Raw genomic sequence first — 56299 nt, 5'->3', positions numbered from 1 at the left:
GGCGCCGCCCTGCTGACCATGCAGCGCACGGCGTACGACGACACGGGGCGGCCGGTCGAGTACGGCACGCACATCTACCGCGCGTCCCGGTACGCGTTCGACTTCCAGTTGCTGGTCAGGCCCTGAGGCTCGCCGTGAACGGCGTGACGGGCCGCTGCAGCCGTTCGCCGTCCACGGTGAGGTCCACCGCCTCGTTGTAGAAGGCCAGGAGCCCCTTGACGGGGGCCACCGCGGGCAGCGGCTCGGCGTAGCACCACAGGATGTTCCGCGGGACCTCGCCCGCACCGCGCCAGGTCCAGTACTGGGCCCTGCCCTTGTACGGGCAGCCGGTGCGGTGGTCGGTGGGCTCGAACAGGTCGAGGCGGACGTCCTCGCGGGGCAGGTAGTACCGGGTCGGCAGCCCGGTCTCGAACAGCAGCACCGGGCGGTGGCTGTCCGCGACGACCGTGCCGCCGATCTCGACCCGGACATGGCGGCTGCTGGGCAGGGCGTCCACCCGTTTGTGCGGGTCGCGCGGGTGGACGAAGATCTCTTCCTCCTCCTCGTACCAGTGGTCCAGGCCGCTGCCCCAGCGGTGGAACCACTCGAAGGCGATGTGGTCGGCCAGGTCGGCGGCGGGGAACGTCCATGCCGCGTTCTCCACCACTTGCCCGTCGGCCTGGAGGTCGTAGAAGATCTGCGATCCGGTGTGGGAGCCCGGGCGCGGATCCTTGGCCGGGCGGAGGAGATCCGTGCGGACCTCCGCACGCGGGAACGCGTAGCACGGCACCGGCAGATCGGGCTCCCAGACCAGGACGGGGTGCCGGCTGTCTACGACGGTCACGTCACCCTTGCGTCCCCGCACCCAGCGCTCGCTGGGCTCCCACAGGAGCCCTTCCGGGGTCGTACGGACGGACCGCTCGTCGGGGAACAGAGGCATGGTCCACTCTCCTTCGGCTCCTCCTGGGAGCGTACTCCGGGAGGGGTCAGTGGGCCGCGTCGAGCCGGGCCCGCTGCTGCGGGGTCAGCTCCAGGTCCACCGCGGCCAGGCTCTCCTCCAGCTGGGCCACGGACGACGCTCCGACCAGCGGGACGACGGGCAACTCCGCGCCGATCTGCCAGGCCAGGACGACCTGGTTGACGGTGGCCCCGGTCTCCTGGGCCACCTCGCGCAGCGTCTTCAGGCGGGCCGGGGTGCCCGGGTGGTCGAAGTCGGCGGGCAGCCGGCCGGGGTGGGTGTAGGCGCCCTTCAGCAGCGGCGAGTAGGCGACCAGGGTCAGGCCGGGCTCCTCCCGCAGGTAGCTCAGCAGGTCGGGGCCGGCGTGGCCGAGGCTGCCGTCGGGGAACAGGTCCTCGGGGACGTCGAGGCGGGGCCGCAGATGGCTGTGGGCGTACTGGAGCACCTCGTAGCCGGGCAGTCCGGCCGCGGCGGCGAGGGCGCGGGCCCGCTCCACCCGCCAGACGGCGTGGTTGCTGACGCCGAGGAGGCCGACCGTGCCCTCGCCGACCAGCTCGGCGAACCCCTCGACGGTCTCTCGCAGCGGGACCTTGTGGTCCTCGATGTGGGCGTAGAGCAGGTCCAGCTTCGCCACGCCGAGCCGGTCGCGGCTGCGCTCGGCGGACTCCCGGATGACCTTCGCGGACAGGCCCTCGGCGTTGTCGACGTAACTGGTGCCGGGGGCCAGCGGGCGGGCGCCGAGCTTGGTGGCGATGACGATCTCGTCGCCGACGCCACGGCTGCGCCGCCAGCGGCCGAGCAGTTCCTCGCTCTGTCCCCCCTGGCCGCCGTCCTCCCAGAAGGCGTAGTTGTCGGACGTGTCGATGAAGGTCCCGCCGGCCTCGACATAGCGGTCGAGAACGGCGAAGGAGGTCTTCTCGTCGGTGCGTGAGCCGAACAGCATCGCGCCGAGGGCGAGAACGCTGACCTCGCGGCGGTTCTTCGGATCGGTGCCGATGGTGCGGTACTTCATGGCTGAGTCCCCTCCCGTTCGTGCGCCCGCTTTTCGGAGGCACGAACGGGAGTCTTCATCTTGAAGCGCACTTCAAGTCAAGGGCGTGGACGGTCACTTGGGGCTACTGGGCGAACGGGCCCTCCAGCGCCGCCCATTGCAGCAGCATGATCGTCTTGGCGTCGGCGATCTCCCCGGCTCGGATCATCTCCAGCGCCCTGCGGAAGGGCAGTTCGAGGATCTCGATGTCCTCGCCCTCCTCGTCCAGGCCGCCGCCCTCGTGGGTGCGGGTCGAGGGGCCGTAGGCGGCGGCGTAGAAACTGACGCGTTCGGTGACGGAGCCCGGACTCATGTAGACGTCGAAGACGTGCCGGACCTCGCCGATGGTGTGCCCGGTCTCCTCCACCACCTCGCGGCGCACGGCGATCTCCGGGTGCTCGTCATCGTCGTCGAGGAGCCCGCCCGGCGTCTCGATCAGCATGCCGTCGGGGTGGCCGTTGACGTACACGGGGAAGCGGAACTGGCGGGTGAGCAGGACGGTTTCGCGCTCGGCGTCGTACAGCAGCATGGTCGCCCCGTTGCCGCGGTCGTGCGTCTCGCGCTGCTGGGTGCTCCAGGTGCCGTCGGCGTGCTGGAAGTCGAAGGTGGTGGCGCGCTCGACGTACCAGTGGCTGGAGAGGAGCCGTACGTCCCGCACCTTGACACGGGGATTGCCGGTGAGGTCCCGGCCGGTCTGGTCGAGTCCGGTGCGGCCGCGGCGGTCGGGGGTGTCGATTCCGGCGGTCATCGGACACCGGCCGGGTGGCTGAGCGAGTTGGTCATGGCCCGCTTCTACCATCCCGGCCGGCCGGCGAACGAGGCCGCGTCCGGCGCGGTCGCGGTGGGCACGACCGCGGCCCGCCGCCGGCGGGCGCCGTCACCCACTGCTACCGAGGCCGGGCGATCTCCTCGACTCGGGTGTGCAGGTGCTCGACATGGTGCTCGGATTCCGGCTTCATCAGGACGCTGCGCAGGATCCTCGCCCCGTCGGCGTCCGCCGTGATCTTCGGATGGCGGGCGGCGAAATCCTCCCGGCCCGCCTTGAGGGTGCTGAGGAACACCGGGCGCTCGCTCGCCATGCCGTCGGCCAGGATGCGGGCGGAGGCCGCGTCGATGCCGGTCAGGGTGGCGGGTTCGACGACCGGGAAGTAGCCGACGATGTCCAGCTCGGGCTGCTGGTACAGCTCCAGCACGTCCGATGCGGTGATCAGTCCCGCCCAGTCGAGCGCGGCACGGCGCCCGGCCGCCAGGACCCGTCCGAGTCCGTCCGGGGTGGGCGGCAGGAGCTGGAAGGTGAGCCAGAGAGCCGCGGCGGCCGCGCCGGCCCGTGAGCACTCCAGGCTGATCTCGCCGAGATGGAGCTCGGTGGAGGTGAAGTAGGTGTACGGCGAGTCGTGGAGGTAGTGGCGGCCCACCTCGGGGTCGCGGAAGAGGACGGCGCCGCAGCCGTAGGGCTGGAGCCCGTGCTTGTGCGGGTCGACGACGATCGAGTCGCACCGCGCGATGGCCCGCCAGGGCTCGGGCGGCAGCCCTTCGGGGCCGTCGGCGCCCGCGAGCAGGGTGAAGAAGCCGCCGTAGGCGGCGTCGACGTGCAGGCGGACACCGTGGCGCTCCTTGAGGGCGAGGGCCTCGTGCACGGGGTCGACGACTCCGAGTCCGGTGGTGCCTGCGGTGAGGACCACGGTGCCGACCTCTCCGGTGCGCAGGAGGTCTTCCAGCGCCTGGAGGTCGAGGCGGCCCTGGCCGTCGGTGCGTACCGGGTGGCCTTTCACGCCCAGGACGTGGCACATGCGGCCGTGGGTGTAGTGGGCGTCGGCGCTGTAGGCGACGCCCCGGCCGGGGTGGAGTTCCCGGGCGACGAACAGGGCTTCGAGGTTGGCGATCGTGCCGCTGGTCGTGAGGTGGCCCAGGTGGGTGTCGTAGCCGAACATCGCGGCGAGCCGGGCGACGGCCTCGCGTTCCATACGGGCGGTGGCGGGGCCGCCGTCCAGGGCGTGGTTGTTGGGGTTGATCAGCATGGCGGTGAGGTAGCCGACCACCGCGGCCGGGTGCGGGGGCTTGAGCATCTGCCCCGCGTAATGCGGATGGAAGAAGGGGTAGTTGTCCTTCAGCCGCCCCGTGAACTCCGTGAAGGCCGCGGCGAAGCGCTCGTCGTCGACGAGCAGGGACGGGTGGGGCTCGTAGGTGCCGAAGGTGTCGGCCCAGTCCTGTATCGCGTGGGTGGCTCGGGCGAGCCAGTGCTGCAGATCCACTGATCTCCCTCTCGCTCTCGCTCGTCGGGGACGGGCACCCACTCTAGGATTTCGTTGACTAGTCAGCAATTGACTTCTCAACAGCTGAGACGGCAGTAGGTGATGGCGCAGTAAAGTGGGCGGGATGAGCACCTCGAACCGAGAGAACGGCGCGGCCGCCGCCCGCGCCGCGAACAGCCCGCTCGTGCGCGACTTCGGGCTGCTGATCAAGTGCGCCACGCGCCTGGAACAGCGCATCGACAGCGCCGTACGACGCGAGTGCGGGATCAGCCACACGATGCTGGAGGTGCTCATCCGGCTGTGCCGGCAGCCCGGTGAGGCGGTCTCGCAGCGCCAACTGGCCGACGATCTCACGCTCACCAGCAGCGGCACGACCCGTCTGATCGACCGCATGGAGACATCCGGGCTGGTCCGCCGCGTGCCCTCTCCCGAAGACCGCCGAGTGGCCCTGGTCGAACCGACCGAGCAGGGCCACTCGGTGTTCCTCGACGCCGCCGACGTCCACGCCCGTGTGGTCCGGCGCTACTTCGTCGATCCGCTGGACGCCCGGACCTACGACCGGCTGACCCACGCCCTGGACGAGATCAACAGCGCACTGCTCGAAGAGGCCGGGTGACGAGCGGGAACGCGCTCATCCCGTTCGGCGGACGGCACCGTCCACGGGGACGATCCGGCCGGTGACCTCACCGAACCCGATCAGTGTGCCGTCCGGTCCGGGCGCGGTCGCCGAGACGCCGACCTCGTCGCCGTCCTCCAGAAAGGCACGGGTGCTGCCGTCGGGCAGAGTGAGGGGCTCCCGGCCGCCCCAGCTCAGCTCGATCAGCGAGCCCCGCTGGTCCCGCTCCGGTCCGCTGACCGTGCCGGACGCGTAGAGGTCACCGGTACGGATCGACGCGCCGTTGACCGTCATGTGCGCCAGCATCTGCGCGGGCGTCCAGTACATCGTGGAGTAGGGCGGGCGTGAGACCGGATGCCCGTTGAGCCGGACCTCCATGGCCAGGTCCAGGCCCCAGTCGTCGGCGTCGGCCAGATACGGCAGCGGCTCCGGGTCCCTGGCCGGCGGGGCGACCCTCGCCCGGTCGAGGGCGTCCAGCGGTACGACCCACGGTGACACGGAGGTCGCGAACGACTTGGCCAGGAAGGGGCCCAGCGGCACGTACTCCCAGGACTGGAGATCACGCGCCGACCAGTCGTTGACCAGGCACACGCCGAACACGTGGTCGCAAAAACCCCGGACGCTCACCGGCCGCCCGAGCGACGAGCCCACCCCCACCACGAACCCGACCTCCGCCTCGATGTCGAGCATGCGCGACGGACCGAAGGTGGGCGCGGGGTCGTCCGGCGCCTTGCGCTGGCCCTGCGGGCGCGGCACGGGCGTGCCCGACACGACGATCGTGCCGGACCGTCCGTGGTAGCCGATCGGCAGGTGCTTCCAGTTCGGCGTCAGCGGCTCGGAGCCGGGGCGGAACATCCGCCCGATGTTGCTCGCGTGATGCTCACTGGCGTAGAAGTCGACGTAGTCGCCGACCGTGAACGGCAGGTGCGACCGCACCTCGGCGAGCGGCACCAGCGCGGGCTCCACGACCGGGCGTGCCCGCTCGTCGGTGAGCAGGGCGGTGATACGGGCCCGCACCTCGGTCCAACGCCGTCTGCCCTGGGCGAGGAAGCCGTTGAGCGCGGGCGCGGCGAACACCGGGTCGCCGAGTGCGGCGGCCAGGTCGAGCACCCGGTCGCCGATCCGCACGCCGACGCGGGGCTCCCCGCCCGCGTGGGAGAACACCCCGTACGGCAGGTTCGCGACGCCGAACGCCGAGTCCTTCGGCACGTCGAGCCAGGTCACCGGCACCCCTTTCGGATCGGGAAGTCATGGCCCTCGAACACGTCTCAGAAGTTGCCGCGCTTGGCCTGCTCGCGCTCGATCGCCTCGAACAGGGCCTGGAAGTTCCCCTTGCCGAAGCCCAGGGAGCCGTGGCGTTCGATGAACTCGAAGAACAGCGTGGGCCGGTCCCCGAGCGGCTTGGTGAAGATCTGCAGCAGGTAGCCGTCCTCGTCGCGGTCGACGAGGATGCCGCGCGAGGCCAGTTCCTCGATGGGGACCCGGACCTCGCCGATCCGGGCCCGCAGTTCGGGATCGGTGTAGTAGGTCTGAGGCGTGTGGAGGAACTCGACGCCCTTGGCCCTCAGCACGTCGACCGTGGTGATGATGTCGTTGGTGGCCAGGGCGAGGTGCTGGGCGCCGGGACCGCGGTAGAAGTCGAGGTACTCGTCGATCTGTGAGCGCTTCTTCGCGAGCGCCGGCTCGTTGAGCGGGAACTTCACCCGGTGGTTGCCGCTCGCGACCACCTTGCTCATCAGCGCCGAGTAGTCGGTGGCGATGTCGTCCCCGACGAACTCGGCCATGTTCGTGAACCCCATGACGCGGTTGTAGAAGTCGACCCACTCGTCCATCCGGCCGAGCTCCACGTTGCCCACGACGTGGTCGAGCGCCTGGAAGAGGCGCTTCGGCTCACCCTCGGGCTTCACATACCCCGAGGTGCGGGCGACGTAGCCGGGAAGGTAGGGACCGGTGTAGCGCGAGCGGTCCACCAGGGTGTGGCGGGTCTCGCCGTAGGCGGCGATGGCGGCGAGCCGGACGGTGCCGTGGTCGTCGGTGAGGTCGTGCGGTTCCCGCACAACGGTCGCGCCCTGGGCGCGGGCGTGGGCGACGCACCTGTCGACGTCGGGGACTTCGAGGGCGATGTCGATCACCCCGTCCCCGTGGCGGCGGTGGTGGTCGAGCAGTGTGCTGTCCGGGTCGACGCCGCCCTTGAGCACGAACCGGACCGCGCCGGAGCGGAGCACGAAGGCGTGGTGGTCGCGGTTGCCGGTCTCCGGGCCGGAGTAGGCGACCAGCTCCATCCCAAAGACCGCCTGGAAGTACAGCGCGGCCTGTGTCGCGTTGCCGACCGACCAGACCACCGCGTCCCAGCCGGTGACGGGGAAGGGATCGCTCTGCGCGTCGTACTCCACGAGTCCGACCAGTTGCCTGAGCTGGTCGAGGTCGAGCTCCGCAAGTCGTTCCTGGCTGGTGAGGGTGTCTTCGATGGTCACGCGTCGTCCTCTCGGCCTGGCTGCTGAGTCACTGGGCTGAGAGGACACACCAACGATCCCCGGCTGCACAAGAGTGCGCCCATCGACTGTCCATGCTGCTCACTTTGCAGGTCGAATCGCCTTACTGGCTGTACAAGTTGCCCAGTCATGCCGGAGGGCGATCCGGGCCGGGAGCTTTTGCCTGCAGAGGTATTGCCAGGCCCCCGAGGACGGGCCTACGTTCCCCGGGAGCAGCCACATTTTGAGAGCTCTACTCAAAGTATGAGAAGAATGAGAGGGATGAGAGGCGTATGACGCACTCACCTGGGCCGGCCACCGCGCCCGCTCGCGGCCCGCTGGCGGGAGTGAAGGTGCTTGACGCGGGCAACGTGTTCGCGGCCCCGTTCGCGGCGGCCCTGATGGGCGACCTGGGCGCCGACATCGTGAAGATCGAGGTCCCCTCGATCGGCGACCCGCTGCGAGGGCTCCAGCCCTTCGACGGTGACGAGTCGCTGCTGTGGGTCTCCCTGTCGCGCAACAAGCGATCGGTCACCCTCGATCTCCGCAAGGACGAGGGCCGTGAACTCTTCCTGCGCCTGGTCGCCGAGAACGACGTGCTGCTGGAGAACTTCCGGCCGGGCACACTCGACCGGTGGGGCCTGGACCTGCGGACCCTCCGCGAGGCGAACCCCGGGCTGGTGATCGTCCGTGTGAGCGGCTACGGCCAGACCGGCCCGTACGCGCCCCAGCCGGGCTTCGGGACACCGGCGACCGCGTTCAGCGGCTACGTCTACAGCACCGGTTTCCCCGACCGGCCCCCCGTGCTGCCGCCGATCAACCTGGTCGACTACGTCGCCGGACTCTTCGCCGCCTTCGGCGCGGTCGTGGCGCTCTACCACCGGGACGCGCGCGGTGGGCGGGCGCAGGAGGTGGACGTGGCGCTGTACGAGTCGATCCTCCGGTTCCTCGAGGGCTTCATCACCCAGTACGACCGGCTGGGCGTCGTCCACGAACGCCAGGGAAACCAGGTTCCCGCCACGGTGCCGTGCGGTCTCTTCCAGGCCGCGGACGGGGTCTGGATGGTGCTGTCCACCAGCACCGACAAGACGTTCGACCGGCTCGCCGAGCTGATGGGACGGGCCGACATGACCACCGACCCGCGCTACCGCACCAACCGGGTCCGCGTGGTCAACCGCGAGGCGGTCAACGGCATCGTCGCCGACTGGTTCGGCGCCCGCGGCGCCGACGAGATCCAGAAGGCCTGCGACGCCAGCGGCGTGCCGGTCTCCCGCGTCAACAGCATGGAGGACGTCTTCGCCGACCCGCATGTGAAGGAGCGTCAAAGTCTCGTCGAGGTCGAGCACCCCGGCCTCGGGACGCTGATCATGCCGGCCGTCGTACCGCGTTTCTCCGAGACCCCCGGAGAGGTCCGCTCGGCGGGTCCGGCGCTCGGCGAGCACACCCACGAGGTGCTCTCCGGGCTGGGGCTGAGCGCCGAGGACCTGGAGCGCCTCGCTCGGGCGGGGGTGATCTGAGGTGCGGGTCGAGATCACCGACGTGGTGCTCCGCGACGGGCTCCAGGACGAGGACGTCGTCGTCTCCACCACCGACAAGCTCGCGATCGCCGCCGCCCTGCGCGATGCCGGACTCACCGCGATCGAGGTGGCCTCGTTCGTGAACCCGGCGCGTGTGCCGCAGATGGCGGACGCGGCCGAGGTGGTCGCCGGCACCGGTCGACTGGGCGTACGGCGGCTGGCGCTCGCGCTCAACGGCAAAGGGGTGCGGCGTGCGGCCGCCTCCGGTGTCGAGGTGGTGGAGGTCGTCACCTCGGCGAGCGCCGGCCACAGTCGGGCCAACGCCGGCCGGGACGTGCGGCAGGCGATCGACGAACTGGCCGCGGCGGTCGCCGACCACCCCGGCACCTCGTTCGTGGCCGGCGTCTCCACCGCGTTCGTCTGCCCCTTCGACGGGCCGGTCCCGGCCGAGCAACTCGTCGACGTCGTCGAACGGATCGCCCGGATCGGCGTCGAACGGGTCGGGCTGGCCGACACGCTCGGCATCGCGGCACCCGAGTACGTCGCGGCATCGGTCGCCGCGGTCCAGGAGGCGCTCCCGGGCCTGGAGTTGGGGCTTCACCTGCACAACGCGAAGAACCAGGCGCTCGACACCGTCGACGCCGCCCTCGAACTCGGGATCCGTCACTTCGACAGTGCCGTCGGCGGCTACGGCGGCTGCCCGTTCGCCCCCGGCGCGCACGGCAACCTCGCCACCGAGGCCCTGGTGAACCACCTTCAGGCACGAGGCGTGGAGACCGGAATCGACCCCCGGAAACTGGCGGACGCCGCCCAGTTGGTCCAGCAGTCCCTCGCCCGCGGCGCGATGCTGCCGACCGGCTGATCCATGGCAGGAGTGTCATGACGTATCTGATCTCGATCGCCGCCTTGGTGGCCGTCTTCGCCATCGCGACCGTCCGGCCCGTCAACATGGGCATCCTGGGGTTCGCCGCCGCCTTCATCGTGGGCGGCTGGGTGTCCGGCATCTCCATCGAGGACATCCAGTCCTTCTTCCCCGGCGACATGTTCCTGGTCGTGTTCGGCATCACCCTGCTGTTCGGGGTCGCGCGGGCCAACGGCACCATCGACCTGATCATGAACGCCGCGCTGAAGCTGGTCCACGGCAAGCCCTGGGCCATCGTGTGGCTGATGTTCGCGCTCGCCGCGGCCCTGATGTCGCTGGGCTCCGTCCTCGCGGTCGGCATGCTCGCCCCGATGGCGATGCCCCTGGCCAGGAAGTACCGCATCGACCCCCTGCTCATGGGCATGATGCTGAGTCACGGTGCCCTGGCCGCGGCGTTCTCGCCGGTCACCGTGTACTCCGTCGGCATCGGTGAACTCACCCGGGACCAGGGCATCCACGTCTCGCCGCTGGTCCTCTTCATCGTCCCGTTCCTGCTCAACCTGCTGATCGCCGCCGTCCTCTTCTTCGTACGGGGCCGCGGCCTGCTGCGCTCCACCGAGTCGATCACCACCGAGGACCTCGTCGCCGAGGCAGCCGGCGGTGGAGCCACGTCCCGGCCGGCCGACGGGACGGGCGCCACGATCGCCACGCCACGGCCCACGACCCTGGTCACGGAGCCGACGGTGGCAAAGGCCCGGGGCGACCGGTTCACCCTCGACCACTGGCTGACCTTCGCCGCGATCGGCGGACTGCTCGTGGCCGCCCTGCTCACCATCGACGTCGGCGTCACCTCGACCTGCCTCGGCGCGTTCCTGCTGCTCGCGTCGCCCCGGTACGTCGAGCCCGCCATGAAGTCCATCTCGTGGCCGGCCGTGCTCCTGGTCTGCGGCGTCGTCACCTACATGGGTGTCCTGACCCACAACGGAACCCTGGAGTACGTGGGGCAGAAGGCGACCGAACTCCCCTGGCCGCTGCTCACCGCGCTGCTCCTGTGCGTGGCCGTCGGTCTCATCTCGGCCGTGGGCTCCTCGCTCGGCATCATCCTGATCGCCCTGCCCGTGGCCGCGCCGCTGCTGACCCAGGGCGGGCTGGGGGCGGCCGGCTTCGTGGTGGCCCTCGCCTTCTGCGCCACCGTCGTCGACGTCAGCCCCTTCTCGACCAACGGAGTCATCGTCCTGGCCAGCGCCCAGGTCGAGGACCGGATGCGCTTCCAACGCCAGATGCTGCGCTACTGCGGATATGTCGTGGTCACGGCGCCGCTCCTGGCCTGGGCGACGGTCCTGGTCCCGACATCCGTCTAGGGCCTGTTACGAAAGTGGCGCCTGCCGGCCGGCGCGGGCACGGGATCCAGGGTCCCGCACCCACCGTGCTCACATGCTGAGAGACTATTCTCATCCCTGTGAGGCAACCACAGACGACCACCGGTGTCGGGGTCCTGGACAAGGCCATGGCCATCGTCGACCTGTGCGCACGAGCGCCCGCGAACGGGAGCCATATCGCGCGGGAGCTGGACATGACGGTGCCGACCGCTCACCGGTTGGCGAACGCGCTGGTGGCTCACGGACTGCTGAGGCGTGACCCCGACGGCCGGTTCCACCTGGGTTCGCGTCTGGTCGCCGCCCAGATGACCGAGTTCGCCGGATCCGTTCTCACCCGGCTCACCAAGGAGATCAACGAGACCAGCCAGTTGTGGGTACCGAGAGGTGACGTGCGCGTCTGCACCGTCAGCGTCGAGGGCGACACCGAGCTGCGCGTCAGCCTCCCGGTCGGCAGCAGCCTCGCCATGAGCGAGGGCGGGTCCGCGGCCGCGGCACTGCAGGGCCGGCTCGGTCCCGAGGGGTGGGCGGAATCCGTCTCGCAACGGACCGTCGGCCTCGCCTCGGTCAGCGCCCCCGTCCACGTGCGCGGTGAGGCGGTGGCGGCCGTCTGCGTCATCGTCCCGGTGCCGAGGGTGACCACATCGCCCGGGCAGATGTACGGCAGGAAAGTCGTCACCGCAGCCGCCGAGATCGCGTCCGCCGCCGCGGCCGGTTGACCCCGGTGGCTGACGCCCAGGTCAGCGCCCCGCTGGTCGTCGCGGACGGGATCGCACCGGGGCTCAGGACAGCACGCGGTAGGTCACGTGCGTGACCAGTGCCGCCGACCGCGACTTCACCTGCTCCAGTTTCAGCGGCGGTACGCCCTCGAACAGCCGCGTGCCGGCGCCGAGCGTGAGCGGCACGATGTGCAGCCGCAGCTCGTCGATCAGACCGGCGGCCAGGTACTGGTTGATGGTGGTCGCGCCGCCGAGGACCGAGACATCGCCGTCGCCGGCCGCCGCGCGTGCCTGTGCCAGTGCCGCCGCGATGCCGTCGGTGACGAAGTGGTACGTGGTGCCGCCGTCCATCGGCTGCGGCTCGCGCGCGTGGTGGGTGAGCACGAACACCGGCGCGTGGAACGGCGAATCGTCGCCCCACCAGCCGTTCCACTGCCGATCCCATGCGCCACGCACCGGGCCGAACATGTTGCGCCCCATGATGAATGCCTCGGCGGCGGTCATCTGGTCGACCTCGGCCCGGTTCTCGTCGGGAGTGGCGAACATCCAGGCGTGCAGCTTGTCGCCCGAGCCGTCACCGCCGTCGTCGCCGAACGGGCGTTCCTCGGTCTGGTTGAGCCCGGCTGAGTACCCGTCGGCCGAGATCGTGATGTCGCAGGTCACCCTGCCCGTGCGTTCGGTCATCGCGCTCCTCCTCGGGGTGGCCAGAAAGAATCGAGGGCCTCGCCTCACCGAAGTGGAACAAGGCCCTGACTTGCGATGACAGTCGGTCAGAACGCCTTGGTTCGGTCGAAGTCAGTGATGTTGAGCTTGATGCCTTGCGTTTCCTTCAGCGTTGTGGGGAACTCGCCCGTGGCCGTCTGGCCAGGCTGAACGTTCGTTTCCAACTGGGTGCCGCTCGCTACTCGGGTGCCGTTGGCATCGACTGCTTCCCAGTCCCAGGTGTAGTTGGATTTCTCCGAGCTGTTGTTCTTGATCGTCCACGTCACCCAGATGTTGGTGATCCCGGCTTGCGAGCGGTCATCGAGCTTGAAGTTGATCAAGTCACTGCGCTCGTTGGCCCCGGGATCTTCCCGCCCGCCTTGCGGTGACTCTTCTTGCCGCTCTTCGGTCTGCGTTTCTCGGGTTGGAGCTGGAGTGGAGTCATCGTCCTCGGTGGTACAACCGCCGAGCGCCAGGCCGGTAGCTGCCGCAAGTGCTACAAAGACTGATGCAATACCTCGGTGCTTCATGGTGTGCCTCTTTTTGCTGCTACACCACATGTACACCCGTTGGGGTGGCTGTGCTTGGCGAAGGGTCGCCAGCGGGAATAAGGAGCCCGTAGACAGGCCTGGGGAGAGCTGACGACGACTTGATCAATAAAGCGCTGACGGCTGTTCCGTTGTTCCACCCCCGCTACAGGTCCGCAATCCAGGGGTGTCCCGGGTGCATACGGGCGAGTAGCTTGGCCAGGGTCTCGCGCTGAGCAGAGGTCATGTGCGGGACGGTCGCCTCGAAGTCTGTTTGATCCTTTCGACGGGCGTGCTTGGCCTTGAACAGCAGGACCAGTTCGGGTGCCAGATACGGGATGCCGTCCTGCGTGCGGTGGATGATGCCGCTGTAGGGAAGCCGGATCCTCTCGTCCCGTCGGCAGATCCAGGTGTCGCCGTCGTGCGGTTCGCGGAACACGTCGAGCAGGTAGTTTCCGGTGGCCGGATCGCGGAGCCAAGTCTGATGTACGGCGGCCAGCACCTCTGGTGTGGCGTCCTCCCAGATCCGGCCGCTGCCTACCGCGTCGAAGGCGTAGCCGGGGAAGCGGTCGCGGACTTCTGGAAAACTCGCGGCCGGAATCGCGATCTCGATGTCTCCATGAGCGCGCGTCTGCTTGCCGCGGAACAGGTCCAGCGCCCAGCCCGCGGCCACGTACCAAGGCGTGCTGCTCCCGGTCAGCTGCTGCGCGACCTCACTCGGGGCCCAGCAGGATGACCACCTGATGGGCAGGGCTTCGATGTCGTCGGGTGACAGCTCGATGCCGCCGCTGGGTAGCTGCTCGCTCACTGCAGGAACCTATCAGCGGAGTCGAAGGTCAGTGGGTGTGGTCGATGAAGGAGAGCAACCGGCCCTGGGAACCGTACGCCGCTCGCGATCACACATTTGTCACGAGCCGGTTGGACTCCTCGGCGAACTCGCGACAGTTGAGTACGAGAGCCCACCAGTACTGAGGCCGAACCCGGACAAGCCGACGGAGTGCAACGCGCTGGAGCTGGTGGCGCCGGAGTGGCTCCCCAAGAGCGCGCGGAAGCGCCACCGGCTCACGCAGGGGGTCGTGTACAGCTTCCTGCGCTATCACCCGGTACGGGCGCGGCCGCGGTGCGCACGTTCATCTGGGACGGGCAGCGGGAAATCTCGTACCGGGCCGGCTGGGCGCGGGAGATCGGTCGTCTCCCTCGCTGTGCAGGGAGGGGGTCGTGTACCGCTGGCTGCCCCGGCTGAGCGGCGAACTGGCTGTCATGCGGCCGCTGCTTCGCTGAGTCGCCGTTGGACCTCCTCGATGAAGAACAGAGGCGCGGTCGCGCCCCGGTAGGGATGGGAGTAGTGGCAGTGGCCTGTCTCCTCATCAAACTCGAAGTACGCCGTCCACGTTCCCCTGCCGGAGTTGGATCGGATCTTTGCTTCCACGTTGAAGCCACTCGTGGAGACGCTCATGATCTTCCCCACGCTTTCTGCGGCAGCGCGCACGATGGCGGCGAACTCAAGCTCCGCGGGTGTCGGAACCCTGGCATCGAGTGACTCGTCGGTCTCGACGTCCTCAGTGGCGTAGTTCTTCTGGGCGAGCTTGATGAGCAGGCCGCCGACCGCGACGACGGCCACGGCGCCGATGCCGAGGACGAGGAGGAGCTTCTTCTTGGACAGGGGCTTGGCGGTCTCGACAGAGGAGGGGTTTTCGCCGTCCTCGTCGGGGGTGCTCGGGTCGGGCACGGCGGCCTCCCTTTCCGGTTCAGGAGATCAGCCGCCAGAGTAGTTGGCTCGGTTCTCGCATAGCTACGGCAAGGTGTCGTCTGCGGGCACCCGTCATGGTCAGTGGCCGGGTCGTCCATCGCGGTAAACCGCGTATTCACTGCGGCCACCACTCTGGCAGGGCATCAGGGCATACATGTCCGATGAGACGACCCCAAAGCGGAATCACTACTACTGTCATCCCGTGCCCCATTGCCCCTCGTGGCGGACGCTGATCCGGCGGCGCCTGACGGACGATATGGAGACCAGAGCTTCACAGAGAGCTACTTGCCACTTCGCGGCAGCTTCGGGAGTACAGGGCCGACAAGGAAGGTATCTGTCGTGCTCGAGCACGCCCGGCATCACTCGGGGCGTGCGGGAAGGCGCGGCAGGGCCGGGTCGGCCATCCGCGAAGCCCACGTACGGCGGGCTGAAGCCAGAAGGAAGCAGCGGCCGAGATGGAATCTGCGGGGCTGCTCAGGGGCGAAGGATCACGGCGGGCAGGCGGCGGCGCTGGGCGTCATGGGCATGCGCGCTCTCTCCTGCAGGCATCGGTCTTCGCCGGGGGCTTCGTCGGCCCCGATCCGGCTGACGGTCAGGGGAATGATCTATCCCGCACCATGGGAGCGGGGACGGCGCGGAGCCGACCCCGACGATCACTCACTCGTCGGCCGTCTGTGGCCTTGGCGACAGATGGGAAGGGCGCTCGTGTGAGCAGCGAGCACATGCAGATCGGCGAGGTCGCCGCACGGGCCGAGCTGTCGCTGCGCACCATCCGGTACTACGAGGAGACCGGCCTGGTCATCCCCTCCGCTCGTTCCCAGGGCGGCTTCCGTCTCTACACCGAGGCCGACGTGGCTCGCCTGATGGTTATCCGTCGTATGAAGCCGCTCGGCTTCACTCTCGACGAGATGCGGGATCTGCTGGAGGTCACCGACCGCCTCGACTCCGGCGAGGAGCTGACGGTGGACGAGCGGGAGACCCTGCTGGGGCGCGTCCGCGGATACGAGCAGGGTGCCGCCGAGCAGGTGGAGAGGCTCCGCACCCAGCTGGCGCGGGCCGAGGAATTCGCTGCCACGCTGCGCGAGCGCCTGGCACGGGACCAGGTCGCCGCGCCTTAGAAGCCGTCCGGTCACCCGATACCCCGGCATCCGGGCAACAGAGGAGCCACCGTGAACAGGTTCTGCTGGATGGACCTCAAAACCCGCGACCTGCCTGGTACTGCGGCCTTCTTCTCGACGGTGTGGGCTGGCGCTTCGCGGTGGATGAGGACGGCTGGCGCAAGGCCACCAGATTTGCCGCCAACGGCTACCAGATCGGCGGTGCCGTCGGTCTGGCCGCTCTGGTCACCCTCGCCGCAGCCACCGCAGGCACGGCTGCCTCCTACCGGACGGTGTTCGTGGCCCTCGCGGCCGTGTGCACGACCGTTGCCGCGCTGGCCTTCGCGCTGCCCGGCCCGCGCCGCCGAGGGGCAGCCGCGGCACCGGGGAGGAGGTAAGAGCCGGGCTGCCCCCTTGTTCACGAAGTGCTGTCGCGATCAGGTGCCATGTCATGCCTGGTCGCCGACTTGGGCCGCGTGTGGATCGTCCTTGCCCAGCTCCGCGTCGTCGCTCGGCTGGTCGGGTTCCCGCAGCCGGAACAGCGCGGCCAGGATGCCCGCAGTACCGGTCGCCGCGACCAGCGAACCGGTGGCGATCGAGGTGGCGTCGATCAACGGACCGAACACCAGAGGCGAGCCGAACTGCCCGCCGAACAGCGCCGTGGCCTGCAACGAATTCGCGGTGCCACGCTGTTCGGCCGGAGCCGAACGGTCGACCAGGACGGTGAGGGTGGGCATCATGATGCCGCTGCCGACGCCGGTCAGTACTGGCACGAGGAGCAAAGGCCCCCAGTGTCCGGCGACGGCGAACAGCACCAGCCCCGCTGTCCAGGCACCGACCGCGCACCGCATCAACACCACATAGCCGAAGCGGGCGGTGAGCTTGGCGTAGGTCAGGCCGATCAGGCTCGCGGCGCCGGAGGACAGCACGATGCCGTACAGCGCGACCACCAGTGTGTCGTGAATGCCCAGCTGGTCCAGGCGGCGAGGCAGGGAGACCGCCAGCACCATCATCAGCCCGGTGCTGGCCACCCACAGTCCGCACAGTCCCAGCACCAGCGGGTGCTCGCGCAGTAGCCGGACAGCCCCGCCACGAGGCCCTTTCGTCTTCGGGCTGTTCTGGCTTGCCGGGGTGGCCTCGGGCAGGGTGAGCAAAGTGGCGGCGCCCAGCGGCAGGCCGATCAGGTAGATGGCGAACGGTGCGTGCCAGGAGTGGTTGCCCAGAGCGCCGGCCGCGAGGGGGTAGGCAAAGCCGCCCGCTGTGGTGGCGGCGGTGCGCCAGCCCATCACTTTGTCGCGTATCTCTCCCCGGTACAGGCCCAGCAGGGCGGCGGTGGAGCAGGTGAACACCGCCGCCGCACCCACGCCCAGAACCAAGCGGGAGGCAAACAGCACCGGGTAGGAGTCGATGACCAGGCCCGCGCCGCCGCCCAGCCCGTACACCACGAGCCCCGCGGCGAGTGGGATTCGGACGCCGAAGCGGTCGGTGGCCCGCCCGACCAGGGGGCTGACCAGGGCAATGGCCAGACTGTGGGAGGTCAGCACCAACCCGGCCTCGGTGCCGCCCACATCGAGGGCCTGGCGGATCACCTCGATGACCGGGGCGATGGTGGCGCCGCCCATCACCCCCAGCGTGGAGGCAAGCAGCAGCACCGTCAGCGAGCCCCGCCCCGCATCCGCAGTGCCCTTCGACGTCGCGGCGTCAGCGGACATCACGGTGCCGTGGTCAGGGCGGTGTGCAGGTGCCAGCGGCGGTATCCGCACGGCCGCACACCCTCGATCTCGCCGGTGATGCGGCTCCGGATGCGCTGCGGGTTATCGGCGGTGACGGCGTCGATATGGGCCTGCTCGCCCGTCCACTCCGCATAGTTGAAGACCCGGGTGCCATCGGCACTGGTGTGAAAGTGCGCGGCGATCGAACCAGGCATCGGCGGCACGTCCTTGGTCATCGTGAACACCTCGTCGATGAAGTGCCGCTGCCGCTCCGGCCCGTCCACATCGAACACCGGGGTGACCACACACCCCGCCTCAGCGTGCCCGGCCACGCTCACATGGGAGCGGTGCAGGCGGTAGCGGACCGGCGCGGACGGCTCGGTGCCCACGATCCCCGGCACGTACGGCGCCGGTGAGGCCAGAGCCGCATCGAGGGAGGCATCGTCGGCCCACTGCTCGTACGCCATCAACGCCTGCCCGTCGGTACTGGCGAACAACGACCAGCTCAACAGCCCACCCGGCCAGGGCCCCTGCTCCCGGCCGTTTGCCGCTGCTTCGGCCAGGACCTGCTGGAGCGCGGCGTCGCCCGCGTGCCGCACCGTGATCACCACCGTGCACGCATCGGCGCGGGTGACCTCGGGCGGAATTTCGGTACGGCGTATCACGACAGCTCTCCCCACATGTCGAACGGGCGGGCAGGGCGAGGCCCGGCCCACACCCAAGAAAGTGAGACTGAGTCCAAGCCTGTCATGAGTACCAAAATGGCTCCAGTGCCATTCAGGCCCGGATCCCGCATCGGTAACCTGGCCTCGTGGCCACCGACACCCCAGCCCCCGACGACGACAGCGCCCTGCCGTTGCGTGAACGCAAGAAGCAGCGCACCCGCCGCGCGCTCGCCGACACCGCGCTGGCGTTGTTCAGCGAGCGCGGCTTCGACCGCGTCACCCTCGAAGAACTGACCGCCCACGCCGAGATCGGCCGCAGCACCTTCTTCCGCTACTACGGCACCAAAGAAGACGTCGCCATGGCCGCCGAGGGCGAACTCTGGGACGCCTACACCGCCCACTTCGAAGCGCACACCGCCCCCGGCCCCGCACTTGACGCGCTGCGCACCTCGCTGACCGCGGCCATCCTGTCCATGCCTGACGACTGGGACCAACGCTTCCTGCGCACCCGCCGCCTCGCCGCCGGCACCCCAGTCCTGCACGACCACAGCCTCGTGTCCTCCATGAAGGTCCAGCAGCGCCTGGTGGAGATCCTCGAAGAACGCCTCGACGTCGACAGCCGCGAGGACGTACGGCTGCGTCTCCTCGGCGAGTTCGCCCTCAGCGCATGGCGCTGCGGCGCCCGCAACTGGGTCGCCGGCCGCGGCCCCGACGGCTACGACAAACGCCGCGGCCACGGAGGCACCAAGACCCTCGCACGTCGCGTCGAAGAAGCCTTCGACGCCATCCCTGCCAGCCTTGCCCTGAATCTCGATGCCGGCGCAGCGCCGCAGTGATCCCGGCTATCCAGTCTCTACGCTGGCTCAGGGGCCACTCGAGATCGCGGCCTACAGTGCGAGCTGGCCATGCAGGACATGGATCCACCGCGAGACAACAGTGGTGTTGCACCGCCCCCGCCCCTTCGCTGGCGTTTGAACGGGGCATCTACGCCGTCCAAGGCATCGACCCCACAGTGGCGTCCTCGACCGTGCGCGCGGGGCACTCCGCGGTGACGCAGCTGCTCGTGGCCGCCGGCCCCTGACCTCCGTCGTGCACACGCCGACGGTGAAGGACGCCGGTCCCCCACTGGTCCCCAAGAATGATCAAGGGCCGGTTTCGGATGCCTCCGAAACCGGCCCTGACCTGCGACTGTCTTCAGTCGGGACGACAGGATTTGAACCTGCGACCCCTTGACCCCCAGTCAAGTGCGCTACCAAGCTGCGCCACGTCCCGGTGCGCGCCGTGCGGTGAACCGCGTGATCGCGCGAACAGCACTTTACCCCACGTCGGCGGTCGTGCCGAAGAAGGCGTCCCGCAGCCCACAGGCCCCGGGCAGGAACAGGGGCAAGGGCAGGGGCAAGGGCAGGGCGCAGGGGCGGGGCAATGGACAATCGGTGTATGGGCACCACATCGTCAGGACGGCAGGCCGGCGCACGGGACCGGGACAGCGAGGGCCGGGCGCGCAACGCCCGGCCGCGGGACGGTCTGGGGCGGCCCCTCCCGTACGGCGCGGACGGCGTCGCCCGTCAGCCCGAGGGCGTCGTACGCACCCCGGAGCAGACCGTCGCCGAGGCGCAGCAACTGCTGGACGAGGGCAAGCCGTTCCATGCGCACGAGGTCTTCGAGGACGCCTGGAAGACGGGTCCGCCCGAGGAGCAGGCCCTGTGGCGGGGGCTGGCCCAGCTCACGGTGGGGCTCACCCACGCGGCCCGGGGCAATGTGACGGGCGGGGCCAGGCTGCTGCGGCGAGGAGCGGGGGCCGTGGAGGAGTGGGCATCGGGCGCCGGGGAGACGCGGCCGTACGGGATCGATCTCGCGGGCGTGGTCGCTTGGGGGCGGGAGCTGGCCGGTGTCGTGGAGGAGAGCGGCGAGGCCGCGGACGCGCGAGGGCGGGCGCCGAGGCTGCGAGGGCGGGCGTAGCAGGCCGGCACGGGCGTGTTCTTCGTTCCTCGACCAGGGCGAGGTGGCAGCCGACCTCACGCTGCTGCGCCGGGACCTGCTGGACGCGCGCCTATGGACGCGCGCCTACCGGAGGAGACGTACCGGGTCGTGGCGGCCCGGAACCCGGCCCGGAACCCGGAGCGGGACCGGTCGGCGGCGGGTGCGGCGTACTCCCCCGCCGTCGGGGGACTGGCGCGGCACCCGTGCCGGGGTCTACGCGCGGCTGATCGCCGAGACCGCGCCCCGCATCGAGCGGCTACACGCGGAGGCATGGGAGCGCAAGGGCTGGATCATGGACACGTGTCTGCCGCGCCGGAACCCGAAGGGGCGGTAGAGGAGCGGTGGGGGCGCCCGGAGGACCGGCTGCGAGAACACCGAGAACACCGAGAACACTATGAACACAACGAATCAGACCGTGGTTCCGCTCCCCGTCCCTCCCTAGCATCGCGGCGCACGGCTCGACGACGCGCCGGCGAGGACGAGGAGCAGCGCCTTGGACTGGACGAGAACGCACGCAGTGATCCGCAGGTCTGTCCCAGCGGCCCCGCAGCGGCGCAGGACGCTGGCCGCCGTGCTGGCCGGGGCCCTCACCGTCGGCATCCTCGTCGGCGCCTCGAACGCCCGGGGGCAGACGGCGGGACCGGCGCGTGCCGAGTGCCCGGCCGACTTGGCCGGGCAGGCCAGTTGCTACACCGGACCGTGACTCCAACGGCGCGTATTACGCGATGGCCGTGCCCGCCGACTGGAACGGCTCCCTCGTCGCGCACGCCCACGGCGGTCCCTATCTCGGTGCGGGCTCCGACCCGGCCCGCAGCCTCGACGATCTGGGCCGCTGGTCGGTGATGGTGAAGGAGGGCTACGCCTGGGCGGGTTCGTCGTACCGCCGAGGCGGCTACGGGAGGACGCGGATGGCCGCCGCCGACACCGAGAGCGTGCGGCGGCTGTTCGTCGGGGCGTTCGGCGAGCCGCGGCGGACGTATGCGCACGGTCAGTCGTGGGGCGGGAACGTCGCCGCGAAGGTCGTCGAGACCTACGGCGGGCGGCGGGGGGGCGTGCGACGGGGCGCTGCTCACCAACGGCGTCCTCGCCGGCGGTTCGCGGGGCTATGACTACCGCGTCGATCTGCGGGTCGTCTACCAGTACTACTGACTACTGCGGCAACCCAGCAGCGCAATCTCGACGGCATCCTGGCCGCCACCAGGATCCCGGAGCGCACGCTGGAGTCGCATCTGCGGTTCGCGACCTTCACCTTCCGGCCCCTTCCGGGACATCGTGCGCGACCGCCTCGGGGGGGCGGAACCCGTTCGGCAACCAGCACGTCCGGTACTCCGGTTCGCATGACGACGCGGCGCTCAACGCCGGTGTCGAGCGCTTCGCCGCGGACCCGACGGCCGTACGGGATCTGTCCTACGACAGCGATCTCACGGGCAAGGTCTCGATCCCGGTGCTGACCCTGCACGCGATCGACGATCCGACGGCGTTCGTGGAGCACGAGGCGGCGTACCGGGACACGCTGCGGGGGGCCGGCCGGGCCGGGCGGCTGGTGCGGACGTTCACCCGGGAGCACGAGCACAGCGAGCTGAGCGACGCCGAGTACGCTACCTCCGTGGCGGCGCTGGACGCGTGGGTGCGGACCGGTGAGCGGCCGACGGCCCGGTCGGTCGCGGCCTCGTGCGCGGCGTTCGACCGCGCCTACGGCACCGGCTGCTTCTACGACCCGGCGTTCAGCCCCTCGCCGTACGCCTCGCGTGTCGAGCCGCGGCCGGGTGGGCTGCGGTGGCCGGCCATGACCGCGGGTCAGGAGCGGGCGTGGAGCAGGATCGAGGGTGTCGGGATCGCTCCCTGAGCGGTCCGGCCGGATCGGTCGCTATCGTCCTGGTATGGCATCCGTGCGGGCGGCTCTGATCGACATCGACGGGGTCCTCACCGTGTCGTGGCAGCCGCTGCCCGGTGCCGTCGAGGCGCTGCGGGAGATCCGCGCGGCCGGTCTCGGGGTCGCGCTGGTCACGAACACGACGTCGCGGACCCGGGCGTCGATCGCCCGGGTGCTGGCGGAGGCGGGGTTCCCGGTGTCCGCCGAGGACATCCTGACGGCGCCCGCCGTCACCGCCGCGTATCTCGCCGAGCACTGGCCGGGTGCGCGGTGTGCGCTGCTGAACAGCGGGGACATCGCGGAGGACCTGGGCGGGGTGACCGTCGTCGGCGGGGACGAGGGCGATGCCGCCGCGGACGTCGTGGTCGTCGGGGGCGCCGGGCCCGAGTTCGACTACGCGGCGCTCAACCGGGCCTTCGGGCAGGTGCGGCGCGGGGCGCGGCTGGTGGCCATGCACCGGAATCTGTACTGGCGTACGGACCAGGGGTTGCAGCTCGATGCCGGCGCGTTCCTGGTCGGTCTGGAGCAGGCGGCGCGGGTCGAGGCGGAGATCACGGGGAAGCCGTCGGCCGCGTTCTTCGAGGCGGCGCTGGCGCATGTGGGCGCCGGTGCGGGCGAGGCGGTGATGGTCGGGGACGACATCGAGTCCGATGTGCTGGCGGCGCAGCGGGCCGGTGTCACGGGCGTGCTGGTCAGGACCGGCAAGTATCTGCCGGAGACGCATCGGGCGGCGAGCGGCAGCCCCGACCATGTGATCGACTCCTTCGCCGACCTGCCCGCCCTGTTGGGGCGACTGCGGGGGTCAGAGCAGTAGCTGGACGCCGCCCACGACCGTCGCCGCGATGACGAGTTGCTCGAACAGCCGCTGGTTGATCCGGTTCACCGCCCATTTGCCGATCAACGCGCCAGGTACGACGAAGACCACGAGCGCCGCGTCGAGCAGCAGCGAAGGGCCGTCGATGAGGCCGAGGCCGGCGCTGAAGGGCACCTTGGAGACGTTGACGATCAGGAAGAAGAAGGCCGAGGTCCCCAGGAAGCCGAGCTTGCGGAAGCCGGCCGACAGCAAGTACATCGACATCACCGGGCCGCCCGCGTTGGCGACCATCGTGGTGAAGCCGCCCAGGACGCCGTACGAGCGGGCCTTGATCCGGCCGGCCCGGGTGGTGACCGAGTCCGGTTCCTCCTCCTTGTCCGCCGTACGGCGGCGCCACACGGTGACCGCCGCCATCATCAGCAGGATCGCGCCGATCGACGTCCGGACGATCCCGTCGTCCGCCCACATCAGGAACAGGGTGCCGAGGACGACGCCGGCCGCGACGGCGGGGAACAGCCGCCACAGCGTGGGCCAGTGGGCGTGCCGGCGGTAGGTGAGGACGGCCAGTACGTCCCCGGCGATCAGGATCGGGAGCAGGATGCCGGTGGAGGCGCGGGCGGGCAGTACGGCGGCGAAGATCGCGAGGCTGACCGTGTTGGCCCCGCTGACGGCTGTCTTGGAGAAGCCGACGAGCAGGGCCGCGAAGGCGAGCGCGGCGAACTCCCCGCCGGTGAGGTGCCACAGAGTCATCGTGTCCATGCGGAGACCGATGGTATGTGCGGACATCAGGTGCCGGTAAGGACCGTCTCGCCAGTCGGGAGACGCCGCGCCGGGTCGGGTCGGTGCCCGGTGCCGCTGACGAGTCGGCCGGTGCCCAGTGCCGCTGACGAGACGGCCGGTGGCTAGTGCCGCTCCACCAGGACCGCGCTCCCCTGTCCGACGCCCACGCACATGGTCGCCAGCCCCCGCTCCGCGCCCGTGCGCCGCATGCGGTGCAGCAGCGTCGTGAGGATGCGGGCACCGGAGCAGCCCAGCGGGTGGCCCAGCGCGATCGCGCCGCCGCTCGCGTTGACCAGGTCGGGGTCGATGCCGAGTTCGTCCACGCACGCGAGGGCCTGCGCCGCGAACGCCTCGTTGAACTCGGCCTCCTGGATGTCGCCGACCGTCCAGTCGGCGCGGGCCAGCACCCTGCGGGTGGCGGGGACCGGCCCGATGCCCATCACGTCGGGGTGGACGCCGGCCGAGGCGCCGGCGACATAGCGGCCCAGGGACTCCAGGCCCAGTTCGTTCAGGGCCTCCTCGCTGACCAGGAGCAGTCCGGCGGCGCCGTCGTTCATCGGTGAGGCGTTGCCCGCCGTGACGCTGCCGCCCTCCTGGAACACCGGCTTCAGCCGGGCCAGCTTCTCGTACGAGGTGTCCTCGCGGATGCACTCGTCGCTGTCGACCAGCACGCCGTCGGGGCGCTCGACCGGCAGGAGTTCGTCGTCGAAGTGGCCGTTCTTGCGGGCGTCGGCGGCGCGTCGGTGGCTGCGCAGCGCGAACTCGTCCTGCCGCTCGCGCGGGATTCCGTGGCGCTGGGCGACCTCCTCGGCCGTCTCGCCCATGGAGAGCAGGCCGTGCAGGTCCTTCATCGCCGGGTTGACCAGGCGCCAGCCGAGCCGGGTGTCGGCGGTCTCGATGCGGTGGGGCAGCGCCTCGTCGGGGCGGGGCAGGACGAAGGGCGCGCGGCTCATGGACTCGGAACCGCCGGCGAGCACGATGTCGGCCTCGCCCGCGGCGATGGTGCGGGCGGCGGCGGTGACGGCTTCGAGGCCGGAGGCGCACAGACGGTTGACCGTGGCGCCGGGGACCGACTCGGGCAGGCCGGCGAGCAGCGCGGCCATGCGGGCGACGTTGCGGTTGTCCTCGCCGGCCTGGTTGGCGGCGCCCCAGTAGACGTCGTCGATGCGGGCCGGGTCCAGCGCGGGCACGTCGGCGACGAGGCCGCGGATCACGGTCGCGGCGAGATCGTCGGGCCGTACCGACGACAGCGCTCCGCGCAGTTTGCCGATGGGGGTGCGGCGGGCGGCCGCGAAGTGAACGGGACGCACGACAGGTCTCCTGACCGGGCGGTATGGATCGGCACCGTCTTAATTAGCATCGCTAGTTTTGGACTATAGACCGAGGCACCGCGCCCTGGGAAGATCCCCGGGAACCGTCCACCGACGCAGCCGGAGGGGCCATGGGCGACACCCGCGAGCATGTACTCGACGGAAGCCGGGGGTCCGTCGTCGTACGCGAATGGCCCAACCGGCGCCCCCGGTACCTCGCGCTCGTGATCCACGGCTACGGAGAGCACGTCGGGCGGTACGCCGAGGTGGCGGAGGTCCTCGTGGCGCACGGGGCGTCGGTGTTCGGACCCGATCACGTCGGGCACGGCCGGTCGGCGGGTGAGCGCGTGGTGATCGAGGACTTCGAGGAGGTGGTCGCCGATGTGCACGCCGTCGCGGGACTGGCCAGGGCCACGCATCCGCGGGTGCCGGTCGTCCTGATCGGGCACTCCATGGGCGGCCTGATCGCGGCCCGCCACACGCAGCTCCACGGGGACGGGCTCGCCGCCCTGGTGCTGTCCGGGCCGGTGATCGGCGACTGGGAACTGCCCCGGCGGCTGCTCGCCCTGGACGAGATCCCCGACACCCCCGTCAGCCCGGCCGCCCTCTCCCGCGACCCGGAGGTGGGTGCGGCGTACGCGGCGGATCCGCTGGTCTGGCACGGTCCGATGAAACGGCCGACCGTGGAGGCGTTCGCCCGGATGCTGGACACCGTGTCCAAGGGCGGTGCCATCGGGCCCGTGCCACTGCTGTGGCTGCACGGCGACGACGACCGGCTGGTCCCGCTCACCGGCAGCCGCGTCGGCATCCAGGAGCTGCGCGGGGACGAGCTGACCGAGCGCGTCTATCCGGGAGCCCGGCACGAGGTGTTCCACGAGACGAACAAGGCGGAGGTGTTCGCGGACCTCATCCGCTTCCTGGACGGCGTGTTCACACTCCGAGACGCGTGACGTTTGCACCCGTTCCGCCGGGGCACCCGCGCCGACATCGACCAAGCCAGAAGGAGGAGCTCGATATGACCGTGGTCAAGAGCACGCTCCCCGAGCCGGCTCGCCGAGTCGCCGGGGACGCCCTGCAGAGCACTCTCGTCGATCTTCTCGGGCTCTCGTTGATCGGGAAGCAGGCGCACTGGAACATCGTGGGCCCGCGGTTCCGCTCGATCCATCTTCAGCTCGACGAGGTCGTGTCGTTGGCCCGTACGCACGCCGACACGGTCGCGGAGCGCTCCTCGGCGCTCGGCCTGCCGCCCGACGGCCGTCCGGAGACCATCGCCGCGGCCTACACGCTGCCCGGCCCCAAGGAGGGGTGGGTGCGCGACACGGAGGTCGTCCAGCTGATCGTGGACGCGTTGGGGACGGCCGTCGAGCGGCTGCGCGAACGCATCGACACGACCGCCGAGGCGGACCCGGTGACGCAGGACCTGCTGATCGGCATCACCAGCGACCTGGAGAAGCAGCGCTGGATGTTCGACGCCGAGAACTGGCCGCGCGACGAGTGACACGGCCGTACGCGAAGGCCACACGCCGTACGCCGAGAACCACCCGTCCGTACGCCGAGAACCGCACGCCGTACGCGAACACCCGCATTCGGAGAGAAGGGGCACACCGTGACCGACGCCCTCGAACTCGACGCGCTGTGGGAGAACTTCCACCGCGCGGTGAACATGACCTCGCAGGAACTGGCCGCCTGGCTGCGCGTCAGTGACGCCGGCGAGAACACCGAGCCGCTGCCGGACCAGGCCGGCACGGACACCGGGCAGCACGTCCTCGCCATCCTCCAGAAGCGCCGCACGGATCTCACGGACGACGACATCCAGGTGATGTACGACGTCGTGGACACCGTCACCGCCGAGGCGGACGTGGAGAACGAGCCCGAGCCCGAACAGACCCGCCGCAGGCATCAGTTGATGACGATCGGCCACGACCCGCTGAAGCCGTGAGCCGGGAGAAGGGCGCGTCATGAGCCGCGTCATGAGCAAGGACGAGCGCGTCGTGCAGGAGCTCGTGCGGGCGCACGGGAAGACGTTCGCCGAGGAGGCGGGCATCCCGCTGAAGGACACCCCGCAGCCGCTGTACCGGCTGCTGGTGCTGGCGCATCTGCTCAGCGCGCGGATCCGCGGCTCCATCGCCGTCGACAGTGCCCGCGAACTGTACGAGGCGGGGCTGCGCGATCCGCGCCGCATGGCCGCCGCCGACTGGCAGGAGCGGGTGGACGCCCTGGGCCGGGGCGGCTACCGGCGCTACGACGAGCGCACCGCGACCCAACTCGGCGACGGAGCCGAGCTGTTGAACGACCGGTGGGGCGGCGACCTGCGGCGGCTGCGGAAGGAGGCGGACGGCGACGTCGACGAACTGCGCCGCCTGCTGCGGGAGTTCCCCGGCATGGGACCGGCCGGCGCCGACATCTTCCTGCGCGAGGCCCAGCGGGTCTGGCCGGAAGTGGCGCCCTACCTGGACGACAAGGCGCTCTCGGGGGCGCGCCGACTCGGCCTGCCCGAGGACCCGGACCGGCTGGTCGACCTGGCCGCGGACACCGAACCGGCCGTGCTGGCCGCCGCGTTGGTGCGGGCCTCGCTCGACAAGGAGGTGGCCGAAGACAGCCTCCGCCGGGCCGCATGATCGTGACAGACTGCTCGCACAAACGCCGTACGCCGTCGTCGAGCAGAGGGAGACCCGCGTGACCGGGACCGAGCCGGCCGTACCGCGCATCGACACGAGCCGGCCGCATCCGGCGCGGGTGTACGACTGGTTCCTCGGCGGCAAGGACAACTACCCCGTCGACGAGGAGCTCGGGCGGCGGATCACCGCGCTGCAGGGGGACGCTCCGCGGCATGCGCGGGCCAACCGCCGGTTCATGGAACGGGCCACGCGCGCGATCGTCCAGGAGACGGGCATCCGCCAGTTCCTGGACATCGGTTCCGGCATCCCGACCGAGCCCAACCTGCATCAGATCGCCCAGTCCGCCGTCCCGGACGCGCGCGTGGTGTACGTCGACAACGACCCGATCGTGCTCGCCCACGCGGCGGCCCTGCTGCACGGCACCCCGGAGGGGATGACCGAGTATGTCCAGGTCGACGCGCGCGAGCCGGAGCTGATACTCGAAAGGGCCGCGTCCGTCCTCGACCTCGACCGGCCGGTCGCCCTGTCGCTGATCGCGCTCCTGCACTTCATCGCGGACGACGACGGCGCCCACGAGCTGGTGGACACGCTGGTGGGCGCGCTCGCCCCCGGCAGCTGTCTGGTGCTGTCGGCGATGACGGCGGACTTCGACCCGGAGAACGTCAACCGTGGCATCGCGGCCTACACGGCGAGCGGGGTGACGCTCGTGGCGCGTTCGCACACCGAAATGGGCCGGTTCTTCAAGGGACTTGAGCTGATGGAACCGGGGATCGTCTCCCTGTCGGACTGGCGCCCCGCGGCGGGCGGGGACGGGGAGAAGTTGGAGCCCGTGTCGCTGTACGGCGCGGTCGGTCTCAAGCGCTGACCCGCACCTCGCTCAGCCGAGCAACCACCCGCCGTCCACCGCGAGTTCGACGGCGTTCACCGACCGGTTGCGCAACAGGAAGTCCACCGCGTCCACGACGTCGGCCATCGTGGCGAGCCGCCCGGTGGGAGTTCTGGCGCGCAGTCCCGCCCGCACCTCCTCGGGTTTGCCCAGCCAGTAGGGGCTGTCGCCGACGACGCCGGGGTGCACCGCGTTGACCCGTACGGGCGCCAGCTCGACGGCGAGGGTGTTCACCAGGCCGCCCACGCCCGCGTTGACGGTCGCCACCGTCGTCGCCCCCACGTACGGGCGTTCCTTGGCCTGACCGCCGAACAGCACGATCGCGCTCTCGTCGTGCAGCCGTTCCCGCAGGGCGTGCACGACCTCGGTGTAACCGACGAGTTTGAGCGTGACCAGACGCAGGGCCGCCTCGATGTCGTAGTCGGTGACCCGGTTGTCGTCCCGGGCGATGCCCGCGATCACCAGGTGGTCGACGCGCCCGACGCCGGCCAGCGCGGCGGCGATCTCCCTGGGGCGCGAGAGGTCGAGGGGGATGCCTTCAAGGGCGCCGACCTCGGTGGCCACCGAGTCGGCGCGATCCGCGCTCCGGCCGGTGAGGACCACCTGGTCGCCCCGCTCCACGCGGAAGCGGGCGAACTCGCGGCCGATCCCGGACGTCCCGCCCACGACGAGCACACTGCTCATGACCCCAGGGCCTCCCTCAGGTACTCCCAGTCCCGGGTGAACCGGTAGGAGTGGCGCGACGGCGGCTGCGGCGCCTGGGTCTCCAGCCAACGCAACGGCCCCTGACCGGCGTTGGCGAAGCCGTGCACGCAACCGGCGCCCGCCCAGGCGCAGTCGCCGGGACCCAGCCGGTACCGTTCGCCGTCGAACACCGCGTCCGCCTGCCCTTCGAGGAACAGGTACGTCTCCTCGAAGGGGTGATCGTGCGTGCCGGCGACGCCGTCCGGCGCGTACCGCACCATGAACATGGTGGAGGCGACCGCGCCGAGGTCGCCGTCGACCATCATCTTCACGGTGATCCCGCTGTACACGAGCAGCGCGGTCCGCATGCTCGCCGACACCGCGAGCAGCTCCTGCGCCTGCTTGCCGGGATCCATCTGCACGGGCTCGAAGTGGCCGAACGACCGGGTGCGCGGGTCGCGGACATCGATGCGGACGGGGTCGCGCTCGGGCAGCGCGGGCACCGGCTGGGTGTCGTACCCGTAGCGGGCCCGCGGCACCGGGGCGAGCATGTCGGCCCAGCGGCCGGCGCTGTCCCCGGCGCCGCGCCAGGCGTGCGGGACGCCGGTGGGGAGCAGGCCGTAGTCGCCCTCTTCGAGAAGGTACGACCCTTCGGGCACATCGAGGATCACAGCCCCGTAGAGCACATGGAAGCTCTCCTCGTACGAGTGCACATGGGCCGCTACCCGGCCGTCGGGCCGTATCCCGCACAGGCCGAAGCCGGTGTGCACGCTGCCCTCGTCCTCGCCGACCAACGTCCGCCGCCGGTACCCGAGTCCGTCGTACGGCGGCTCAGGGGCGTCGGCGGTCCGGCGCACCAGGTGTCGGGTCATGCCGCGCTCCTCGCCTCCTTCGCCGCGAGCAGCCGGTCGCGGGACTCCTCGACCAGGCGCCGGGCGCGGTCGAGGTCGGCCGTCAGTCTGCCGTCGCGCTTGCGGATGACACCGTCGACGATGACGGTGTCGACGTTGGAGACGTCGGCCGAGAGCGTCACCGCGGCGGCCGCGTCGTGCACCGGGGCGACATTCAGCGCGGTGGCGTCGATCGCCACGACGTCGGCGCGCTTGCCGGGAGTCAGCGAGCCGGTGCGGTCCTCGACGCCCGCGACGTGTGCGCCGTTGCGTGTGGCGATCTCCAGCATCTGACGTGCCGTCAGCATCGTGTCCGGCACGGGCAGGTTGGCCTTCCAGCAGTCGGCGTTGACCCGGGCGCGCTCGGCGCCGAAGGCCGCGCGGATCTGGGTGAACATGTCGCCGGGCACGGTGGTGACGACATCGATGCTCAGGGACGGCCGCAGCCCGTACTCGATGGCCTTCATCACGGGCGGCCAGCCGTGCCCCATCTGCGCCTCGACCTGCGGCGCGATCGAGACCGTGCCGCCGCTGTCGGCGACCATCCGCCACTCGTCCTCGTGGAGGTAGCAGCAGTGGACGTAGGTGGTGTCGGGGCCGAGCAGACCGAGGTCGTCCAGCTGCTTGACCATGCCGAAGCGACCGGCGAGCCGCCCCATCGCCACGTGCACGGTGACCGGGATGCCGAGCTCGCGGGCGAGGGCCCATTCGGCGGTGACGACGTCGTGGGTGCAGAAGCCGGGGCCGCGGGTGGCGAGGGCCATGGTCAGCAGGCCGCTGTCGGAGGAGAAGTAGGTGTCGCGGATCCGGCGTACGTCGTCGCCGGGGACGGCGATCTTGCTGTCGAACCAGTAGTCGGCGAGCGAGGTGTTGGCACTGCCGTACGCGTACTGGGCGCGGATGCCGGTCTCCGTGAGCGCCTGGATCGCCGCGTCCGGGTGTTCGGGCGTGTTGTTGATGTGGGACCAGTCGACGAGGGTCGTGATGCCGGCGTTCAGGCACTCCAGGGAGCCGGCGAGGTTGCCCGCGTACACGTCCTCGGGGGTGTACAGCGGGGCGAAGGTGTCGAGGATGTCGACGAAGTAGTCGTCCAGGGTGGCGTCGGGGGCGACATTGCGGATCGGCGCCTCCCAGGTGTGCCGGTGGGTGTCCACGAAGCCGGGGATCACGATACGGCCGGTCATGTCGAGCACCTCGGCGTCGGCGCCGATCTCCCGGTCCACCGCCGCGATCCGGCCGTCCTCGATGAGGACGTCGCCCTCGGGCAGGTCCCCGACGCCGGGGTCCATCGACAGCACGTGACCGCCGCGCAGGAGTATCCGATTGGTCATCGCCCTTCCTCCCTTGGGGTGTTCAGTAGGCGGCGAGGCCGCGTACGGCCGCCAGGACCTTCTCGACGGTGGGGATCACCCGCTCCTCCAGCGCGTCGGCGAACGGCAGCGGGACGCACTCCCCCGCCACCCGCCTGACCGGCGCGTCCAGCAGGCCGAAGCCCTCGTCGGCGACTGCCGAGACGAGGGTGCCGCCCCAGCCGCCCTGGTACGGGTTCTCCTCCACGGCGACGAGCCGGGAGGTCCGGCCGAGCGAGGCGAGCACGGTGCTCACGTCCAACGGCACCAGGCAGCGCAGATCGACGACCTCGGCCTCGATGCCATCCTCGCCGGACAGCACCTCGGCGGCCGTCAGCGCGAGCGGCACCATCGAGGCGAGGGCCACGAGGGTGACGTCGGCGCCCTCGCGGACGACGGCGGCGCGGCCCAGCTCGACGACGTGATCCGGCGGTGGGGGCGTGCCCTTGGTGGCGAGCAGCCCCTTGTGCTCGAAGAAGACCACCGGGTCGTCGCTGCGGATCGCCGCCGCCATCATGCCGATCACGTCGGCGGGTGTCGCCGGCGCGGCGATCTTCAGTCCGGGCACGGTGAACGCCCAGTTCTCGGTGGACTGGGAGTGCTGCGCGCCGAAGCCGAGCCCGCCGCCGTTGGCGGTGCGCACGACGAGCGGGACGGTGACCTGGCCGCCGGTCATGTACCGCACCTTGGGGATCTCGTTGGCGAGGTAGTCCCAGCAGCAGGCCAGGAAGTCGGAGAACATGACCTCGGCGACGGGCCGCATCCCGGTCATCGCGGCGCCCATCGCCGCGCCCACGATGGCCTGCTCGGAGATCGGCGTGTCCCACACCCGCTCGGGCCCGAACTCCTTGAGGAGTCCGGCGGTCGTCTTGAACACCCCGCCCGCCTCGCCGATGTCCTCGCCCAGGCACACCACGGTCGGATCGCGCCGCATCTCCCGCGCGATGCCCTCGGCGACCGCCTCCCGGTAGGTGATCACGTCCGCCACGCCGCACCTCCGTCCGCCCATACGTCGGTCAGCGCCTCGTCCGGATCGGGCGGCGGGGCGGCCTTCGCGGCCTCGATCGCCCTCGCCACCAGGGCACTCGCGCGCTCGTCGGCCTCGTTGATCGTCTCCGGCGCCGCCCCCAGCCCGACGAGCCGGTCGCGCGCCAGGTCCAACGGGTCGTGCCTGAGCCACCGTTCGACCTCCTCGGCCGGTCGGTAGGTGGCCGCGTCGGCGCGACTGTGCCCGAAGTGCCGGTACGTCCGCGCCTCCAGCAGCGCGGGCCCGTCTCCCGCCCGCGCGCGCCCCGCGAGGCGGGCCACGGTCTCGTGGACGGCGACGACGTCGTTGCCGTCCACCACCTCGCCCGGGATGCCGTACGCGGGTGCCCGGTCGGCGGCGGGCCGGGCCACGGCCGTGACGGCGGCGATCGGCGTGTACTCCATGTACAGGTTGTTCTCGCAGACGAACAGCGCCGGCAGCTTCCATACGGCGGCCAGGTTGAGCGTCTCGTGGAAGGCGCCGATGTTGGTGGCGCCGTCCCCGAAGAAGGCGACCGCGACCTGGTCGGTGCCGCGCAGCCGGGCCGACCAGGCGGCACCGGCCGCCATCGGGAGGTGGGCGCCGACGATGGCGTAGGAACCGAGCATGCCGGTGGACGCCTTGGTCAGGTGCATGGAGCCGCCCTTGGCCCCGCACAACCCGGTTGCCCGGCTCATCAGCTCGGCGAGGCACTCCTCGGGGGTCGCGCCCCGGGCCAGCGCGTGATGGTGGCCCCGGTAGGTGGCGAAGACGTAGTCGTCGGGGCGCAGGGCGGCGCTCGCGCCGACGGCGATGGCCTCCTGCCCGGCGGCGAGGTGGGTGGTGCCCTTGACGAGGCCCTGGAGGAACAGGTCGTGGGCGGCCTTCTCCGTACGGCGGATGACGGCCATCTGCTCGTAGGCGGCGAGGAGTTCGGCCCGGTCCATCAGCGCGTCCCGTCGCCGTGCGGGGTGTTGAGGTGGGACTGCGACTCGCGGCGGGTGTTCAGCTCGCCGCCCACGGTCCAGTACTTGCGGCCGGCCACGAGCAGTTCCTCGGCGGGGAACTTGGTGATGACCTCGCAGCCGTCGGCGGTGACGACCAGCTCCTCCTCGATACGGGCGGCGGACCAGCCGTCGGCGGCGGGCCAGTAGGTCTCCAGGGCGAACACCATGCCCTCTTCGAGGACCTCGGGGTGGTCGAGGGAGACCAGTCGGCTGAAGATCGGCTTCTCCCAGATCGACAGGCCGACGCCGTGGCCGTACTGGAGGGCGAAGGCGGCGGTCTCGTCGGCGAAGCCGAACTCCTCGGCGCGCGGCCAGACCTGGACGATGTCGGCGGTGGTGGCACCGGGTCGGACGAGGGCGATCGCCTGGTCCATGTACTCCCGGCAGCGGACGTACGCGTCGCGCTGGGCGCGGGAGGCGCTGCCGACGGCGAAGGTGCGGTAGTAGCAGGTGCGGTAGCCGAGGTGGCTGTGCAGGATGTCGAAGAAGGCGGGGTCGCCGGGCCGGATCAGGCGGTCGCTGTAGACGTGCGGGTGGGGTGAACAGCGCTCGCCGGAGATCGCGTTGACGCCCTCGACGTACTCGCTGCCGAGGTCGTACAGGACCTTGCTGACGACACCGACGCACTCGTTCTCGCGCACGCCGGGGCGCAGATGTCCGTACAGCTCCTCGTACGCGGCGTCCACCATCGCGCACGCCTGCGTGAGCAGGGAGATCTCGTCCGGCGACTTGATGCGGCGGGCCTCCAGGAAGACCTGCTGTCCGTCGACGACGTCGATGCCCTCGGCGCGCAGGGCGGTGAGGACCGGCATCTCGGCGACGTCGATGCCGAGCGGCTCGCCTGCCAGGCCGTGGTCGCGCAGCTCGGTGGCGATCTTGGCGGCGACGTCCTGGGCGATGCCGGCGTCCGGGTGGAAGGCGCCGCGCAGCGTGGAGATGCCGGCGCGGGCACCGGTGGGCGGGCCGCCCTCCTTGCCGTCGCTGTAGTCGAGCCACGGGTTGTAGAGCTGGTGGTGGCGGGCGGCGGAGCCGAAGTCCCAGACGATCGGTTCGCCGCCGCGCACGAGCAGGGCGAAGCGGATCAGCTTGTCCATCGCCCAGGTGCCGATGTGCGTGGCCGTCATGTAGCGGATGTTGGCGAAGTCGAAGCTGAGGAGCGCGCCGAGCTCGGAGCGGTTCAGGGTCTCGTCGAGGCGGGCCAGCCGCTGCTCGCGCAGCCTGTCCAGGTCGACGCGTTCTTCCCAGTCGACGGCGTTGGGTCCGAATGTGCGGATCGCCATGGCGACCACCCCCGCTTGGGAGTCAACGACCGTGTCCGGCGGGTGTCAAGTGTCACTGAACGACATCGGGGGACACGAACCAGATACCGATGGCCGGTACGGCACCATCATTGCGGTAGCGGTGCGGGGTCGTCGACTCGAAGCAGACCGCGTCGCCCGGACGCAGCGTGTACTCGTCGAAACCGAGCGTGAGGACCAGCTCGCCCGAGGTCAGGTAGCCGTACTCGGTGCCCGAGTGACGCATGAGGCCGCCCGAGCTGGAGGAGGCGCCGCCGGGCCGGTAGGTCACCTGGAGGAAGTCGACGTCCGTGCCGGGAACATGGCCGAGACGCTCCCACACGACCCCTGAGTCCAACTCCAGCACCTCCCGCTCGTCCGGCGTGACCAGGGGGCCGATGCGGCGGTGGGGGTCGGCGGCGACGGCGGCCAGGGCGTGCGACGCGGCGCCGGGCGTCGCGTGCGGTCCGGGGAGTTCCGTGTCGCCCCCGCCCGCGTCGAAGATCGATTCGACGGAGATGCCGAGGGCGGTCGTGATGGCGTACAGGGTGCTGACCGAGGGCTGGCTCTTGCCGTTCTCGATCTGCGAGATGAGGCTCGCCGAGACGCCGATCTCGCGGGCGAGCGCCCGCAGGCTCGTCCCGCGCTCCAGGCGTGCCCGCCGGATGCGCGCACCGACGGGCGGAACGGCGGCGGGAGGCATGGGTGGCTCCTCTCGGCGGACCGGGGCGAGGGACACGGATGGCGTTCGCTCTCATTGAACAGTGCTCAGCGCACAGTGAGGGGGCTTCGGCGGTATCGATGCCGCGAACCCGTCCGTCGCACGCCCGAACGAGGTGCCCTCGGCGAGCAGCGGCGAGACCGCCGCGTGGTGGGGCCGGACGCGAGGCCGTGCCTGCCGGGGATCGGCCGAACGGCCGAGGGGGCGGCGCTGATGCCGGTCTTCTGGCCGAGGCGCGCGCCCGGCGGTGCGGGCGAGGGTGGTCCGCATCCTCACCACGGACATCAGGAGCACCCGATGCAGCGCAGCAAGTTCCTCGTCGGCGTCGTCGGCGGCGTGACCGCCGTCGTAGCGCTGGGCGGTCTCGGCACCCATCTGCTCTCCGGCACCGAGTCGACCAGCGGCCTGGACGGGCACACCACGGCGTCGGTGGGCGGCCACCGGGCGCTCGCGGCCGGCGTCGTCGCGAGCCGCACCGAGAGCAGGTACCACCCGCTGCCCTGGGTCGGCGACGAGCTCTCCGGCGTCACCTGCCCGACCGGTCTCAAGGCCGTGGCCGGCGCGAGCATCACCTGCACCGGCAGGAAGGGCGACGGCGAGACGGTCGGCATCCCCGTCCGGGTGACCAAGGCCGACGCCGGGAGCGTCACCTGGACGTTCGAGCGTTGAGAAGGGGCGACGACGTATCTTGAGCGCAGGCCCGTGCCGCTTCGAGGCACCGTCGCATCGCAGTCGGCCTTCCCCGACCGCGCAGGGGCCGTCCGTCCGTGAACCCCGTAAGGCATGATCGAGCCATGACCCTCCCCGCCCCGCCCGGTGCGCCCATCCGCGTTCTCATCGCCGACGACCAGGAGATGGTCCGCACCGGCTTCCGCTTCTTCCTCGACGCCCAGCCGGACATCACCGTGGTCGCGGAGGCCGCGGACGGCGAGGAGGCGGTGGCGCTGGCACGGCGGGAGCGGCCGGACGTGTGTCTGCTGGACATCCGGATGCCGAAACTGGACGGACTGGCGGCGACCCGGCTGCTGGCGGGGCCCGAGGTGGCCGACCCGATGCGGGTGGTCGTGGTGACCACCTTCGACCTCGACGCGTACGTGTACGGCGCGCTGCGCGGCGGCGCGTGCGGGTTCCTGCTGAAGGACTCGGGACCGACCCTGCTCGCCGAGGCGGTGCGGGCCGCGGCGGCCGGCGACTCGCTGGTCTCGCCGTCGGTCACGGTACGCCTGCTCAAGCACGTCACGGCCCCGCAGACCGAGTCCGCCGGCGCTGCCCCGGTGCGGCCCGCCCCGCTCTCGGAGCCGCTCACGGACCGGGAGCGCGACGTCGTCCGCCTGGTCGCCCTCGGCCGTACGAACGCCGAGATCGCCGCCGAGCTGTACGTCTCCCTGTCCACGGTCAAGACGCACCTGTCCAGCGTCCAGGTCAAGCTGGCGGCACGCAACCGCGTCGAGATCGCGGCCTGGGCCTGGCAGCACGGGCTCGCACAGTCCAGCGCCTGAGGCGTCCGGATCCCGGGCGGGCTCACTCGAACGGTCCGGTGCCACTGGTGGGCCGTCGGTTCCGGTGGTGCGCTGAGGACACGCGTCACGTTCTCAGGAGGCACTTGCGATGACCCGTCGTCCGACCCGACTCGCCCGCGCACTCTCCTCGGCCCTGGCGGCAGGCGCGCTGTTGACCACCGCGGCCTGCTCGGAGGACGGCGCGGACAAGGACGGCTCACGGGCCGCGGGCGTCACCGCGTCCCCCGTCGCCAAGAAGCGGCAGACCCCCTCCCCCGCGGCCCCCCTCACCGAGGCCGGCGCGCGGACCGCGCTGATCACCGCGGCGGACATCGAGGACGACTGGACGCAGGTCAAGGACACCGAGGCCGAGAACTGGCACGACAGCCTGCTCATCGGCACGGTCGACGTCTCCGACTTCCTCAGCGCCAAGGCCGGTGCCACCGACTGTCAGCGGCTTCTCGACTCCCTCTTCGACGACGACCTGCTGGGCAGGCCGTCGGGAGCGTCCGCGCTGCGCGGCTTCACCCAGGACGAGTCGCGGCTGCTGTACCAGGTGGCCTCCTACGACCGCACCGACCCGCAGGACTCCCTGAACTGGATGGCGACCCTGCCACAGACGTGCGACCAGTTCACCGTGACCGAGGACGGCGACGAGCGCACCGTCCAGGTCATCGAGACCTCACTGCCCGAGGTCGGCGACGCCCGTGAGGGTCTGCGTGTGACGGTGCGGGGCACGACCGGCGGGGAGGCGGCCACGCTGACGCTGGACGTCGCCGCCGTACGGGTCGGCAACGACGCGATCACCGTCACGGCGGGCGGGCTGGACGGGGACGAGCACGACTCCGTGGAGCAGGCGGTCAGGCTCGGCACCCAGCGCCTCAAGGACGTACTGGCCGGGAAGACGCCCGCCTCGACCCCCAACGCGATCGAGTAGCGCGGCCGACGACCGCACGCCCGCAGCCCTGCCCGCTCTGCCCATTCCCGGGACAACGTGATCAACGGAGCGGCACAATGGCGGCGACGGCCGGTTTCGGTCGTTCGTGCGAGGAGAGGACGAGTCGTGAGTGATGGCCACACCCCGTCGGGCGGGTCGGCGAAGCTGAACACCGGTGTGGCGCACAACGCGCGCGTGTGGAACTACTGGATCGGCGGCAAGGACAACTACGAGGTCGACCAGCGGGTCGGCGAGCATGTCGCCGGGATGTTCCCGATCATCCGGGACATCGCCCGCGCGGACCGCGACTTCCTGGGCCGGGCCGTGCGGTTCGTGGCCGAGGAGCGGGGCGTGCGCCAGTTCCTGGACATCGGCACCGGGCTGCCGACGGCGGAGAACACCCACGAGATAGCGCAGCGGGTCGCGCCCGACTCGCGGATCGTGTACGTCGACAACGACCCGATCGTGCTCGTGCACGCCCGGACGCTGCTGACCGGCACCCGCGAGGGCGTCACCGCCTACATCGACGCCGACGTCCACGACCCGGACGCCATCGTGGAACGTGCCGCGCAGACCCTGGACTTCGGCAAGCCGGTCGCGGTGATGATGCTGGGCATCCTCAACTTCGTGCTGGACCACGACCAGGCCCGCGCGATCGTGCGGCGTGTCCTGGCCGCGGTGCCCTCCGGCAGCCACCTGGTGCTGACGCACCCGACCTTCGACTCCGCACTCGGCGGCGAGGGCCAGATCCCGGCGATGAAGTTCTGGAACGAGAACGCCACCCCGCCGATCACCGCCCGCAGCGGCACGGACATCGCCGCGTTCTTCGAGGGTCTGGAGCTGGTGGAGCCGGGCATGGTGTCCTGCTCGCAGTGGCACGCCCCGGGTACCCCCGCCCCCGTGCCGCAGTACGGCGCGGTGGCCGTGAAACCCTGACGGCCGCCTGGCGGAGCTGTCCGGGCGGCCCGGCCGGGCACCCCGCCCCGACCCCCGTCAGCACCGCGAATGAGCGTTCGCAATTCCCGGAAAGTATGATCAAGCAATGTCTGACATGACCGAAACCACGCCCGGCTGGCTGACCAGCGACGAGCTGGAGCAGGCACGCGCCCGCATGCCGATCCTGTACGTCGAAGCCGTACCCGTGCGCGTCGACGACAGCGGCGAGGTCACCAGCATCGGCCTCCTGCTGCGCATAGGACCGGACGGGACGGTCAGCCGGACCCTGGTGTCCGGCCGCGTGATGCACCACGAGCGGGTCCGCGACGCCCTCCTGCGCCACCTGGAGAAGGACCTGGGCCCGGTGGCGCTCCCCCGGGTCCCGACCTCCCTGCAGCCGTTCACGGTCGCGGAGTACTTCCCGACCCAGGGCATCACGCCCTACCACGATCCGCGCCAGCACGCGGTCTCCCTCGCCTACGTCGTCCCGGTCACCGGCGACTGCCGCCCCCGTCAGGACGCCCTCGACCTGGTCTGGTTCAGCCCTCAGGAGGCGCTGTCCCCGGCGGTGCAGAGCGAGATGCCGGGCGGGCACGGGGTGCTGCTGAAGCAGGCGATGGCGCATGTGGGGTGCGTGGTCTGACGGCCGAGGGGGGCTGCGGGTCTTGACCGTCGTCGTGGTCGGCGCCGGGATCGTCGGCGCGTCCGTGGCGTATCACCTGGCGCGCCGCGGGGCGCGGGTGACCCTGGTCGACCGGGAGGCCGCACCGGCGGCCGGGGTGACCGGTGGCTCCTTCGCGTGGATCGGCGGCTGCGGCGGCGACTGGCCCGGTGGCGCCGAGGACCTGCGTGGTTCGGTGCTGGCGGACCATCGGCGCCTGGAGGCCGAACTGCCGGAGGTCGAGGTGCGCTGGAGCGGTTCGTTGACGTGGGGCGGCGCTCCGGTGGGATCCGGTCCTGGCGAGGGCCGGTATCGGCTGGGAGCCGCGGAGATCGGGGCACTCGAACCCGGGCTGCGCGCGCCTCCCGACGGGGCCGTGCACACGCCCTCGGACGGCGGGGTGGATCCCGTGGCGGTCACGGGCGCGCTGGTACGAGCCGCTGCGGCGCTGGGCGCGCGGGTGGTGCCGGGTGCGGCCGGAGTGGCTCTGGACCTGGCCGATGGGCGGGTCACCGGGGTGACCTCGTCGGCGGGGTTCCATCCGGCGTCGACCGTGGTGCTGGCGGCCGGTACCGGGGTCCCGGAGCTGGTCGCGCCGCTGGGCGTGGAGTTGCCGATCCAAGCCTCTCCCGCCTGCCTGGTGCGGCTCACGGCGCCGCCCGGGCTGGTGCGCACGATCGTTGCCGGGCCGGACTTCGAGGTGCGGGAAGTGCGGGCGGGGCAGTTGCTGATGACGCTGCCCCGGGCGGTCTCCGGGGAGACCGCCCTGCGTCGCCTGCGAGCGGCCTTCCACGGGGCGGACGGATGCCGCGTCCTGGATTCCCGCGTCAGCGCCCGCCCGATACCGGTCGGCGGACCCTTGCTGGGTCCTCTCACCCCGGACGGGTCCGTGTACGTGGCCGTCCTGCACTCGGCGGTCACCCTGGCGCCCACGGTCGGACGGCTGGTCGCACAGGAAATCGTCACGGGTGAGGCCGCCGAGGAACTGCGCCGCTGCCGGCCGAGGCGTGGCCTGCCCCGGTGAGGCGGGCGGCGCGGCGGGCCGCGGTGGGGCGCATGCCTGGGCGGCGTGGCCCGCACCGCGGTCTCGTCGGGTCGGTTGCGGTCAGCCGGGCGTGATGCGGCCCCGCCAGGCTCCGGACTCACTGCCTCGGTGCTCGATGTAGTCCTTGAAGCGCCGCATGTCGCCCTTGACGCGCCGGTCGATCGTTCCCATCATGTCCGCGGTCTTCTCCGCGGCTCCGCTCGGTTCGACATCCATCACGAGTTCCACCCGGGTGTGGGTGTCGTCCACGCGCTGGAAGCGGACCATGCCCTTCTGCTGGGTGTCGCCGCTGGTGGTGCGCCAGGTAATCCGCTCGTCAGGGAGCTGGTCGACGATCTCGGTGTCGAACTCCCGCCGTACTCCGCCGATCTTGGTGGTCCAGTGGTTGTGGCGGTCGTCGATCTGGGTGACCTCCTCGACGCCTTCCATGAAGTTCGGGAACTCCTCGAACTGCGTCCACTGGTTGTAGGCGGTGCGGACCGGAACCTCGACTTCCACTGCTTCCTTGACGGTGCTCATATCGGACCTCCTTTCCCGCTGCGGCGAGTACCCAGGAGTCGTCCGGCTACAAGTGCTGATCACCATTGCGCGATGACCAGCCGGTCGGCGGTGTGGACGCCGTGCTCGGCGGCCACCGTGGCCCTGCCGCCCGAAGACGTCACGACCGGAGTCGGCGGCCGGTCTCTCCCTCAGTTCGCGCGCGCGGAGCAGCGGCGGCACGCAGGCGGGATCCTCGAAGGCCGCGAGGTGGTAGGCGGCCGCGACACCGTTTCAGGGGCGCGACCGCTCAGCCGCGAAGGCGGGACATCGTCGGGTCGAACAGCGGCTCCTCCGCCACGACCGCCTCGACGCGCTCGTCGAAGTAGCCGATGTGCAACCTGGTTCCAGGGGCCGTGAGTTCCGTCGGCAGCCACGCGTAGGCGATGCCCTTGCCGATCGTGTACCCGTAGGCGGCACTGGTGACGTAACCGACCGAGCGGTCCCCGTCGTAGACCGGCTCCTTGCCCATGACGACCGACCGCGGGTCGTCGATCGTGAGGCAGGTCAGCTTCCGCCGTACGGCGGCCCTGCGGCGCTCCAGCGCGGCCTTGCCGATGAAGTCGCCCTTGTCGGGCTTGACGGCGAAGCCGACGCCGGCCTCGTAGGGGTCGTGCTCGTAGGTCATGTCGGTGCCGAAGGAGCGGTATCCCTTCTCCAGGCGGAGGCTGTTGAAGGCGCCGCGGCCGGCGAGGATCCCGCCGAGCGGCCGGGCCGCCTGCCACAGGGTGTCCCAGAGGTTGCGGCCGAGGTCGGCGGTGGTGTAGAGCTCCCAGCCGAGTTCGCCGACGTACGACAGCCGCATCGCTGTCACGGGGACGGAGCCGATGTGGGCGGGCTTGGCGCGGAAGTACTTGAGTCCGTCGTCGGAGAAGTCCTCGTCCGTCAGCGGCTGGAGGACCTTGCGGGCCAGCGGGCCCCACAGGCCGACGCAGCAGGTGCCGGGGGTGAGGTCGCGGACCTGGACGGTGCCGTCGGCGGGCAGGTGGCGGGTGAGCCAGTCGAGGTCGAGGTTGCCGTTGGCGCCGACCTGGAAGCGGTCCCGGGCGAGGCGGGCGACGGTGATGTCGCTGCGGATGCCGCCGTCGTGGCCGAGGAGCAGGGTGTACGTCACCGAGCCGACGGACTTGGCGACCTTGCCGGTGGCCATCCGCTCCAGGAAGTCGGCGGCTCCGGGGCCGCTCACCTCCAGGCGCTTGAGGGCCGTCATGTCGTACAGGGCGACGGTCTCGCGGGTGACCTGGGCCTCGGCGCCGACGATGGGTGACCAGTACCGCGCGGCCCAGTCGTTGGGGGTCGGGATGGAACGGCCTTCCAGCAGGCCCGCGTTGGCCTCGTACCACTGCGGGCGCTCCCAGCCGTTCGCCTCCAGGAAGAAGGCACCGTGCTCCCGCTGACGGGCGTGGAAGGGGCTCGTGCGGATCGGGCGCGGCTCTCCGGACGGCTGGAGCGGGTGGAGGATGTCGTAGACCTCGACGAAGTTCTGGCAGTCGCGGGCCAGGACGTACTCCGGGGTCAGCTGGTGCGGCTCGAAGCGGTTGACGTCGCACTCGTGCAGGTCGAAGGAGGAGCAGTGGCCGTCGACCAGCCATTCGGCCATCGCCCGGCCCACGCCCGCGGAGTGGGTGACCCACACGGCCTCGGCGACCCAGAAGCCCTTGACGTCCGGGGACTCGCCGAGCAGCGGGAAGGTGTCGGTGGTGAAGGAGAACAGGCCGTTGATGCCCTCCTCGATCTTGGCCTCCCGCGTGGCGGGGAGCAGGGACTGGGTCTCGCTCCAGGCGTCCGCGAAGTCCTCCTCCGTGAACTTCAGCACCGAGGGCATCTGGTCCGCCTCGTCGACGGAGAGGATGTCGTCGGCCGAGAGGGGCATCGGGCGGTGGCCGTAGGAGCCGATGCCGATGCCGTCGTAGCGGTCGCGGTAGTAGAGGTCGGCGTCCTGGTGGCGCAGGATCGGGCGGACGGCCTCCTCGGTCTGGCCGGCGAGGGCCGGTACGGGCCCGGTCCAGGCGAGTTGGTGGGCGAGCGGGGTGAGCGGGAGCTTCATGCCGACCATGCGGGCGATCCTGGGGCCCCAGATGCCGGCGCAGCACACGACGATGTCGGCGGGGATCTCGCCCTGGTCGGTGACGACGCCGGTCACCCTGGCCTCGCTCTGCCGTACGTCGAGGACCTCGTGGCGGGCCAGGAAGCGCACACCGCGCTCGGTGGCCCGGCGGATCTGTGCCTCGACGGCGAGCACGGCCTTGGCGAGGCCGTCGGTCGGGACGAGGAGGCCGCCGAGGACCTTGTCGCGGTTGACCAGGGGGTGCCGCTCGACGCACTCGTCGGTGTCCAGCAGACGGGCCTCGATGCCCCAGGCGGTGATCCAGCCGTGGCGGCGGCGCAGTTCGGCGAGGCGCTCGGGGGTGGTGGCCACTTCGAGGCCGCCGACCTGGAGGAAGCAGGGCCGGCCGTCGACGTCGAGGGAGCGGAACTTCTCGACGGTGTAGCGGGCCAGCTCGGTCATGGTCTTGGAGGAGTTCGTCTGGAAGACCAGGCCCGGGGCGTGCGAGGAGGAGCCCCCGGTGGCGGGGAGCGGGCCCTGGTCGACCACGGTCACCTCGGTCCAGCCGCGCGCGGAGATCTCGTCCGCGAGTGCCGCGCCCACGACGCCCGCTCCGATGATGACCACTCGGGGTCCCGCCATCGCCGCACCTCCGGTCCAGTTGCTTTTTACGCAACGTGATTCAGGTTGCGCAACTCAATGTGCCTGTGGCGCAGATGGGTGTCAAGAGGGTCGGTGACGTCGGAGAACGGCCCGGAAAAGGGCAATGCCCGGTGGGCGGCGCGCGTCCGTGCGCACCGCCCACCGGGCCTGTGTGAGGCGCCTACTTGAGCCAGGCGTCCACCTTGTCGCGGTTGGCCTCGACCCACTTCTTCGCCGCCGCCTCCGACGTCATCTTGTCGACCGCGATGTACTTGGCCACGGTGTTCTGGTCGTCGTTCGTCCAGGTGAAGTTCTTCACCAGGTCGTACGCCGGGCTGCCCGACTCGGCGAACTTCGCGCTGACGATCTTGTCGAGGTCGTAGACGGGATAGTCGCAGGCGACCTTCTCGGCATCGGCGTCACAGCCGGTCTTGTACTCCGGCAGCGCGACCTTGACCAACGGCACCTCGGACATGAACCACTGCGGCTCGTAGAAGTAGCCGATCACCCACTCCTTGTTCTTCTCCGCCTTGCGGAACGCCTGGATGAGCGCGGTCTCGCTGCCCGCGTACACCACCTTGAAGTCCAGCTTCAGGTTCTTCACCAGTGCCTCGTCGTTGGTGACGAACGACGGGTCGCCGTCGAGGAGTTGGCCCTTGCCGCCCGACTCGGAGGTCTGGAACCTGTCGGCGTACTTGTCGAGGTTCTTCCAGTCGGTGATGTCCGGGTGCGCCTTCGCCAGCCACGGCGGCACGTACCAGCCGATCAGGCCCTTGTTGCCGGTCTCACCGGCCTCCACAGCGGTCTTCTGGTCGGTGATGTACTTCTTCTTCAGATCGTCGTGACCCCAGTTCTCGACGATCGCGTCGACCTCGCCCGTCCCGAAGCCCTGCCAGGCGATCTCCTCCTTCAGGTCCTTCTTCGTGACCGTACAGCCGAGGTCGTGCTCCGCGACGTACGCGACGACCGCCGCGTTCGCCTCATAGCCCACCCACGGGTTGACGGCGAGGTTGAAGGTGCCGCACGTGCCGGAGCCGCCCGCGCCGTCCGCGCCCGAGGAGTCCTCACCGACCTTCGCGCCGCCGCAGGCGGTGAGGGCGAGACCGAGAACGGCCAGGCCGGCGGCGCCGGCTCTCCACTGTCGTACCTGAGTTGCCATGGGTCAGTGCTCCTTACGCGCTCACACGCCGCGCCGCTGCCTGAGTGATCCGGTCGAACATGACGCCGAGAAGGACGATGGCGAGCCCCGCCGCGAGGCCCTTCCCGTACAGCTGCCCCTGGGAGAATCCGGCCACGACGTCGTAACCGAGGGCGCCCGCGCCCACCAGGCCGCCCACCACGACCATCGACAGCACATAGATCAGGCCCTGGTTGGTCGCGAGCGTCAGGGCACCGCGTGCCATGGGCAGTTGGACCTTGGTGATGATCTGCCAGGTGCCGCACCCGGCGGACGTGGCCGCCTCGACGGTGGTCTCCGGCACGGACCGGACCCCGTCCGCGATGATCTTGATGGCGACCGGTGCCGCGTAGACGATCGCGGCGACGATGGCCGTGAAGCGGGTCGCGCCGAACAGCGCGAGGAACGGCACGAGATAGACGAACGGCGGCATGACCTGCGCCGCGTCCAGGGTGGGACGCACCACCCGGTCCACGAGGAGGCTGCGGCCCATCCACACGCCGAAGACGATGCCGAGGACCATCACCAGTACCGTCGCCACGACGGTGGACGCCAGCGTCGTCATCGCGTCGGACCACACCCCCGTGCCGACCAGCAGGCCCACGCACACGGCCGTGGTGATCCCGGCACGCAGGCCCCCGAGCACCGCGCCGAGCGCGATGAGCACCACGCCGACGAGCCACCACGGGGAGTCGGTGAGCAGCGCCTGGAACGGGTTGAGCAGGCCGTTGGTGATGCCGTCGCGGAAGGCGTTGGTGAGGCCCGAGAGATTGTCCTGCGCCCAGGTGGTCGCGGTGTCCGCCGCGCTCGCGATGGAGCGGCCGATGGCCCCCTCACCGGGAAACTCGGCCGCCCATACGTAGGTGTGCGACAAGTACGACGACAACCGCCGTGGCGACGCCGCCCGCGGCGAGCAGCGGACGGCGCCAGGTGAGCAGGCGGCCGCCCGAGCGCCGGGCCGTCTCCTCGCGGACGCCGGCGGCGGTGGTGACCCGGTCCAGGACGATCGCCATGACGACGATGGCGAGGCCCGCGTTGAAGGCGGTGCCCACGTCCAGCGACTGCAGGGCCTGGACGACGGTCTTGCCGAGGCCGGGCGCGTCGATCAGCGCCGCGATCGTCACCATGGCCAGCGCGGCCATGATGGACTGGTTGACGCCCATCACCACGGTCCGCTTGGACATCGGCAGCAGGACCTTCAGCAGCGCCTGCCGCCGTGTCGCGCCCAGCGACTCGGCCGCCTCGACGGTGGTCCTCGGTACGGAGCGGATGGCGTGCGCGGTGATGCGGATCGCGGGCGGCGCCGCGTAGATCACGGTGGCGATGGTGGCGGAGGCGCCGCCGATGAGGAAGAACAGGGTGAGCGGGGCGAGGTAGACGAAGGTCGGCATCGTCTGCATGAAGTCGAGGAAGGGCGTCACGATCCGGTTGAACCGGTCGGACAGCCCTGCCCACACGCCGAGCGGGATGGCGAACAGCAGCGCCACGAACACCGCGGAGAGGGTGAGGGCCAGGGTGTCCATGCTCTCCTGCCAGAGCCCCTGAAGCCCCATGAAGGTGAAGCCGGCCACGGCCAGCAGGGCGACCCGCCAGTTGCCCACCGCCCAGGAGACGTAGCCCGCGATGCCGACGACGCCGAGCCAGCCGATCCGCGGGACGGGGCGGCCGGCGGAGGGCTGGGAGATCAGGTCCTGGACGAAGGTCACCAGGGTGTCGATGACGAGGCGGATCTCGTTGAAGAAGTAGAGGAAGATCGGGTTGGTGTCGCGGTTCGCGCCGATGGAGTCGTTGGCGTCGTTGAACCAACGGTGCAGATCCGTGAGGTCCGCGGCCGCCAGGGCGAGCGTCTGCCTGCCGCGCAGCAGGGCGAAGATCAGCAGCCAGCCGACCAGGACGGCGGCCACCACCATGCCGCGGCTCACCTCGCGTCGACGGGCGGCGGGCGCGGCCACGGGTGCGGTGTCCTCGTTCGGCGGTCGCTCCGGCTTCCGCGGTCGCTCCGGCTTCTCCACGGCGACGGTCATCGGGCGCCGCCTTCCTGCCCGGCGACCACCGCGAGGATCTCCTCGTCACCGACGATGCCGAGCAGTTCGCCGTTCTCCACGACCTTGACCGGCCTGTCGGCCGCCAGCACCGCCCGGGTGGCCTCCTTCACCACGACGTCCGGGCCGAGTTCGGGACCGTCCAGGGCGTCGTCGGGCTGTGCCGGGCGCATGATCCACCGCAGGGTGAGCACGTCGCCGCGCGGCACGTCCTTGACGAACTCGCGTACGTAGTCGTCGGCGGGGGCGCCGACGAGTTCGTCCCCGGTGCCGCACTGGACCGTCCTGCCGTCGCGCATGATGAGGATGCGGTCGCCCAGTTTGAGCGCCTCGGAGAGGTCGTGGGTGATGAACACCATGGTCTTGCCGACCTCGTGGTGCAGCCGGATGACCTCGTTCTGCATGTCACGGCGGATCAGCGGGTCGAGCGCGGAGAACGGCTCGTCGAAGAAGAGGACATCCGGGTCGCCGGCCAACGCCCGTGCCAGGCCCACGCGTTGCTGCATGCCGCCGGAGAGCTGGTCGGGGTAGGAGTTCTCGTAGCCGGCCAGACCGACCAACTCCACGACCTCCAGGGCCCGTCGGGTGCGCTCGGCCCGGCCCGTGCCGCGGATCTCCAGTCCGAAGGCCACGTTGTCGACGACGCGGCGATGCGGCAGCAGCCCGAAATGCTGGAAGACCATGGAGAACTTGCTGCGCCGCAGCTCGCGCAGCCGCCTGCCGTCGGCTTCCCGGATGTCCTCGCCCTCGAAGACGACCTCACCGGCGGTGGGTTCGATCAGCCGGGTCAGACAGCGCACCAGCGTGGACTTGCCGGAGCCGGACAGGCCCATCACGACGAAGACCTCGCCCTTGCGCACATCGAAGTCGACGTCGCGGACGGCGGCGGTGCAGCCGGTGCGGTCCATGAGTTCGCGGCGGCTGAGGCCGCACAGCTCCTCGGACTCCGGCACCCGGTCGGCCTTCGGTCCGAACACCTTCCACAGCCGGCGCACGGAAATGACCGCGGTACCGTCCGCGTCCTGGGGCGTGCCGCGCCCCTGCGGCACCTCGGTCTGGGTTGGGGTCACGGTCGGCCTCTCTTCGGCGTTCAGCCGCGGAACCAGTGCTGCGGCCGGGGTCGGATGTTCTGCCAGATGTGCTTGGCCTCTCGGTACTCGTCCAGGCCGGTCGGTCCCAGTTCCCGGCCCACGCCCGAGTGCCCGAAGCCACCCCATTCCGCCTGCGGCACATAGGGGTGGTAGTCGTTGATCCACACCGTGCCGTGGCGCAGTCGCCGCGCGACCCGCTGGGCCTTGCCCGCGTCCTGGGTCCAGACGGCTCCGGCGAGTCCGTACTCGGTGTCGTTGGCGATGCGTACGGCGTCGTCCTCGTCGGTGAAGCGCTCCACGGTGAGCACGGGTCCGAAGGACTCCTCGTGCACCACGCGCATGTCCTGCCGGCACTCGTCGAGCACGGTGGGCGGGTAGTAGTGGCCGTCGGCGAGGGCCGGGTCGTCGGGGCGTTCACCGCCGCAACGCAGGACGGCGCCCTCGGCGAGTCCGGCCGCGACGTACGCCTCGACCTTCTCGCGGTGCCGCGCGGAGATCAGCGCCCCGGTCTCGGCCTCGGGGTCGAAGGGGCCGCCGAGGCGGATCCGGCGGGCACGGCGGACGACCTCGTCGACGAAGGCGTCGTGCAGAGCGTCCTCGACGATCAGCCGTGCACCGGCCGAGCAGACCTGCCCCGAATGCAGGAAGACGGCCGTGAGGGCGAAGTCCACGGCCGTCTCGAAATCGGCGTCGGCGAACACGACGTTGGGGTTCTTGCCGCCGAGTTCCAGCGCGACCTTCTTCACGGTCGCCGCGGCGGTGGCCATGACGCGCTTGCCGGTCTCCAGGCCGCCGGTGAAGGAGACCATGTCCACGGCCGGGTCCTCGCAGAGCGGTGCGCCCACCTCCGGTCCGGCGCCCAGGACGAGATTGGCGGCGCCGGCCGGGAGCCCGGCCTCCTTGAGCGCCCGCATCAGCAGGATCGAGGTGGAGGGGGTGAGTTCGCTCGGTTTGAGGACGATCGTGTTGCCGGCGAGGAGGGCCGGCGCCACCTTCCAACTGGCTTGCAGCAGTGGGTAGTTCCAGGGCGTGATGAGACCGCACACGCCGATCGGCTCATGGACGACGCGGCTTACGGCGTCGTCGCGGCCGGTGTCGATCACCCGCCCGGCGTCGGTGCCGCCGAGCCCGCCGTAGTAGCGCAAGCAGGAGACGACGTCGGCGATGTCGTACTCGCTCTCCACCAGCCGCTTGCCGGTGTCCAGCGACTCGGCGCGGGCGAGCTCCTGGGCGTCGCGCTCGATGACGCCGGCCGTGCGCAGCAGCAGGGCGCCGCGCTCCCGCTCGGGGGTGCGCGGCCAGGGTCCCTCGTCGAAGGCTCGGCGGGCCGCGGCGATCGCTGCCTCCGTGTCGGCGCGGGTCCCCTCCGAGACGGTCGCGGTCAGCGTGCCGTCGGCGGGGCAGCGGATCTCCCGGCGTCCACCGGCCACCGGGTCCCGCCATTCGCCGGCCACATACAGGTCTGCCACGCGCCAAGCCCTTCAGCCGAAATGCGTTGCGCATCGTGCATTCGATTGCTTGTGGTGGAACACCCTGGCGAATGCCACAGAGCTACGTCAAGAGGGGGGAGATGACGATTCAGCCGTGCGGGCGCCCGCGCGGCCACCCTTGACCGCGAGCGGCACCGGGTCCGACCATGTTGCGTATCGCTCATCATGTTGTGCCATACGCACCGACGGAGGCCGTCATGTCCCTTCGACCGCAACCAGCCGGCAGTTCGACGACCGGCTCCTCTCCGACGACCTGTGCAAGCAGCTGGAGGGCCGCGCCATCGACATCCACCACTCCTTCCTCCCCGGCTTCAAGGGCGCCCGACCCTACGAACAGGCCCACGCACGCGGAGTGAAGCTCGTCGGCGCGACGGCGCACTATGTGACGCCGGACCTGGACGAGGGGCAGATCATCGAGCAGGACGTGGTCCGGGTCGACCACTCGCTCGACCCTCAGGACCTCGTGACGGTCGGCCGGGACGTGGAGGCCCAGGTGCTCGCACACGCGGTGAAGTGGCACAGCGAGAGCCGGGTGATGGTGGACGGCAACCGTACGGTGGTCTTCCGCTGAGCGGCACCACGAAGGGGCGGACGGGCCGGCTCTGCGGCCCGCCCGCCCCTTCGTTTGCGGCGCGATCGTCTAGCCGGCCTGCTGCTGGGCGTCACGGTGGCGGTAGTAGGCGGCCTTCGACGGCGCGAGCGGCTCCTTGCCGAGGATCAGGTCGGCCGCCTTCTCGGCGATCATCATCACGGGTGCGTAGATGTTGCCGTTGGTGACGTACGGCATCACGGACGCGTCCACCACCCGCAGGCCCTCCAGGCCGTGCACCCGCATGCTGCCCGGGTCGACCACGGACATCTCGTCGGTGCCCATCTTGCAGGTGCAGGACGGGTGCAGGGCGGTCTCGCCCTCCTTCGCGACCCAGTCGAGGATCTCCTGGTCCGTCTCCACCTCCGGGCCGGGCGAGATCTCCCCGCCGTTGTACGGAGCGAGCGCGGGCTGGTCGAGGATCTTCCGGGCCACCCGGATCGCCTCGACCCATTCGCGGCGGTCCTGCTCGGTGGAGAGGTAGTTGAAGCGCAGCGCCGGGTGCTCGCGGGGATCCCTGCTCCTGATCTTCACCGAGCCGACGGCATCGGAGTACATGGGACCCACGTGCACCTGGTAGCCGTGGCCTCCCGACGGCGAGGAGCCGTCGTAGCGGACGGCGACCGGCAGGAAGTGGAACATCAGGTTGGGATAGTCCACGTCCTCGTTGCTGCGGGCGAAGCCGCCGGCCTCGAAGTGGTTGGTGGCCGCCGGACCCGTCCGCAACAGCCACTGCAACCCGATGAAGGGAGCGCGCCACTTCGCCATGTACGGCTGCATGGACACCGGCTGCCGGCAGGCGTACTGGACGTAGACCTCCAGGTGGTCCTGCATGTTCTCGCCGACACCCGGCAGGTCCTGGACGACGTCGACGCCGAGGGCACGCAGTTCCTCGGCGTTGCCCACGCCGGAGAGCTGGAGCAGCTGCGGCGAGTTGATGGCGCCGCCGCACAGGACGACTTCCTCGGCGCGCACCTGCTGGGCCGGGCCGCTGCCCCGCCGGTACTCGACGCCGACGGCGCGCTTGCCCTCGAAGAGGACGCGGGTGACGAACGCACGGGTCCTGACGGTGAGGTTGGGCCGCTTCATCGCGGGTTTGAGGTACGCCTTGGAGGCCGACAGGCGGCGTCCGCGGTGGACGTTGCGGTCGAACTTGGCGAAGCCTTCCTGCCGGTAGCCGTTGACGTCGTCGGTGGGCGCGTAGCCCGCCTCCTGGGTGGCCTTGAGGAAGGCGCCGAAGAGGGGGCTGGTCGCCGGTCCGCGTTCGAGGACGAGGGGGCCGTCGTGGCCGCGGAACTCGTCGTCGGGGTCGGCCGCGAGACAGTTCTCCATGCGCCGGAAGTAGGGCAGGCAGTGCGCGTAGTCCCAGCTCTCCATGCCGGGGTCGGCCGCCCAGCGTTCGTAGTCCATGGGGTTGCCGCGCTGGAAGATCATGCCGTTGATGCTGCTGGAACCGCCCAGCACCTTGCCTCGGGCGTGGTAGATGCGCCGGCCGCCCATGTGGGGCTCGGGCTCGGACTCGTACTTCCAGTCGTAGAACCGGCTGCCGATCGGGTAGGTCAGCGCCGCGGGCATGTGGATGAAGACATCCCACGGATAGTCGGAGCGGCCGGCCTCCAGCACCAGGACCCGGTTCGCCGGGTCGGCGGAGAGTCTGTTCGCCAGTGCGCTGCCGGCCGATCCACCGCCGACGATGACGAAGTCGTAGTGCAAAGGAGCCATGATGCCTCGTCTCGCTCGCGCCGTAGATACGCGAGGCATGCTAGCGCCGGTAGCGTCAGACGCACCAGGTTGCGAAGTACGCAACCTGGCGGGCCTCCGTTTCCGGCGTCGTCACTTGCAGTGGTGTTGTTTACTACGCGTATAGTTTTGTTGTGAGCAACCACAGCCAAGACACTGAAACGTCAAACACGCAGGCCGGCGGAGTGCAGTCGGTCGATCGCGCCATCAGCGTCCTCGAGATCCTGGCCCAGCGGGGCGAGGCGGGCGTCAGCGAGGTGGCCGCCGAGATCGACGTACACAAGTCCACCGCGTTCCGTCTGCTCGGCGCCCTGGAGGCGCGCGGTCTGGTGGAGCAGGCGGGCGAGCGCGGCAAGTACCGCCTCGGCTTCGGCATCGTCCGCCTGGCGGGCGCGGTCACGGGCCGTATCGACATCACCCAGCAGGGCCGCCCGGTCTGCGAGCGCCTCGCCGAGGAGATCGGCGAGACGGTGAACATCGCCGTGATGCAGGAGCACTACGCGATCAACCTGTACCAGGTGCGCGGTCCCGGCGCCGTCAGCGCCTACAACTGGGTCGGCCAGCTCACCCCGCTGCACGCCACCTCCAGCGGCAAGATCCTGCTGGCCCATCTGCCCGTCAAGCGGCGGGCCGCGCTGCTGGCCGAGACCGGCATGAAGAAGGTCACGCCTCGCACGATCACCGCGAAGACGAAGCTGGAGAAGAACCTCGCCGAGGCCCGTGAGCGTGGCTACGCGTGGACCCTGGAGGAACTGGAGATCGGCCTGCACGCCATGGCCGCGCCGGTCCGCAACCGGGACGGCGAGGTCATCGCGGCACTCAGCGCCTCCGGACCCGCCTACCGCCTGACCGAGGAGCGGCTGCACGAGCTCTCCCCGGTGCTGGTCAAGGGCGCGGAGGAGATCAGCCACCGCATGGGGTACCTGGGCTGAGTCACCCCTGGGGAGCGCCCAGGCGCTCGCTCACCCAGTCGTGGAAGACGCCTATGTGGTGCTCGCTGGGAACCAGCACGCCGCCCTTGGCGTACATGCGGGAGCCCATCGCGGGCTGCGTGCGCTCGCACGCCTCGAAGTCCTGTCGGTTGACCCGGTCGAAGAGTTCCACGGACCGGCTGACGTCCTTGCCGCTGTCGACGACGTGCGGCAGGTACAGCCAGTCGCACTCCACGATCGTGCGGTCGACGGCCACCGGGTACATCCGGTGGAAGATCACGTGGTCCGGGACGAGGTTGATGAACACCTGCGGCTTGACGGTGATCGCGTAGTAGCGGCGGTCCTGGTCCTCGGCCACGCCGGGGATGCGGTCCAGACCCTCGGAACCGTCGACCGTGAAGCCCTGGATGTCCGCTCCGAACTCGGCGCCGTGCCCGACGTAGTACTGCGCGGCGTAGCCGTCGGCGAACTCGGGGAGCACCTCGGTCAGTTCGGGGTGGATCGTGGCGCAGTGGTAGCACTCCATGAAGTTCTCGATGATGAGCTTCCAGTTCGCCCGGACGTCGTAGACGATCCGTTTGCCGACCGAGAGGCCCGCGATGTCGTAGTGCTCGATCGACTCCACGTCGCCGAGGCGGCCGACGACCTCGCCGACGACCTCCTCCTCGAAGGAGGGCGGGTTCTCCGCCAGGCAGACCCAGACGTAGCCGAGCCATTCACGGGTGGCCACCGGCGCCAGGCCGTACTCGGTGCGGCCGACGTCGGGCATCTTGGTGAGGTTGGGCGCGGCGACGAGCTTGCCGTCCAGGCCGTACGTCCAGGCGTGGTACGGGCATTGGAAGGCGCGCTTGACCTCGCCGCTCTCCTCGGTGCGGAGCCTCGCCCCGCGGTGCCGGCAGACGTTGAAGTACGCACGGACGGAACCGTCGCGCGAGCGGGTGACGAGGATGCTCTCGCGGCCCACGTCGACGGTGCGGAAGGCGCCGGGCTTCGCCAGTTCCGGGGCGCGCGCGACGCAGAACCACATGGTCTCGAAGATGCGTTCCTGCTCCTGGGCGAAGACCGCCGGATCGGTGTAGGAGGAGCCGGGGAGGGTGGCGATCAGGCTGTCGGGCAGGCTGGTCGAGGTCACGGTGCACTCCTCGGGAGACGTGGCGGGGTCATGCATGAGGGGCCGGAGGTACGGCGTCAGGCGGTCGCGGCGGCCAGCTGCTTGCGCCGGCGCGTGAACAGCCGCGGCTGGTTCATGCCGAGGACGGCGACCGCCCGGCCCGCGCGCCGGTAGACGGCGAGGACGTTCCGGTCGTCCGGGGCACCTTCCTCGACCGTCACGCTGTCGGCGCCGGCCGCGTGGCCGGCGAACTGGATCTTCACGCCGTACTGGTCGGACCAGAAGTACGGCGGCCGGGGCAGCCCCGGTTCCGTCGAGCCCCCCGACAGCAGCGCGGCGACGGCGGCGTCCGGCCGCTCCCGCGCGCCGGTCCAGTGCTCGACTCGGCGGTGGGCGCCCGCGCGGGGGTCGTACCAGTTGGCGCAGTCACCGACCGCGACCACCTCGGGCAGGCCGGTCCGGCCGTCGGCGCCGCACTTGACGCCGTTGTCGAGCTCCACACCCGATCCCGCCAGCCACTCGACGCACGGGCGGGCCCCCACACCGACGACGACGATGTCGGCCGGGACGCTGCGGCCGTCCTCCAGCAGGACGGCGTCCACCCTCCGCTCCCCGCTGAGCCCCTTGACGCCCACGCCGCACAACAGCCGTACGCCGTGGTCCAGATGGAGGCCGGAGACGACGGCGCCCATGGTCTCGCCGAGCGGTCCGGCGAGCGGTGCCGGGGCCGCCTCGACCACCGTCACGTGGAGCCCGAGGGCGCGGGCGGTGGAGGCGACCTCGGCGCCGATGAAGCCGCCGCCGATCACCACCAGCCGTCCGCCCAGGGCCAGTTCGTCGCGCAGGGCGCGGGCGTCGTCCAGGGTGCGCAGGGCGTGCACTCCGGCGAGGCCCTCGGTGCCGGGCAGTGTGCGGGCCGCGGCGCCGGTCGCGATGACGATGCCGTCGGCCCGGACCTCCCGGCCGTCGGCGAGCCGGACGGCGCGTGCGCGGCGGTCGAGTCCGGTGGCGCGGGCGCCGAGCAGCCACCGCGCCCCCAGGTCCTCGTCGTCCGTCTCCAGCGCGAGATCCGCCTCGCCGAGGGTGCCGGCCAGGAACTCCTTGGACAACGGCGGCCGGTCGTACGGGCGGTGGAGCTCGTCGCCGATGACGACCAGCCGCCCGTCGTAGCCCTGCCCCCGCAGCGAGCGCGCCGCCGACAGACCGGCCAGCGAGGCGCCGACCACGGCGACCGTCCTCACGCGGGACCACCGGCGAGCCGGGCGGCGACGCAGGGCGGCAGGTTGGGGGCGTCGGTGGACACCTGGACGTAGACCATGCCGTCCTCGACGAAGACCTCGTGGGTCCGCACCGGCAGCTTGGCCGGCGGGGTGTCGACGGCGCCGGTCCGCAGGTCGAACTTCGAGGCGTGCAGCGGGCATTCCACCTCGCAGCCCTCCAGCCAGCCGTCGGCGAGCGAGGCGTCCTGGTGGGTGCAGGTGTCGTCGATGGCGAACAACTCGCCGTCGTCGGTGTGGAACACCGAGACCGGCGGGTCGATGTCGAGCCGGAGGGCCTCGCCTCGCGGGAGATCCGTGAGACGGCACGCGGGAATCATCATGACACCTCGGGTGCGTATAGCGAAACGGATTGCGGTGAGCGCAACGTCAGTGTGGGTGCGGCTCCGAAGCGTTGTCAAGGCGTTCAAAAGCCTCGTTCTCACGGGCCGGCCGCGCGTCCTCCGGGCAGCCCGAAACGCCCGAACCACCTGCGGAAACAGGCGGAACGGGCGCCGCACGAATACCGATCGGGGAGGGTCAATCGGGGGCGGTCAGAAGCCGCGGTCGAGCCACTCCTGGAGGTGCGGGGCCTCGGCGGCGATCGTGGTCGTCGCCCCGTGCCCGGTGTGGACGACCGTGTCGCCCGGCAAGGTGAGCAACCGGTCCCGGATCGAGTCGACGATGGTCGGGAAGTGGCTGTACGACCTTCCCGTCGCCCCCGGCCCGCCCGCGAACAGCGTGTCACCGCTGAAGATCGCCGTCAGGGCCGGCACGTACAGACAGACCGCGCCGGGGGCGTGGCCCGGGGTGTGCAGCACGGTCAGCTCGACGCCTGCCACGGCGAGCACCCGGCCGTCGGCCAGTTCGCCGTCCGGCATCCGGTCCGGGTGGGTCTGCTTCCACAGTGGCAGGTCGTCGGGGTGGAGCCAGATCGTGGCGCCGGTGCGCGCGGCGAGTTCCGGCGCGGCGTCGATGTGGTCGTTGTGGGCGTGGGTGCACACGATCGCGGTGAGGCGGCGGTCACCGACGGCCTCGGCGATGGCGTCGGCGTCGTGGGCGGCGTCGACGACGATCACCTCGTGGTCGTCACCGACGAGCCAGACGTTGTTGTCGACGTCCCAGGTGCCGCCGTCGAG

54 protein-coding genes, 1 tRNA gene and 4 pseudogenes (1 of these 59 cut by a window edge) are annotated in these 56299 nt (G+C 70.7%); 26 read left to right on the top strand and 33 right to left on the bottom strand.

The features are described 5' to 3' along the window. Positions 1–126 carry the 3' end of a GntR family transcriptional regulator gene (locus tag ABZ078_RS29640; RefSeq protein ID WP_356580237.1) on the top strand. Its footprint begins 660 nt before the window's first position, so only the last 126 of its 786 coding nucleotides appear in the window; its start codon lies off the left edge, out of view; the stop codon is at positions 124–126. Here the strand turns inward: ABZ078_RS29640 and ABZ078_RS29635 are convergent. The 4 genes from ABZ078_RS29635 to ABZ078_RS29620 all read right to left on the bottom strand — a co-directional run bounded on the left by ABZ078_RS29635 (position 116) and on the right by ABZ078_RS29620 (position 4219). After that, a complete protein-coding gene (locus tag ABZ078_RS29635) occupies positions 116–919 on the bottom strand; it encodes a DUF427 domain-containing protein (RefSeq protein ID WP_356580236.1) in 804 nt (267 codons plus the stop codon). The genes ABZ078_RS29640 and ABZ078_RS29635 overlap by 11 nt on opposite strands. Positions 920–965: 46 nt before the next feature. Further along, positions 966–1949, bottom strand: a complete 984-nt coding sequence (locus ABZ078_RS29630; RefSeq protein ID WP_356580235.1) for an aldo/keto reductase — start codon at positions 1947–1949, stop codon at positions 966–968. A gap of 103 nt (positions 1950–2052) precedes the next feature. After that, the gene (locus ABZ078_RS29625) at positions 2053–2715 is read right to left on the bottom strand and encodes an NUDIX domain-containing protein (RefSeq protein WP_356580233.1); all 663 of its coding nucleotides are present in this window, start codon (positions 2713–2715) and stop codon (positions 2053–2055) included. 139 nt (positions 2716–2854) lie between these two features. Further along, on the bottom strand, positions 2855–4219 hold the full coding sequence (locus ABZ078_RS29620; protein WP_356580231.1) for an aminotransferase class I/II-fold pyridoxal phosphate-dependent enzyme: 1365 nt from the start codon (positions 4217–4219) through the stop codon (positions 2855–2857). A gap of 124 nt (positions 4220–4343) precedes the next feature. Between ABZ078_RS29620 and ABZ078_RS29615 the strand changes: the two genes are divergently transcribed. Beyond that, complete coding sequence (locus tag ABZ078_RS29615; RefSeq protein WP_356580229.1) at positions 4344–4835, top strand: MarR family transcriptional regulator; 492 nt, start codon at positions 4344–4346, stop codon at positions 4833–4835. Positions 4836–4850: 15 nt separating this feature from the next. Here the strand turns inward: ABZ078_RS29615 and fahA are convergent, their stop codons facing one another. After that, on the bottom strand, positions 4851–6059 hold the full coding sequence (fahA, locus tag ABZ078_RS29610) for a fumarylacetoacetase (RefSeq protein ID WP_356580227.1): 1209 nt from the start codon (positions 6057–6059) through the stop codon (positions 4851–4853). Between the two features lie 44 nt (positions 6060–6103). Then, a complete protein-coding gene (hppD, locus tag ABZ078_RS29605; protein WP_356580258.1) occupies positions 6104–7240 on the bottom strand; it encodes a 4-hydroxyphenylpyruvate dioxygenase in 1137 nt (378 codons plus the stop codon). Positions 7241–7599: 359 nt separating this feature from the next. Here hppD and ABZ078_RS29600 point away from each other — a divergent pair, with 359 nt between their 5' ends. The 4 genes from ABZ078_RS29600 (at position 7600) to ABZ078_RS29585 (ending at position 11780) form a co-directional block, all read left to right on the top strand. After that, positions 7600–8823: a CaiB/BaiF CoA-transferase family protein gene (locus ABZ078_RS29600; protein WP_356580225.1), complete on the top strand. Its 1224-nt coding sequence runs from the start codon at positions 7600–7602 to the stop codon at positions 8821–8823. Position 8824: 1 nt separating this feature from the next. Further along, positions 8825–9685, top strand: coding sequence for a hydroxymethylglutaryl-CoA lyase (locus ABZ078_RS29595; RefSeq protein ID WP_356580223.1), 861 nt, complete (start codon positions 8825–8827; stop codon positions 9683–9685). A 17-nt stretch (positions 9686–9702) separates the two neighbouring features. After that, the gene (locus ABZ078_RS29590; RefSeq protein WP_356580221.1) at positions 9703–11046 is read left to right on the top strand and encodes an SLC13 family permease; all 1344 of its coding nucleotides are present in this window, start codon (positions 9703–9705) and stop codon (positions 11044–11046) included. A gap of 98 nt (positions 11047–11144) precedes the next feature. After that, on the top strand, positions 11145–11780 hold the full coding sequence (locus ABZ078_RS29585; protein ID WP_356580219.1) for a helix-turn-helix domain-containing protein: 636 nt from the start codon (positions 11145–11147) through the stop codon (positions 11778–11780). A gap of 63 nt (positions 11781–11843) precedes the next feature. Here ABZ078_RS29585 and ABZ078_RS29580 read toward each other — a convergent pair whose 3' ends face one another. The 4 genes from ABZ078_RS29580 to ABZ078_RS29565 all read right to left on the bottom strand — a co-directional run bounded on the left by ABZ078_RS29580 (position 11844) and on the right by ABZ078_RS29565 (position 14738). Next, positions 11844–12464, bottom strand: a complete 621-nt coding sequence (locus ABZ078_RS29580) for a dihydrofolate reductase family protein (protein ID WP_356580217.1) — start codon at positions 12462–12464, stop codon at positions 11844–11846. 86 nt (positions 12465–12550) lie between these two features. Further along, complete coding sequence (locus tag ABZ078_RS29575) at positions 12551–13012, bottom strand: hypothetical protein (protein WP_356580215.1); 462 nt, start codon at positions 13010–13012, stop codon at positions 12551–12553. 163 nt (positions 13013–13175) lie between these two features. Beyond that, a complete protein-coding gene (locus ABZ078_RS29570) occupies positions 13176–13817 on the bottom strand; it encodes a hypothetical protein (RefSeq protein WP_356580213.1) in 642 nt (213 codons plus the stop codon). Positions 13818–14267: 450 nt separating this feature from the next. Next, the gene (locus ABZ078_RS29565) at positions 14268–14738 is read right to left on the bottom strand and encodes a hypothetical protein (RefSeq protein WP_356580212.1); all 471 of its coding nucleotides are present in this window, start codon (positions 14736–14738) and stop codon (positions 14268–14270) included. Positions 14739–15466: 728 nt separating this feature from the next. Between ABZ078_RS29565 and ABZ078_RS29560 the strand changes: the two genes are divergently transcribed. Both ABZ078_RS29560 and ABZ078_RS29555 read left to right on the top strand, forming a co-directional pair. Next, on the top strand, positions 15467–15877 hold the full coding sequence (locus tag ABZ078_RS29560; RefSeq protein ID WP_356580210.1) for a MerR family transcriptional regulator: 411 nt from the start codon (positions 15467–15469) through the stop codon (positions 15875–15877). Between the two features lie 122 nt (positions 15878–15999). Further along, positions 16000–16254, top strand: a complete 255-nt coding sequence (locus ABZ078_RS29555; RefSeq protein WP_356580208.1) for a hypothetical protein — start codon at positions 16000–16002, stop codon at positions 16252–16254. Positions 16255–16305: 51 nt separating this feature from the next. Here the strand turns inward: ABZ078_RS29555 and ABZ078_RS29550 are convergent, their stop codons facing one another. Next, the gene (locus ABZ078_RS29550) at positions 16306–17568 is read right to left on the bottom strand and encodes an MFS transporter (protein ID WP_356580206.1); all 1263 of its coding nucleotides are present in this window, start codon (positions 17566–17568) and stop codon (positions 16306–16308) included. Beyond that, complete coding sequence (locus ABZ078_RS29545) at positions 17568–18233, bottom strand: hypothetical protein (RefSeq protein ID WP_356580204.1); 666 nt, start codon at positions 18231–18233, stop codon at positions 17568–17570. Before ABZ078_RS29545 ends, ABZ078_RS29550 begins: the two co-directional genes overlap by 1 nt. A 146-nt stretch (positions 18234–18379) precedes the next feature. Here ABZ078_RS29545 and ABZ078_RS29540 point away from each other — a divergent pair, with 146 nt between their 5' ends. Further along, positions 18380–19069 carry a TetR family transcriptional regulator gene (locus tag ABZ078_RS29540; RefSeq protein WP_356580202.1) on the top strand — a complete coding sequence of 230 codons (690 nt, stop codon included), beginning with the start codon at positions 18380–18382 and terminating at the stop codon, positions 19067–19069. Positions 19070–19431: 362 nt separating this feature from the next. Here the strand turns inward: ABZ078_RS29540 and ABZ078_RS29535 are convergent. Continuing rightward, positions 19432–19505, bottom strand: a tRNA-Pro gene (locus ABZ078_RS29535). Between the two features lie 165 nt (positions 19506–19670). Here ABZ078_RS29535 and ABZ078_RS29530 point away from each other — a divergent pair. From ABZ078_RS29530 to ABZ078_RS29515, 4 genes and pseudogenes are all read left to right on the top strand, one after another. Then, positions 19671–20192: a DUF309 domain-containing protein gene (locus ABZ078_RS29530; RefSeq protein WP_356580200.1), complete on the top strand. Its 522-nt coding sequence runs from the start codon at positions 19671–19673 to the stop codon at positions 20190–20192. Positions 20193–20220: 28 nt separating this feature from the next. Then, positions 20221–20547: pseudogene (locus ABZ078_RS29525) on the top strand (hypothetical protein); the annotation flags it as partial. A gap of 264 nt (positions 20548–20811) precedes the next feature. Further along, positions 20812–22059, top strand: a pseudogene (locus ABZ078_RS29520) (hypothetical protein). Between the two features lie 34 nt (positions 22060–22093). After that, complete coding sequence (locus ABZ078_RS29515; RefSeq protein WP_356580198.1) at positions 22094–22900, top strand: HAD-IIA family hydrolase; 807 nt, start codon at positions 22094–22096, stop codon at positions 22898–22900. Here the strand turns inward: ABZ078_RS29515 and ABZ078_RS29510 are convergent. Continuing rightward, positions 22889–23659: a sulfite exporter TauE/SafE family protein gene (locus tag ABZ078_RS29510; protein ID WP_356580196.1), complete on the bottom strand. Its 771-nt coding sequence runs from the start codon at positions 23657–23659 to the stop codon at positions 22889–22891. The genes ABZ078_RS29515 and ABZ078_RS29510 overlap by 12 nt on opposite strands. A 143-nt stretch (positions 23660–23802) precedes the next feature. Beyond that, positions 23803–24990 carry a thiolase family protein gene (locus tag ABZ078_RS29505; protein ID WP_356580194.1) on the bottom strand — a complete coding sequence of 396 codons (1188 nt, stop codon included), beginning with the start codon at positions 24988–24990 and terminating at the stop codon, positions 23803–23805. Between the two features lie 131 nt (positions 24991–25121). On the opposite strand from ABZ078_RS29505, the gene ABZ078_RS29500 reads away from it, so the two are divergent. From ABZ078_RS29500 to ABZ078_RS29480, 5 genes are all read left to right on the top strand, one after another. Continuing rightward, positions 25122–25940, top strand: a complete 819-nt coding sequence (locus ABZ078_RS29500) for a lysophospholipase (RefSeq protein ID WP_356580192.1) — start codon at positions 25122–25124, stop codon at positions 25938–25940. A gap of 65 nt (positions 25941–26005) precedes the next feature. Beyond that, the gene (locus tag ABZ078_RS29495) at positions 26006–26488 is read left to right on the top strand and encodes a DNA starvation/stationary phase protection protein (protein ID WP_356580191.1); all 483 of its coding nucleotides are present in this window, start codon (positions 26006–26008) and stop codon (positions 26486–26488) included. A gap of 108 nt (positions 26489–26596) precedes the next feature. Then, entirely contained in the window at positions 26597–26929 is a 333-nt protein-coding gene (locus ABZ078_RS29490; protein WP_356580189.1) for a DUF3140 domain-containing protein, read from the top strand. Between the two features lie 31 nt (positions 26930–26960). Further along, the gene (locus ABZ078_RS29485) at positions 26961–27608 is read left to right on the top strand and encodes an endonuclease (RefSeq protein WP_356580257.1); all 648 of its coding nucleotides are present in this window, start codon (positions 26961–26963) and stop codon (positions 27606–27608) included. Positions 27609–27666: 58 nt separating this feature from the next. Then, entirely contained in the window at positions 27667–28473 is an 807-nt protein-coding gene (locus ABZ078_RS29480) for an SAM-dependent methyltransferase (RefSeq protein WP_356580187.1), read from the top strand. Positions 28474–28485: 12 nt separating this feature from the next. On the opposite strand, the gene ABZ078_RS29475 is transcribed toward ABZ078_RS29480, so the two are convergent. Genes ABZ078_RS29475 through ABZ078_RS29445 form a run of 7 tightly spaced genes read right to left on the bottom strand, consistent with a single transcriptional unit; the run spans position 28486 to position 35410 of the window. Beyond that, positions 28486–29178: an SDR family oxidoreductase gene (locus tag ABZ078_RS29475; protein WP_356580185.1), complete on the bottom strand. Its 693-nt coding sequence runs from the start codon at positions 29176–29178 to the stop codon at positions 28486–28488. Continuing rightward, positions 29175–30050, bottom strand: coding sequence for a cupin domain-containing protein (locus ABZ078_RS29470; protein ID WP_356580183.1), 876 nt, complete (start codon positions 30048–30050; stop codon positions 29175–29177). The genes ABZ078_RS29475 and ABZ078_RS29470 overlap by 4 nt, the downstream gene beginning before the upstream one ends. Continuing rightward, positions 30047–31399 (bottom strand): amidohydrolase family protein, encoded by a 1353-nt coding sequence (locus ABZ078_RS29465; RefSeq protein ID WP_356580181.1) that lies wholly within the window; start codon positions 31397–31399, stop codon positions 30047–30049. The genes ABZ078_RS29470 and ABZ078_RS29465 overlap by 4 nt, the downstream gene beginning before the upstream one ends. Positions 31400–31421: 22 nt before the next feature. Next, positions 31422–32405 carry an alpha-ketoacid dehydrogenase subunit beta gene (locus ABZ078_RS29460; RefSeq protein WP_356580179.1) on the bottom strand — a complete coding sequence of 328 codons (984 nt, stop codon included), beginning with the start codon at positions 32403–32405 and terminating at the stop codon, positions 31422–31424. Then, positions 32393–33370, bottom strand: a complete 978-nt coding sequence (locus ABZ078_RS29455; RefSeq protein ID WP_356580177.1) for a thiamine pyrophosphate-dependent dehydrogenase E1 component subunit alpha — start codon at positions 33368–33370, stop codon at positions 32393–32395. Before ABZ078_RS29455 ends, ABZ078_RS29460 begins: the two co-directional genes overlap by 13 nt. Then, on the bottom strand, positions 33370–34710 hold the full coding sequence (locus ABZ078_RS29450; protein ID WP_356580175.1) for a Xaa-Pro peptidase family protein: 1341 nt from the start codon (positions 34708–34710) through the stop codon (positions 33370–33372). Before ABZ078_RS29450 ends, ABZ078_RS29455 begins: the two co-directional genes overlap by 1 nt. 52 nt (positions 34711–34762) lie before the next feature. Further along, positions 34763–35410 carry an XRE family transcriptional regulator gene (locus tag ABZ078_RS29445; RefSeq protein WP_356580173.1) on the bottom strand — a complete coding sequence of 216 codons (648 nt, stop codon included), beginning with the start codon at positions 35408–35410 and terminating at the stop codon, positions 34763–34765. A gap of 315 nt (positions 35411–35725) precedes the next feature. Between ABZ078_RS29445 and ABZ078_RS29440 the strand changes: the two genes are divergently transcribed. The 6 genes from ABZ078_RS29440 to ABZ078_RS29415 all read left to right on the top strand — a co-directional run bounded on the left by ABZ078_RS29440 (position 35726) and on the right by ABZ078_RS29415 (position 40485). Then, a complete protein-coding gene (locus ABZ078_RS29440; RefSeq protein ID WP_356580171.1) occupies positions 35726–36097 on the top strand; it encodes a DUF4333 domain-containing protein in 372 nt (123 codons plus the stop codon). Positions 36098–36222: 125 nt separating this feature from the next. Continuing rightward, complete coding sequence (locus tag ABZ078_RS29435; protein ID WP_356580170.1) at positions 36223–36927, top strand: response regulator transcription factor; 705 nt, start codon at positions 36223–36225, stop codon at positions 36925–36927. A 109-nt stretch (positions 36928–37036) separates the two neighbouring features. Then, complete coding sequence (locus tag ABZ078_RS29430) at positions 37037–37864, top strand: hypothetical protein (RefSeq protein WP_356580169.1); 828 nt, start codon at positions 37037–37039, stop codon at positions 37862–37864. A gap of 126 nt (positions 37865–37990) precedes the next feature. Then, positions 37991–38800, top strand: a complete 810-nt coding sequence (locus ABZ078_RS29425) for an SAM-dependent methyltransferase (RefSeq protein ID WP_356580167.1) — start codon at positions 37991–37993, stop codon at positions 38798–38800. 115 nt (positions 38801–38915) lie between these two features. Further along, a complete protein-coding gene (locus ABZ078_RS29420) occupies positions 38916–39443 on the top strand; it encodes an NUDIX hydrolase family protein (RefSeq protein ID WP_356580255.1) in 528 nt (175 codons plus the stop codon). Between the two features lie 22 nt (positions 39444–39465). Next, positions 39466–40485: an FAD-binding oxidoreductase gene (locus ABZ078_RS29415; RefSeq protein WP_356580165.1), complete on the top strand. Its 1020-nt coding sequence runs from the start codon at positions 39466–39468 to the stop codon at positions 40483–40485. Between the two features lie 81 nt (positions 40486–40566). Here the strand turns inward: ABZ078_RS29415 and ABZ078_RS29410 are convergent, their stop codons facing one another. The 6 genes and pseudogenes from ABZ078_RS29410 to ABZ078_RS29385 all read right to left on the bottom strand — a co-directional run bounded on the left by ABZ078_RS29410 (position 40567) and on the right by ABZ078_RS29385 (position 49511). Next, positions 40567–41025 (bottom strand): SRPBCC family protein, encoded by a 459-nt coding sequence (locus ABZ078_RS29410; RefSeq protein WP_356580164.1) that lies wholly within the window; start codon positions 41023–41025, stop codon positions 40567–40569. 268 nt (positions 41026–41293) lie between these two features. Continuing rightward, the gene (locus ABZ078_RS29405; RefSeq protein ID WP_356580162.1) at positions 41294–43732 is read right to left on the bottom strand and encodes an FAD-dependent oxidoreductase; all 2439 of its coding nucleotides are present in this window, start codon (positions 43730–43732) and stop codon (positions 41294–41296) included. Positions 43733–43913: 181 nt separating this feature from the next. Next, complete coding sequence (locus ABZ078_RS29400) at positions 43914–44891, bottom strand: ABC transporter substrate-binding protein (RefSeq protein ID WP_356580160.1); 978 nt, start codon at positions 44889–44891, stop codon at positions 43914–43916. Between the two features lie 13 nt (positions 44892–44904). Next, a pseudogene (locus ABZ078_RS29395) lies at positions 44905–46933 on the bottom strand (ABC transporter permease subunit). Then, positions 46930–48021, bottom strand: coding sequence for a glycine betaine/L-proline ABC transporter ATP-binding protein (locus tag ABZ078_RS29390; RefSeq protein WP_356580158.1), 1092 nt, complete (start codon positions 48019–48021; stop codon positions 46930–46932). Before ABZ078_RS29390 ends, ABZ078_RS29395 begins: the two are co-directional and overlap by 4 nt. Positions 48022–48041: 20 nt before the next feature. Next, a complete protein-coding gene (locus tag ABZ078_RS29385) occupies positions 48042–49511 on the bottom strand; it encodes an aldehyde dehydrogenase family protein (protein ID WP_356580156.1) in 1470 nt (489 codons plus the stop codon). Between the two features lie 256 nt (positions 49512–49767). Between ABZ078_RS29385 and ABZ078_RS29380 the strand changes: the two are divergent. Further along, a pseudogene (locus ABZ078_RS29380) lies at positions 49768–50103 on the top strand (formyltransferase family protein); the annotation flags it as partial. A 69-nt stretch (positions 50104–50172) separates the two neighbouring features. Here ABZ078_RS29380 and betA read toward each other — a convergent pair. Continuing rightward, positions 50173–51843: a choline dehydrogenase gene (betA, locus tag ABZ078_RS29375; protein WP_356580155.1), complete on the bottom strand. Its 1671-nt coding sequence runs from the start codon at positions 51841–51843 to the stop codon at positions 50173–50175. Positions 51844–52046: 203 nt separating this feature from the next. Here betA and ABZ078_RS29370 point away from each other — a divergent pair, with 203 nt between their 5' ends. Then, the gene (locus ABZ078_RS29370; RefSeq protein WP_356580153.1) at positions 52047–52793 is read left to right on the top strand and encodes an IclR family transcriptional regulator; all 747 of its coding nucleotides are present in this window, start codon (positions 52047–52049) and stop codon (positions 52791–52793) included. Position 52794: 1 nt separating this feature from the next. Here the strand turns inward: ABZ078_RS29370 and ABZ078_RS29365 are convergent, their stop codons facing one another. The 4 genes from ABZ078_RS29365 to ABZ078_RS29350 all read right to left on the bottom strand — a co-directional run. After that, complete coding sequence (locus ABZ078_RS29365) at positions 52795–53925, bottom strand: aromatic ring-hydroxylating dioxygenase subunit alpha (RefSeq protein ID WP_356580151.1); 1131 nt, start codon at positions 53923–53925, stop codon at positions 52795–52797. Positions 53926–53981: 56 nt separating this feature from the next. After that, positions 53982–55145, bottom strand: coding sequence for an FAD-dependent oxidoreductase (locus ABZ078_RS29360; protein ID WP_356580149.1), 1164 nt, complete (start codon positions 55143–55145; stop codon positions 53982–53984). Then, positions 55142–55504, bottom strand: coding sequence for a bifunctional 3-phenylpropionate/cinnamic acid dioxygenase ferredoxin subunit (locus tag ABZ078_RS29355; RefSeq protein WP_356580147.1), 363 nt, complete (start codon positions 55502–55504; stop codon positions 55142–55144). The genes ABZ078_RS29360 and ABZ078_RS29355 overlap by 4 nt, the downstream gene beginning before the upstream one ends. Positions 55505–55714: 210 nt before the next feature. Next, on the bottom strand, positions 55715–56299 hold a 585-nt coding region (locus ABZ078_RS29350; protein WP_356580145.1), incomplete at its 5' end, for an MBL fold metallo-hydrolase.

Origin of the sequence: Streptomyces sp. NPDC006385 (assembly GCF_040612485.1) — a bacterium.
Lineage (GTDB): Bacteria > Actinomycetota > Actinomycetes > Streptomycetales > Streptomycetaceae > Streptomyces.
This window is presented reverse-complemented; position numbering and strand designations above follow the sequence as displayed.

Excerpts from the sequence above, each read along its gene's own strand:
- ABZ078_RS29635 (WP_356580236.1), bottom strand. The coding sequence starts at position 919 with ATGCCTCTGTTCCCCGACGAGCGGTCCGTCCGTACGACCCCGGAAGGG.
- ABZ078_RS29630 (WP_356580235.1), bottom strand. The coding sequence starts at position 1,949 with ATGAAGTACCGCACCATCGGCACCGATCCGAAGAACCGCCGCGAGGTC.
- ABZ078_RS29625 (WP_356580233.1), bottom strand. The coding sequence starts at position 2,715 with ATGACCGCCGGAATCGACACCCCCGACCGCCGCGGCCGCACCGGACTC.
- ABZ078_RS29615 (WP_356580229.1), top strand. The coding sequence starts at position 4,344 with ATGAGCACCTCGAACCGAGAGAACGGCGCGGCCGCCGCCCGCGCCGCG.
- ABZ078_RS29600 (WP_356580225.1), top strand. The coding sequence starts at position 7,600 with ATGACGCACTCACCTGGGCCGGCCACCGCGCCCGCTCGCGGCCCGCTG.
- ABZ078_RS29590 (WP_356580221.1), top strand. The coding sequence starts at position 9,703 with ATGACGTATCTGATCTCGATCGCCGCCTTGGTGGCCGTCTTCGCCATC.
- ABZ078_RS29580 (WP_356580217.1), bottom strand. The coding sequence starts at position 12,464 with ATGACCGAACGCACGGGCAGGGTGACCTGCGACATCACGATCTCGGCC.
- ABZ078_RS29575 (WP_356580215.1), bottom strand. The coding sequence starts at position 13,012 with ATGAAGCACCGAGGTATTGCATCAGTCTTTGTAGCACTTGCGGCAGCT.
- ABZ078_RS29550 (WP_356580206.1), bottom strand. The coding sequence starts at position 17,568 with ATGTCCGCTGACGCCGCGACGTCGAAGGGCACTGCGGATGCGGGGCGG.
- ABZ078_RS29530 (WP_356580200.1), top strand. The coding sequence starts at position 19,671 with ATGGGCACCACATCGTCAGGACGGCAGGCCGGCGCACGGGACCGGGAC.
- ABZ078_RS29515 (WP_356580198.1), top strand. The coding sequence starts at position 22,094 with ATGGCATCCGTGCGGGCGGCTCTGATCGACATCGACGGGGTCCTCACC.
- ABZ078_RS29510 (WP_356580196.1), bottom strand. The coding sequence starts at position 23,659 with ATGGACACGATGACTCTGTGGCACCTCACCGGCGGGGAGTTCGCCGCG.
- ABZ078_RS29500 (WP_356580192.1), top strand. The coding sequence starts at position 25,122 with ATGGGCGACACCCGCGAGCATGTACTCGACGGAAGCCGGGGGTCCGTC.
- ABZ078_RS29495 (WP_356580191.1), top strand. The coding sequence starts at position 26,006 with ATGACCGTGGTCAAGAGCACGCTCCCCGAGCCGGCTCGCCGAGTCGCC.
- ABZ078_RS29485 (WP_356580257.1), top strand. The coding sequence starts at position 26,961 with ATGAGCAAGGACGAGCGCGTCGTGCAGGAGCTCGTGCGGGCGCACGGG.
- ABZ078_RS29475 (WP_356580185.1), bottom strand. The coding sequence starts at position 29,178 with ATGAGCAGTGTGCTCGTCGTGGGCGGGACGTCCGGGATCGGCCGCGAG.
- ABZ078_RS29470 (WP_356580183.1), bottom strand. The coding sequence starts at position 30,050 with ATGACCCGACACCTGGTGCGCCGGACCGCCGACGCCCCTGAGCCGCCG.
- ABZ078_RS29465 (WP_356580181.1), bottom strand. The coding sequence starts at position 31,399 with ATGACCAATCGGATACTCCTGCGCGGCGGTCACGTGCTGTCGATGGAC.
- ABZ078_RS29455 (WP_356580177.1), bottom strand. The coding sequence starts at position 33,370 with ATGGACCGGGCCGAACTCCTCGCCGCCTACGAGCAGATGGCCGTCATC.
- ABZ078_RS29450 (WP_356580175.1), bottom strand. The coding sequence starts at position 34,710 with ATGGCGATCCGCACATTCGGACCCAACGCCGTCGACTGGGAAGAACGC.
- ABZ078_RS29445 (WP_356580173.1), bottom strand. The coding sequence starts at position 35,410 with ATGCCTCCCGCCGCCGTTCCGCCCGTCGGTGCGCGCATCCGGCGGGCA.
- ABZ078_RS29440 (WP_356580171.1), top strand. The coding sequence starts at position 35,726 with ATGCAGCGCAGCAAGTTCCTCGTCGGCGTCGTCGGCGGCGTGACCGCC.
- ABZ078_RS29435 (WP_356580170.1), top strand. The coding sequence starts at position 36,223 with ATGACCCTCCCCGCCCCGCCCGGTGCGCCCATCCGCGTTCTCATCGCC.
- ABZ078_RS29430 (WP_356580169.1), top strand. The coding sequence starts at position 37,037 with ATGACCCGTCGTCCGACCCGACTCGCCCGCGCACTCTCCTCGGCCCTG.
- ABZ078_RS29420 (WP_356580255.1), top strand. The coding sequence starts at position 38,916 with ATGACCGAAACCACGCCCGGCTGGCTGACCAGCGACGAGCTGGAGCAG.
- ABZ078_RS29410 (WP_356580164.1), bottom strand. The coding sequence starts at position 41,025 with ATGAGCACCGTCAAGGAAGCAGTGGAAGTCGAGGTTCCGGTCCGCACC.
- ABZ078_RS29405 (WP_356580162.1), bottom strand. The coding sequence starts at position 43,732 with ATGGCGGGACCCCGAGTGGTCATCATCGGAGCGGGCGTCGTGGGCGCG.
- ABZ078_RS29400 (WP_356580160.1), bottom strand. The coding sequence starts at position 44,891 with ATGGCAACTCAGGTACGACAGTGGAGAGCCGGCGCCGCCGGCCTGGCC.
- betA (WP_356580155.1), bottom strand. The coding sequence starts at position 51,843 with ATGGCTCCTTTGCACTACGACTTCGTCATCGTCGGCGGTGGATCGGCC.
- ABZ078_RS29355 (WP_356580147.1), bottom strand. The coding sequence starts at position 55,504 with ATGATGATTCCCGCGTGCCGTCTCACGGATCTCCCGCGAGGCGAGGCC.